This is a genomic window from Lentiprolixibacter aurantiacus (assembly GCF_026241225.1).
In the GTDB taxonomy this organism is placed as follows: Bacteria; Bacteroidota; Bacteroidia; order Flavobacteriales; family Flavobacteriaceae; genus Lentiprolixibacter; species Lentiprolixibacter aurantiacus.
Genome location: NZ_JAPFQP010000001.1, coordinates 1,035,122 through 1,092,792 on the forward strand (window position 1 = coordinate 1,035,122; position 57,671 = coordinate 1,092,792).

Sequence of the window (57,671 nt, forward strand, 5' to 3'; positions counted from 1 at the left end):
TCATGGACCCTGGAGGCCGGAGCACGTTATGATTTTAACCGTATCGACGCCCAAAAGTTTTACAGGGTCTCCCGATGGGAGGAAAGGGGGTATGAAAGCGACTTTGCCGATCTGATCGTTGAGGATCTTGGTACGCAATACCTTACCAATCCGGTGTTTGATTATCACAACATTTCTGCCTCTGCAGGAGCTGCTTATTCCAGTGACAACGGATACAATATGCGCTTCAATTACGCCCTTTCCCAAAGGGCACCCAACCCCTCAGAGCTATTCAGCGATGGCCTGCACCACTCTGCTGCCCGAATTGAACTGGGCGACCTGCGTATTAGAAAGGAAACCTCGCATAAATTCTCACTAACGTCAGGCAAAACATTTAAAAATTGGGGGTATACCGTGGAGCCTTATGCCAATTTTATACAGGATTTTATCTTGCTGGAACCAACAGGAGTCGAATTTACCCTCCGGGGGGCTTTCCCGGTATGGGGATTCAGGCAAACGGATGCCCGGCTGCTGGGGGTGGACCTGTCTGCCTTTCTTATTCCCGCAGAGCACTGGCGCACAGACCATGCTTTTTCATTGGTAAAGGGCCTGGATACAGAAAACGATATTCCCCTGATTAACATTCCATCTGCCCAGTTCAAGAATCAGATAACCTTTGTACAACCTGAGTGGCATGATTTTGAAATAGCACTGGAAAGCCAGTATGTGTTCCGGCAAAATGAAGTGCCGGAAAATATTGTTGTGTTTTCTCCCGAACAACAACAGGAAGTAGTCCTGGAGATCAACACCCCACCAGAAGCATATCATTTATTGAACCTTAGTTCTTCCATGTCATTTCCTGTGGGAGGACGTACAGCTCTGACTGGCAGTCTGGCTGTAAATAATTTATTAGACAACTCCTTCCGGGATTATCTGAACAGGCAGAGGTTCTTTGCAGATGACCTGGGAAGAAATATCGTATTACAATTAAAACTTACCTATTAATCTAAAAATTGCAATCAAATGAAAACCCTTAGAACCATTTTATCTTTTGCCATTGTTGGCGCATTATTTGTTTCCTGCTCTAATGATGATGATGCCCCTGCACCAGTAAACGAAGAAGAGCTGATCACTACCATGATTATAACCCTTTCCCCTCAGGGAGGTGGCACGGTCGTTACGCTTCAATCCGAAGACCTGGATGGAGATGGGCCTGGGGCTCCAGAGATCGATATATCAGGACCCCTTGATGCCTCTACTACTTATACAGGAACTATTCAGTTGCTAAATAAAACGGAAAACCCTGCCGAGGACATTACCCTGGAAGTGCAGGCTGAGGATGAGGAACACCAGTTTTTCTATGAAGTTACAGGAGCTATTACCGATGTAACCTATACCGATCAGGATGGGAATGGTAACCCTGTAGGACTTTCTTTTGAACTGACCACAGGTGCAGCAGGAGCTGCTACTTTGCAGGCTACCCTTCGTCATGAACCTAAGAAACCAAACGACGGTACTCTGGCAGATGCCGGAGGGGAAACTGATATCAGTCAGCCCTTCAACATCACAGTCCAATAGGAATTGTTGTATAATAAAGAAAAGCGGGACCATAGGGTTCCGCTTTTTTTATGTTCAAATTATACGTTCATAGTTCCCTCAGATATCATATCCGAGGGAACTTTAGTATCATATTCGTGGGATCTTTGCAGGCTTCACCTCAACGATGAATTCTTCATTTTATCTGCATCGTACTAATTTGGGCGTTTTCCGTGAAAGTTCTGGTTTTATAGATTATTGGCAATTACTGTGCAATTCGTCGCTTTATTGTGTAAATAGACCATTTACAGCTACCTCAGGCAATAATGAAAATATATTTGGGTCGTAGAGATTTAAAAAAAAGAATATAAATTCAAATATCGCATATGAGAACTGTTTTACTAATCAAGGAAATTTACAGGGAAGGATTCAGGAATTTGGGACATTATCTGGTTAAACGGTATTTCAAGCTTTTTGCCTGGTTTAGCTTTGTAATGTTTACAGTTGTGCTTTACGCATTTGTTTACAGGGTTTTTACCGGCTTCCCATTTGACTAGGCCCTTCACGTATTAAATAATATGCGGAAACCCAGGAAATTTAATTTTATCCATCTGTTTCTGATAATAGGATGCCTGTATATCTCGTATATGGTATTTATTATCCTGGACATCATGGATAGTTTTTAACCAGGGGTTTTCTATCAGATTACCATAGCCAGGAGTGCAATTTAAAGATCCCGCGATTTCGCGGGATTTTTGTGTTTTTAGGACAAAAATTGACTTTTAAGCCCGTTTTTTGAGCAGTTTAACCAAAAAACACTAAAGTAACCTAAACCTGGTACAGCCTTTGCCTTCTTAGTTATAAAATCAATAGTTATGAAAACAGTAGTTTTAATTAAGGAGATTTATGCTGAGGCTTTCCGAAACCTTGGTCATTATATGCTGAAGTACAGCTTGAAAGTATTCACCTGGTTTAGTTTTGTACTGTTCTTTGTTGGACTGTATGCCCTGATTTTCAGGATGTCTACCGGTTTTGCTTTTGATTAACCTCACAGGGACCATTTTGTCTCGGGGTTGACCTCAGTTTTCAGCAGGCAACTGAAAGTGGTTTGCGTATTTTCTGGTAAGGCTTGACTTTATTGCAGGTAATTTGCTAATTTAATCAGCAACCTGATCATGATATCAGGTGATAAAACTTCAATACTAATCAAGCACTACCATGAAAAAAGTTATTTACTACGCGATTTTTGTACTACTTCTGGCCGCCTGTAGCGGAGAACAAAAGCAGGTTTCAGAAGAAGATATGGCTGCCCAGGCCGAAAAGGAAAGCGCCCTTGCCCTTCAGGCGATCGAAGAGATCAATGCCACTGTTCCTGCACTTATCCTTGAGGGAAAATTCGAGGAAGCCGGAAAGTACTTTGCACCTGATGTGGTGCAGATGATATCCGGACAACCCCCTATCAACAGTCGTGAAGCCTGGATTGAAGCCCAGCGTCAAGCTGCGGCCATCGGGGAATGGAACCTGGAACTGGAGGTCCTCAACTTTGAATACCTTGGAGATCGTGCCGTGGAGCGCGGACGCGGAGTGCAGACCTTTACAGCAAATGAAAACAGTCCCATGCCTTCCATGCAAATGACGGGTGACTACCTGGTTATGTGGAAGAAAACCGACGAGGGCTGGCAAATCCAGTACGATTATGTGGTTATAGCCCCACCTGAAGCACCTATGGAATAGGGGCTTTAGTAAGGGCTTTTTTGATCAGGAAATACCTTTTACCAATCCTGGCTCATATTTTAAATATTTATATTAGGAATAATTCCATAAAATAGGAAATAATCCATATATTAGCTATCCCTTTTTTGGATAGCGATGCAAAAGACCATACTTCATCTGGACCTGGATACTTTTTTTGTATCCGTAGAGCGTCTCATTAACAGTGAATTGCGGGATAAACCCCTGCTGGTAGGGGGTACAAGCGACCGTGGGGTAGTGGCAGCCTGCAGCTATGAAACCCGGGGTTTTGGAGTGCATTCCGGCATGCCCATGAAGATGGCCCGTGAACTTTGCCCGGAAGCCGTAGTAATCCGGGGCAATGCCGGCACCTACAGCAAGCACTCGGATGTAGTGACCGAGATCATTAAGGAACAGGTGCCTGTCTTTGAGAAATCGAGCATAGATGAGTTCTATGCAGACCTTACGGGTATGGACCGTTTTTTTGGATCTTACCGCTACGCTTCCGAGTTGCGCAAAAAGATCATGAAGGAAACGGGTCTTCCTATTTCCTTTGGCTTGTCGGTCAACAAGGTGGTATCCAAAGTAGCTACCAATGAAGCCAAGCCCAACAATCAGCTCAAGGTAGACCTGGGGTATGAGAAGCCTTTCCTCGCCCCGTTATCGATCAAAAAAATACCCATGGTAGGCGATAAGACCTACCAGACCCTACGTAATCTGGGGCTTCGGAAAATACAGACCATCCAGGAGATGCCCGTAGATATCATGCAGCGGGTACTGGGCGCCAACGGCAGGGTCATCTGGAAACGGGCTAACGGGGTAGACCACAGCCCGGTGATCCCTTTTTCAGAGCGCAAATCCATTTCTACTGAACGGACTTTTGACAAGGATACCATTGATGTGAATAAACTTCGGGGTATCCTCATTGCCATGACGGAAAACCTGGCCTATCAGTTGCGCAGGGGAGAAAAGCTTACGGCCTGTATTGCAGTCAAGATCCGGTATTCGGATTTTAATACCTATTCCAGGCAGATGCGGATCCCCTATACCAGTGCAGACCATATCCTCATCCCCAGGATCCTGGACCTTTTCAGGACCTTGTATAACAGGCGGCTACTGGTCCGTTTGGTGGGTATCCGTTTCAGTCACCTGGTTTCCGGAAATTACCAGATTAATTTGTTTGAAGATACGGAGGAAGCCCTGAACCTGTATGCGGCCATGGATTCTATCCGCGAGCGATTTGGAGATAAAAGTGTGCTGCGTGCTTCGGGCATGGGAGCGAGAACCATTGGCAGGATGGCCAATCCATTCAATGGACAGCCTCCCATCATCCTGGCACATCGAAAACAATGACCCCTTTCTCTTTTCTTTGCCCGTCCAAAGAAAAGAGAGAAAAGAAAAGACGCCCTTCTCTGAGGAATTTTTAGCTACCTGAAGCAGCTAAAACCAGCTTCGAAACCTCGCCATCCTGCCTTAGGCAGGACGAGTACCACCGAAGTTTCTCAGCCTATTCTGCAGATAAGGGAAATGGGAATCTAAGGATTACTGATTTGAAGAAATAATCTCCTTTATCGTCAGCGAAAGGGGAAAACTTCGTTATGGATCGCTGAAGCCCTGGAGGCGATCTAGAAGTTTGGCTCTGGTTTTAATGCTTGCGTTAAAATCGCCTACGAGAAAGTGCCTTTTTCTTTGCTTCGTTTCTTATTGCTTCCGACGAGTTTTGCGAGAGGAAAGCACAACAAAAGAAATGAAAGGCTAAAGGAAATAGAACAATAAAAAGATATAGTATGTATCTAAACTGCCACACCTACTACAGTTTGCGCTACGGGACCTTTTCCGAAGTGGAACTGTTGGAGCTGGCACGTAAGAACCAGGTTACCCGACTGGCACTAACCGACATCAACAATACGTCAGCCGGGCTCAATTTTGTCCGAAAAGCCCAGGAGTGTGGTATTAGTCCGGTGCTGGGGATTGACTTTCGCAATGGGGTGGTGCCCTGTTTTGTGGGACTTGCCCGTAACAACGAAGGCTACAAGGAGCTGAATACCTTCCTTTCTGAATACCTTCACGAAGAGAAACCTATCCCATACAGGGCTCCCAACTTTGAAAATGCCTTTGTAGTATATCCCTTTGAGCAGGTGCAGCAGTATGCCCTGGACAACTTTCTGCCCTATGAATATATCGGGGTCTCCCTGAAAGACCTGAGGCGACTCCCTTTCTCCCGATACGGGGACTATCGCAAAAAACTTGTGCTGCTGCAGCCCGTTACTTTTCGGAACAAAAAGGATTTTAACGCCCACAGATTGCTCAGAGCCATAGACAAAAATACCTTGCTAAGTAAGCTGTCCATTGAAGAACAGGCCCATCCGGAAGAAAAGATGTACCCTGTGGTCAACCTGGCTGAGGCTTGCAAAGAATACCCCCATATCCTGGAGAATACAGAGTATTTATTGCACAGCTGTCAGATCCATTTTGATTTTTCCCAGGATCGGATACCCCAAAACCTGAAGACCTACACCGGTACCACCACTGGTGACGAGGAACTCCTGGAAAAGCTCTGCGAAGAAGGGTTACCGTACCGCTACCCTGAAGGAGGTGATCATATCCACTCCCGCCTGAGAAAGGAGCTGGAACTTATCAAGGAAAAGGGCTTTGTTTCCTATTTTTTGATCAACTGGGATATTGTCTCCTATGCCCGGAAGAAGAATTTCTTCTATGTGGGGAGGGGGAGCGGCGCCAACAGTATTGTAGCCTACCTGCTTCGCATTACGGATGTGGATCCTATTGACCTCGACCTCTATTTCGAGCGCTTTATCAACCTCTATCGTACCAATCCGCCGGATTTTGATATTGATTTTTCATGGCGCGACCGGGAAGAGATGACCCGGTATATTTTTACCCGCTTCGAGAATGTAGCCTTGCTGGGAACCTATGTTACCTTCAGGGAACGTGGTATCATCAGGGAATTGGGTAAGGTTTTCGGGCTGCCCAAGACGGAAATTGATTTTCTGTCTGAAGGGCGCTACCATTTCGACAAACTCGATGAGGTAGCCCAACTGGTGCTCCGCTACGGACAGCTCATCAGGGGCATGCCCAATTACCTGAGTATCCATGCAGGAGGCATTTTGATCAGTGAAAAACCCATACATTATTTCTCTGCCACTCACCTCCCTCCAAAGGGGTTTCCCACTACCCAGTTCGACATGGTAATTGCAGAAGATGTGGGCCTGTACAAATTCGATATCCTGGCACAGCGAGGCCTGGCTAAGATCAAGGAAGCCCTGCAGATCGCGTGGGAGAATCAGCCGGAAGCTGCAAAGGGGGTTGATATTCATGACATCAGGAAATTTGTCAAGGATCCGGTGATCAATAACCTGGTGAAAACGGCCCAGTGCATGGGTTGCTTCTATGTGGAATCCCCGGCCATGCGGATGCTGTTGAGAAAACTGGAAGTTGATAATTACCTGGGCCTGGTGGCAGCCAGTTCCATCATCCGGCCCGGGGTGTCCAAAAGTGGCATGATGCGGGAGTACATCCTCAGGCACCGGCACAAAGGACGGGCCGAAAAGGAGGCACACCCGGTGATGCTGGATATTATGCCGGATACTTACGGAGTAATGGTCTATCAGGAAGACGTGATCAAAGTGGCTCACTATTTTGCCGGCCTGAGCCTTGGGGAAGCCGATGTGCTTAGAAGGGGTATGAGTGGCAAGTTCAGGTCTCGTGAAGAATTTCAGAAGGTCCGGGATAAATTTATCCGGAATTGCCGAAGGAAGGGTTTTGGAGAAGAACTGATTAACGAGATCTGGAACCAGGTGGCCAGCTTTGCCGGCTATGCCTTTGCCAAGGGACATTCCGCATCCTATGCGGTGGAGAGTTACCAGAGCCTGTTCCTGAGGGCTTATTTTCCTCTGGAATATATGGTTGCCGTCCTGAACAATGGAGGGGGGTTTTATCGTCCTGAATTCTATGTGCATGAGGCCCGCATGCTGGGGGCCGTGATTCACGCACCCTGTGTGAATAAGAGCCAGGCTGCCAATTGTATCTTCGGGAAGGATATCTACCTGGGGTTTATGTACCTGCGCGATCTTGAAAGTCGGGTTATGGATCGCATCCTGAAGGCACGCAGGCAGGAAGGCCCATTTACCTCCCTGGAGGATTTCCTGGACAGGGTTTTTATTTCCATTGAACAGGTAAGCATACTGATACGTATTGATGCTTTTCGCTTTACCGGGATCAACAAGCACGAGTTGTTGTGGCAGGCCCACCTGTTCCTGGGGCATGGAAACCCACTGGAACACCCCAAGCTCTTTCCTCCTGTACATCAGGATTTCCAGATTCCTAAACTGCATACAACCGACCTGGAAGCCGCGTTCACCCAAATGGAATTACTGGGCTTTGCCCTTTGCAGTCCTTTTCAGCTGCTCAAAACTCCACCCCAAAATCGTATAGGGAGCCGGCACCTTGCACAATCCCTGAATGGGTATATCGACATTTACGGCTACCTCGTAACGGTCAAGAACACCAAGACCCATAGTGGCAAGCGAATGCATTTTGCCACTTTTGTTGACCAGTACGGAGAAGTTTTTGATACAGTGCTTTTTCCTCCTGTAGCCGCCAAATATTTTTTCCGGGGTCGGGGCATCTACCGCTCCTACGGTAAGGTAGTCAGTGAGTTTGGTTTTCTGAGTATCGAGGTAATCAAAATGGAAAAGCAGGATTATGTGCAGGACCCCCGTTATGCTGAGATGAAAACAGCAAGCAAAAGGCTTTCAAACAGGGCCATCAAGGATGATCCCGCAGATCCTGCTTTATCAGGAAATCCCGAATAATATTAGTGTTAAATCCAGCTCACAGCTGCTCCCCCGGAAGGTTTGGCTACGAACCAACTCAGGGATTTGCCAAATTTTTCCCTGTAAGCCGGGGCCAGTTGATCAACTAGCTCAGTTACCCTATCCCTGTGGATCAGGTTCAGGGAGCAGCCACCAAAACCACCTCCCATAATACGGGACCCTAAAATTCCGGGGTAGTCCCGGGTGAATTCTACCAGGAAATCAATTTCCGGACAGCTTACCTCATATTCGTATTGCAGTCCATGGTGGGACTGGTATAATAATGCACCCAGCCGATCCAGATCCCCCTGCCGTATTGCCGATACGGCCTCCAGTACCCGGTAGTTTTCTTCGACCACAAATTTAGCACGGCGGTAAAGAAGCTCAGGCAAATCACTTCTCTGATCATCCAGCATGGTTTTATTGACATCCCGTAATGATGTTACCTGGGGATATGTTTTATTTATGATTTCCACCACTTCGGCACATTGTTCCCTTCGGGTATTGTATTCGGTTGAAGCCAGGGAGTGGTGCACATGACTATTTACCAGAAGGAAACAATAATTGCCAATTTCCAGAGGGACGAAAGAATAATCCAGAGAACGGCAATCGAGCAAAATCACATGTCCAGACCTGCTCATAACCGATGCAAACTGGTCCATAATCCCGCATTGAGTGCCTACAAAATCGTGCTCTGCTTTTTGCGCCAGTTCCACCAGAGTAATGGAGTCCAGGCCCAGTTTGAAGAATTCATTGAGTCCGAAGGCAATTCCGCATTCCAGGGCCGCCGATGAACTCACCCCGGATCCTATTGGAATATCGCTTTGGAGGGTACAGCTAAAGCCCCTGAGTTTGTCCGACTCCTTTTGCAATCCTGCTATTACCCCAAGGACGTAATTTTCCCAGCCGTCCTGTTGAGGTTTGATCTTGCGCAAATCACCCCGGAAACTTTTACCCAAATCCTTACTGTATACTTCAAAGAGATGTTCCGAATTAAGCCTGCTAAAAGTGAGGTCTATTGTTTTGTCAATTGCTGTTGGCAGTACAAAACCGTCATTGTAATCCGTATGTTCCCCGATCAGGTTGATGCGGCCGGGTGATTTTACTAACAGTTTTTGCATTGCTGAATTATATTACCTGGAATCCATGGCAAAACGGATCCTCATCGTCTATGGTAATGGTATTGTAACCGTATACCTTGGCCCATCCCTGTATACTCGGAATTATTGCCGGGTATTCCCCAATTGTAGTCTCTTCTTCGATGCTGCCAATAAAGGTTGATCCAATAAAACTTTCGTGAATAAAAGGAGCTCCTTTTTTTAATTTACCCTTGAAATGCCACTGGGCCATCCGCGCTGAGGTGCCGGTCCCGCAAGGAGATCGGTCAATGGCCTTATCCCCGTAAAAAACAGCATTCCTGGCTGTTGCTTTTTCGCTAAGCGGATTTCCTGTCCAAAGAATATGGCTTACTCCAATGATGGTGGCATCTTCCAGATGAATAAAATGACTGGGATATTTTTCATTGATCCGTTCCCGTAGTTCACGGGCCATCAGGATAAGTTCAGATGCCTTGTAATCCTGCAATCCTCTGAAGTTTTCCTGCGGATCAAAGATGGCATAGAAATTACCACCATAGGCCACATCAAAGGATAGCCTTCCGAGGTAGGAACTTTCCACTTCCAGGTCTTGCCCGGCCAGGTAGGATTTTACATTGGTAAAACGTACCCATTCCACTTTGCCTGCTTTAATTTGATAGCGGACAATCACAAGTCCTGCCGGAGTCTCCAACCGGATGACTCCCGGTGTTTTTGGAACTATCAGACCTTCCTGGAGTCCTATGGTCATGGCCCCAATGGTTCCATGTCCGCACATTGGAAGGCAACCACTGGTTTCAATAAACAGGATTCCCAGGTCGTTTTCCGGATCAGAAGGGGGATAAAAAAAACAACCGCTCATCATGTCATGGCCCCGAGGTTCGAACATTAATCCTGTGCGGATCCAGTCAAACTCTTTCAGGAAATGCGCCCTTTTTTCACTCATATTCCTGCCTTTCAATACAGGGGCTCCCGTGGTTACCACCCGGACCGGGTTACCACAGGTATGTCCGTCTATACATTTGAAGGTATGGTTCATGACTTATCCTGCAAATCGGTATGTTCCCTGATGTAGTTGGCAACCCTTCTTCTTAGAATAGGTAGGGTCACTGTACCCTCCCCGAGGATTACCTCATGGAATTCCCGGATGTTGAATTTTGATCCCAGTGCCTTTTCCGCTTCTTTTCGCAGCTCCCGGATCGTAATTTCACCAATTTTATAAGCCAGTGCCTGTCCCGGCCAGCCGATATATCTGTCGGTTTCTGTATTTATTTCATGAAGAGATAGGGCTGTGTTGTTTTTCATGTAATTTATGGCCTGATCACGGGTCCATCCCAATGCATGTATCCCTGTATCTACAACCAATCGGCACGCCCTCCACATTTCATAGGTTAGCTGTCCGAATTTTTCATAGGGGTTCCGATAAATACCCATTTCAGCGGCCAGGTATTCTGAATAGAGCCCCCAGCCCTCACCAAAGGCTGAGAGATACAACTGGCGGCGAAAAGCAGGAAATGCTGTGGATAATTCACGGTTTAAGGCACCCTGAAGATGATGTCCAGGCATGGCTTCATGGGCAGTAAGTGCTGGAAGCGTATACAGGGTTCTGCTTTTCAGCTTATAGGTGTTAACCAGATAGGTGCCGGATTGTGTTTCTGATCGGGGGGGCACATATCGCCCCGCGGTATATTTTGGAGCGATAGCATCCGGAACAGGCTTAACCCCGTAAGGTCTTCGAGGAAGCGTTTTGAAAAAACGGGGCAGTTCTCCATCAATGCGTTTGGCAATATCGCGTGCTGCCATTAATAGTTTATCCGGGGTTTCGGCATAGAATTGGGGCGAGGTCCGAAGGAATGTCAGAAATTCATCATAGCTACCTTTAAAACCCAGATCTTTCATGATTTCTTTCATTTCACCACGAATCCTACTTACCTCCTGCTTACCCAGTTCGTGAATATCCCTGGCATTGTAACGATCTGAGGTAGTATAGAAATTGATTCGGTTTTGATAGAATTCCCTGCCACCTGGTATGGAGGAAATACCTATAGATTCACGTGCCTTTGGAAGATATTCCTGTTCAAAGAATTGTTTGATATCCCGGAATGCAGGTACTACTTTATTAATGATCAGGAGTTTGGCAACCTGCCTGACCGAATCCTTTTGCTGTGGATTGAGGTCTGCCGGGAGATTCTGAAATGGTTTATAGAATAAACTTTGCCGGAAATCACTAACAATATGTTGCTCATAGGTAGATTCATAACCCCTGAATATGATCCTGGGTTGTATATTCCCGTTCTTTAACCCCTCACGCATTAGAGCAAAGTGCTGCACAGCGAATTCAGGGATGGCATCCAGTACTTTGAGGTAGTTCTTAACCTCATCAAAGTTGCTGAGTTTGCGAATGCGAAAATTCAGGTTGAGGTGAAAGCCCTGATCGGCCTGAATGGGATTGAGATACATGCCCAGGGCATAGCGGTCAACCTGATCCTCCAGCGTAAATTTCAATAATTCCCAGGAGATCAGGTCCCCTTCGGAAAGGTACTTCGGATCTACCTGCGCCAAGGCATTGAGTTGTTCAGTTGCAAACGCTGCTTCCTTTTGATACCTGGCTTTCGTATATAAACCCAGAGGATGTTCTTTTCTGTCATATGCCCTGAAGTCATCCACGGCTTCAATGATGGCATGTAGTTTGTTTTGATGTGCCAGGCTGTCCTGTCCCTGAAGCGGACATAGGCCCATGATCATAAGGAAGAAAAGAAAATTTGCCCTCATGATCAGATAGATTCAATTGTTAGCTTGCCATTTACCCTCCTCAGGATCTTTAGTGGATTACTATTTTTAAGGCTGTCCGGCAACAGTGCATCAGGCCAATCCTGGTAACTGACAGGTCTTACCCACCGTCGTATAGCATCGGGGCCAACGGCAGTAAAACGCGAATCTGTGGTTGCGGGAAAAGGCCCTCCGTGGACCATAGATGGACAAACTTCTACTCCTGTGGGGACTCCGTTAAAAATCAACCGGCCTACCCGTTCTTTCAGTTGAGCAATCAATGGAGCATTAACTTTGAGCTCTTCCTCATTTCCGATAATAGTACCAGTAAGTTGCCCTTCAAGTTCGGCAATGATATTTTTCATTTCCTCCAGGTCGCTGCATTTGACTACCAGGGAAAAGGGCCCAAAAACTTCATTATGGAGGTTAGTGTTGGTCAGGAATGTACGACCAGCGACCGTCAGGATTTTTGGCTTGGCATAATTGGGAGCTGTCTTTTTTTGATACTCAGCTACCACTGAAGTGCCTTCCTGAACACTCATTTCCTTCTGGCCTTCTTCATACTTCCGGTGGATGTCGGGATGTAGCATCAGACCGGCCTCCTTATTAAGGATTTCCTGTCCAAGGGATTCTAAAAAAATATCCAGTCCGTCCGTTTCCGATGTCAGGATAAGTCCCGGATTAGTGCAGAATTGTCCTGTTCCCAGTGTAATCGAATCTGCATAGGTGCTGGCCAAATGTTGAGGATTCTCTCTAAGTGCAGAAGGCAGAATAACCACCGGATTTATACTCCCCATTTCCGCAAACACGGGGATAGGTTCTTTACGCTCATTAGATAATTTATGAAGTGCGGTACCCCCGGCAATACTTCCTGTAAATCCCACAGCTTTTACAAATGGGTGTTTCACTAATTGCTGTCCAACCTGAATATCACTACTATTCAGATTAGAGAAGACACCATCCGGCATTCCGCATATTTTTGCTGCCGTCACAATAGCCGAGGCTACCAGTTCTCCGGTGCCGGCGTGCATGGGATGACTTTTAACAATTACCGGGCATCCCGCTGCCAAAGCGCTGGCAGTATCCCCTCCCGCAGTGGAATAAGCAAGGGGAAAATTACTGGAACCAAAGACCACAACCGGCCCTATGGGAGTAAGTATTTTTCTGAGATCCGGTTTGGGTACGGGTTTGCGGTCCGGGATAGCGGTATCAATACTGGCTTCCACCCAATCTCCTTCCTCGAGCAGATTGGCAAACATACGCAATTGCCCCAGTGTTCGTCCCCTTTCGCCAATGGCACGCCCCTCAGGCAGTCCGGATTCCTTCATATAGGTATCTATGAGTTCATTACCCAGGGACTCGATCTTATCGGCAATAGTCCTGAGAAATTGGGCTTTCTGTTTTCCGGGGACCATGGAATATAGCTCGAAAGCTTCTGCAGCCATTTGCACGGCCTCTTCCAGTTCTTCTTCCGAAGCTTCGTAAAAGGTCCAGGGATTTTTAATATTAAGCTTTGGGTTAAAGGTGGTATAGGTCACCTTGCCCTTTGCTGAAAGGGTATTCCCAATATAATTTTTACCGCTGATCATAGGATTAGTATTATTTGGCTGACAACCTCGAATTTTGTCGTAATGCAAGATAATCCGGTAATTGAGGTCTGTTTTTTACTCCTCTGGAAATGATATCAAGTACACGATCCCTTTCCGCTCCCTGCAAGGGCAGGCGGGGTTTTCGAACATGTTCTGTGCCTATTCCGTTAGCCACTTCTGCGAGTTTGATATTTTGGACCAGTTGTGGGTTGATATCCAGTTCCAGTAAAGGAAGGAACCAGCGGTAGATGGCCAGGGCTTCTTCGGTTCTGCCGGCTTTAGCCAGTTCATAGATAGCCACGGTCTCCGCCGGGAAAGCACAAACCAGTCCGGCCACCCAGCCATCAGCACCCATCAGCAAGCTTTCCAGGCCAAGAGTGTCTACACCAGTCAGGACTTTGAGCCGGTCTCCAAAACGGTTTCGTATCCTGGTGATATTGGAGATATCCCTTGTGGATTCCTTAACTGCCTGTATAGTGGGTAATTTTAGAAGTTCTTCGAACATTTCCATGGTCACCTCAATACCATAATCCACAGGATTGTTGTAGATCATTATGGGAAGGTCCGTGCTTTGGGCAATAGTCTTGAAATAGGCTACAGTTTCGTAATCGGTGGCTTTGTATCGCATAGGAGGTAGGACCATTAACCCGGATGCCCCCTGTTCTCGAGCAGAGATAGCAGCTTCAATGGCGCCAGCTGTGCTTTGCTCCGCGATATTCATGATCACAGGAACCTGACCATGGACAAAGTCGACGGTTGCTTCTACCAGTATTTTTTTTTCTTCTTTGGTTAGAGTACTGGCTTCTCCCAGTGTACCCCCCAGGATAATGCCGCTGACTCCGGCATTTAACTGGGCTTCCAGATTTATCCGGAACATATCCAGGTCCAGTCGATCTTCTGCCGTAAATTTTGTAGTCACAGCGGGCATTACGCCCTTCCATTCAAAATTCATATTCCGGAAATTGAGTTACTATGCTGAGTAGTAGTTTATATTAGGAAAGGCCTCTCCGTGCCTTATTTTCACTAAGGTTAAATGTAGGGAAATCTGTGCGTTTAGCCAGCCCTGAATTCGGCAAATTTTGATCTGTTTCCGGAAGAATAATTTGAATTCTGCTTCCTTCTGTAAACTGAATCTTTTTAATTTAGGGTTATGCGAATAATCCCCCATTTTTATATTCTGTTATTGTTTTCAGCTTCAAGCTTACATGCCCAGATAGAAAATGATAAAGTTGCGCACTTTGCCATAGGAGCATTTTCCGGGGCAGGCGGTGCTTTCATCGCTTCTGAACTTACGGACCGAAATCGATTCTGGACGTTTACGGGTTCCCTGGCAGGAAGTCTTCTGGTAGGACTGGCTAAAGAAGCCATAGATGAGCGCAATTCCAACAATAGCTGGGATAATGGAGATCTGGGAGCTACTGTCATAGGGGGTATGGCAGTTGGCATTACCATAGAGTTGATTTCAAAAAAGGATGGCAAGCGATACCAGAACCGGAGAAACAAAATCATATCAGATCAGAATGCAACAGCTGCAGTGGAATTTTTGTTGATGGATGCTGAATACAATCGAAACAGGCTTGTAAATATTAATGCTGATGAATGAGATTCTTTCTGTTTTAAACCTGGCATTGTCTGCCGTCGGTAAGGCCTTAACAAAAAGAGGTACCCGGATTGAAAAAAAGATCAGAGCCGTCCAGCTTATGCAAAAGGCCGTGAATCGGACTAAACTATACCTCAATGAATCCAATGGAAATTACCATCCCAATGCCGAGCTTTCCGATCTATGGAATGAGGCCTTTGCTGCCATGATACTCATTGACCATGAACTGGCGAGAAAACTGAACGAACAGAGTCGTTTCTGGATCGAGCCACAGGCCTGGCTACTGGAAGAAAGTGCCATGGAATTGCAACCCTCTCTGATGGAATTGCAGGATCGCTGCGAATCGATCATAATAGAGCTTCAAAGACGTAAAACCTAAAGGTATTCCGAAATAAGATAATCCAGATCCGGACTCTCTTCCAGCAAAGAAATGATTCCCAGGGCAGCCTGTTCACCGGACAACATAGCAGCGTTCAGCGAAGCGTTTAGGAGGACATCGCCCGACAGGAAAACCGTGCTGTTGATCCTGGTTTCTGAAGGGGGCAGACCGTATTTTAGGTTTTGTAGTTTGGGCAATGCCGACTTGATATTGTAGCGTTTCAGGAAACGGCAATTTGGGATACCACATAGAGTTTCCAGCTCTCCCTTTACTTTTTCGATAAGGTCTTTTTCGGTGTGCGAGTGGTCTTTGACAATGGTGACGGAAAGTGTACTCGTTTTGCTTTTCCGGTTGAGGTTAAAGGCAATATTATTTATCAGAGCATTGGGCTCGGATACAAGGCCGATCAAATTTTCTTTTGTACTGCGTGATTCCGTTTCAAAATAAAGGGTATCACAGCTTCGCCAGGTGAGCTCCTGCTTCCTTAAGTTGGGGATCAATCCCGAAGCTTCCGTGGCAACTATGGTCAGGTGGCTGGGAATTATCTCCCCTGTTTTAAGTGTGATCCTGCCTTCTTCTACTTTCTCTACCGGTGTGGAAAACTGGAAACTTGTATTGACCAATTGATCCTGAATCTGACGGGGAATAGCCTCAATCCCTTCTTTGGGAATAGCCGCTTTGCCCTCCCCGAACATCTTGTAGACAAACTCGAACATCCTACTGGAGGTCTCCAATTCTGGTTCCAGGAATATGCCGGCAAAAAACGGTTTGAAAAAACGTGCAATAACCGTATTTGAAAAGCCGTAATCTTTGAGGTATGACAACGTATTTACTTCAGGGGTATCGAATATTTCTTCAAGGCTTTTCTTTTTTAATTCCCGGTTAAGGCGGAAAATCTTCAGCTTGTCTCCAAAAGTAGCTGCATTATTGAAAATAGTAGGAAAGAGCAATGAGGCATCCCTTAGTGGATCCCCCAGCTTCCTTCCTTTTCCTTCCGCATACAGGACCGCACCTGGCCTGAAGTATTGCAGATTCAGCTTCTCGAAATCCAGGTGTTTCCGGGCCAGGGGGTAGGCGGTAAGCAATACCTGAAAACCGTGGTCCATTAGGTGCCCTCCTTCTTTGTCTGTTTTAACACGACCTCCAACCCGGTCAGATGCCTCCAGGACAGTAGGGTGGTATCCGTGTTGTTCCAGTACCCTGGCAGCTATCAAACCGCTTAGGCCTGCCCCTACGATGTGGATCTTATAAGTCGACTTCTGCATTTATTGTTTAAATATTAACACAAAACGTTAAACAAAAATAGTAGTTTTGTCTTGCAATCGTATAAAACTATGCCCAAATGTTGAATTTATTCAAAAAGAAGTCGGAAAAGGAAAAGTTACAGGACAAATACAAAAAACTGATGTCTGAGGCCCATAAGCTTTCAACCACAAATCGCCGATTAAGTGATGATAAGGTGGCCGAGGCCGATGAGGTCCTCAAGCAAATTGATGCCCTGGAAGAATAATTCGCACTACCGCTATGGACAAACCCGAAATTAATGTGGTTTGGTTAAAGCGGAATCTCAGGCTGCAGGACAACGAAGCCTTATTCCGGGCTACCCAGGCCAACATCCCATTTCTTATTGTTTACCTCTTTGAGCCCTTTCTGCTAAATGACCCGCATTACGAGAGCAGGCACTGGAATTTTATAAGGGAATCCCTGCGCGACTTAAATGAAGCGTTGAGGCCACATAGGAGTAAGGTGCTCAGTGTTCAGTCTGAAGTGATTCCTTTTTTTAACAAGCTACAATCGTATTACCGGATTCAAAACATCTATTCCCATCAGGAAACGGGAATAAAGGTTACCTATGAGCGGGATAAAAACTTTACCCGCTATTGTCGAAATAACCAGATCCAATGGCAGGAGTTTGTTAATAACGGTGTGTTCAGGGGGCTTATTAACCGCCAAAACTGGAAGGAAGATTGGGAAAGCTATATGAAGGAGGAGTGTTTTGCATTTACACCAAAAGCAGGGCAAATTTTGGGGCTTCCCAGCATACAACTCATAGAAGTCGGATATAGTGGGGCAAGCCTGGAAACACCAGAGGAAAGCCCTTTTCAAAAAGGAGGAACGCGCACAGCCCTACAGTACCTGAGATCCTTTTTAGAAACGAGATATCCCAATTATAACAGTGATATAAGCAAACCGGAAGTTTCACGAAAAAGTTGCAGCAGGCTTTCACCCTATCTGGCCTGGGGAAACCTGTCAGTCAGGGAGGTTTGGCAGGAAGCCAAAGCCCTGCGTAACAATAGTTCTCATAAAAGGGCTTTGGATGGTTTTACTTCCCGTCTGCGATGGCAGGCCCATTTTATACAGAAGTTTGAAATGGAAGAAACCATGGAACAGGAAAGTGTAAACAAGGGCTATGGTACTCTCAAAAAAGCAATATCCAGGACCTATTTACGTGCCTGGGAAACTGGTAATACAGGATTCCCACTGGTAGATGCCTGTATGCGATGTTTAAAGGAAACAGGCTACCTGAACTTCCGGATGAGGGCTATGGTGGTATCCTTTGCCACCCATCATCTATGGCAACCCTGGCAGGCTATCAGCAAGCATCTGTCGCGCTGTTTCCTGGACTTTGAGCCAGGGATTCATTTTCCGCAATTGCAAATGCAGGCCGGGGAAACCGGAATCAACCAGATACGGATTTACAGCCCCGTGAAAAACTCCTATGAGCACGATCCTTATGGCGTTTTTATCAGAAGATGGGTGCCAGAATTGCGCAGCATTCCGGATGCCTTTGTCCACGAGCCCTACCTCATGACAGAACTGGATCAGAAGTTTGCGAATTTTACGCTGGGAAAGGACTATCCCCGGCCCGTAATTGACCTGGAGGTTAGCAGGAAAAAGGCAAGTCAGACCTTATGGGATTATCGGAAACACCGGGTTGTTAAGGAGGAAAACCGCAGGATCCTACAAAAGCATACTTTGAAGGATAAAAGGCCATTTGATTCATGAATTTTTTTGCTTTTGTAACATTTATCAAATTTAACATACATATAAGCATGAAAAATATACTTCTTATCAATGCTATTGTTTGGGCAGCCGTATTGTTAATTGCTTCCTGGATGTTTAAAGACGATCCTAATTACAAGTACTTCTTTGGGGTCCTTGTTTTTGCTGCCGGATTTACAAACAGTGTGATCCACAGTGCTTCAAAGCGCCGACGTGAAAGCAGTTGTCTTAAATAGGACATAACTTTCCATTGCGCTCATAAAATCACTTGAAAAAAGAGAGAAATTCCGTAACTTGCGCCTCCTTACGCAGGTGTGGTGGAATTGGTAGACACGCTAGTATCAGGAACTAGTGCCGCAAGGCTTGAGAGTTCGAGTCTCTCCACCTGTACGAATTGCAACCCATCCCAAACGGATGGGTTTTTTTTAAAGTGGAGAGACGAGAAGTTTATCTGGTCTGTAGCGACGGGAAGTCTCTCCACCTGTACAGATTATAGCCCATCCTTTTTGGATGGGCTATTTTTACCCGCTTATGACCATACGGGATTAACAGCATCTTCTTGTAACATAATGGATGTATAAGTCGTCAGAAAAGGAAACATAATCAACAATGTTCAAACCACCTTTTCTATACCGGCATTATCATTTGCTGTTTTTTGCAATGTTCAGTGTCCATTTTTTTGTCTCGGCACAACGAGGAGTATCTGACTCTTATTCCATTCATTTTGATAGTTCACAACCAAAAGTTGTCCAGGTAGCCGCCAGCCTAACTATGGAAGATGATACCCTGAGGATGAGCCACTACGGCCCTATGCCAGAACGGTGGCCTGATTATGTAAAAAATATCGAGGTGAAGGATGAGAGCGGACAGCCACAGACAGTTGAGGAACGGGATGCAGGATGGATAATCCCAAACCTGGAATCCGGCACCAGAATTCAATTGAACTATGACCTGTATGTCGATCACGAAGATATTAACTGGCCTGGTGGAATAGATGGGGTGGCATTTGTTAGGCCCTGGGGAATAATGCTTTCCGGACGTTGCCTTTTTGTAGTTAATGGTTCCGATAAAGAGAACATCCTGGTAGAGGTTAGATTGCCGGAAAACCATCATATCTCCGTTCCCTGGAAACAAGAACCTGGCAATGAGAATGCTTACATCGTGCCTAACCTGTTGCAACTTCAGGAGTCACTTATGTTTGCCGGGACACATAAAGAGGTAGTCATCCCCAGGGGTGATTTCAGTCTGAAATTTGTGCTCGGCGGGGAGGATATCCTCAAACAGGAAACTCAGTTTGTTAATACTGCGAAAAGTGTACTTGATTATTATATTGATTTGATGGGTGGAAATCCTTTACCTTCCCCGGGTTACGATCTGTCCACAGCCATGGTGATTATTAATCAATCGGAATCCACAGATGGTGAAGTTATTGGCAACCACTTGAGCATGTTCATCAACCCCAAAGGCGACATGCAGAACCAAATGGCAGGCTGGTTTATGTTTGCCCACGAATTCTATCATCTCTGGAATGGCAAAACCCTCAGGTTCCAGGACTCCTCTACGGACTGGTTCAAGGAAGGAGTGACCAGTTACTATACCCTTAAGGCACTGAATCAGGTGGGGATGGTCAATGAAGATATCTCCGGCATGATCCTGAATAATCTCTTCTACCAGCGCTATGTGAACGATAGCGGTTATGGGCAAATGGCTCCTGCCAATGCAGCCTCCGGATTCGACAAGGACAACCACTGGGGCCTGGTGTATGGAGGAGGACTTTTTGCCGGGGTGTGCCTGGATATGGAAATCCGGAAGAATACGGAAAACCAGGATAGCCTGGACGATGTAATGCGGCGATTGTATGCGGAATATGGGGGTAAGGATGCACTTATTGACCAGCAGACCCTTATCAATTATGCCGGCCAGCAGGGACAGACCAACTTCTCTGATTTTGCGGAAACCCACATAACAGGGGCCAGCCCTGTTCCACTGAAAGAGTATCTTCTACATGCCGGGGTACAGGTTTATCAGGAAGGCGGACAATTAATATTATCTCACAAGCCTCAGAAGACGACTTTACAGCAGCAGATTTGGGAGGGATTTTTGGGCGCAAACTAGAATTTAGCTTAGCGAATTTCCTTACCTTCAGGGAACAATTCGCTACATATGAAACTCGATTTATCCTTTGTTCGTTCCCAATTTCCCGCTTTCTCAGAACCTTCATTGGAAGGCTGGGCCTTCTTTGAAAATGCCGGAGGTTCTTACCCCTGCAGGCAGGTGGTGAACCGACTTACCGATTTCTACAGGAAAAACAAAGTACAGCCCTATTATCCTTATCCCGCTTCTGCAAAGGCCGGGGAATTAATGGACAGGGCTTACCAGCGGATGGCGGCCTACCTGAATGTAAATCCGGGGGAAATCCATTTTGGCCCCTCTACCACCCAGAATGTCTATGTGCTGGCCAATGCCATGCGCCCCATGTGGGAAGATGGGGACGAGATCATAGTCTCCTGTCAGGACCATGAAGCCAATGCCGGAGCCTGGAGACGGTTATCCAAACGGGGAATAAAGGTAATAGAGTGGCATGTAAACAAGGAAGACGGCATGCTGGATGTGGAAGTTTTAAAAGGCTTGTTTACCGGGAGGACTAAAATGGTAGCCTTTCCACACTGTTCCAATGTGATTGGCTATATCAATCCGGTAAAAGAGATCAGTCAGCTGGCCCACGAAAACGGGGCAGTTTCCGTGGTGGATGGGGTAGGTTGGGCACCCCATGGTTTTCCGGACCTCAAAGACCTGGGAGCTGATATCTACATGTTTTCTTCGTACAAAACCTATGGTCCCCATCTGGGAGTCATGTATGTAAATAATGACCTGATGGGTAAGCTGGAGAACCAGTCGCACTTCTTTAAAGAGGGCATCCCCAAAAGTATGATCACTCCCGCCGGGCCGGATCATGCACAGATTGCCACAATAAATGGCATCCTGGATTATTTTGATGCCCTGTACGAACACCATTTTGAAAAGGAGGTTGATCCGGCCCAAAGGATGAGTGCCCTGAACGGCCTGTTCCGGGAACAGGAAGAAGCCTTGCAGGAAATTTTACTGGATTTTCTGCGCTCCAGGAATGATGTCCGGATAGTAGGCCCGGAAGCCAATATAAATCGCGCACCCATTGTGGCCATACTCCCAAAAAATAAAGGTGTCATGGAAGTTTATAACAGCTTAATTGAGCATAAGCTTATGCTGGGTTATGGGGATTTTTATGCCGCACGACCACTCATGGATATGGACATCCCCAGGGATCCCGGAGTGATCCGCATGTCATTTGTGCATTATACCTCAGAGGATGAGATCAGGCAATTGATTGGAGGCCTGAAGGCATCATTATAATGACACCTAGGTGCGTAAATTTTCACATATATGTAAACCCTGATCATGAAATTAAATTCACGATATATCCCTTTTTTTCTGCTCTGTGGAATGCTCACGTTTGGCCAGGGGCAGAAGGATTATCAGCCGGCCCCGGAAAATATTCAAGCCAGGGAATGGTTTAAGGAGGCCAGGTTTGGATTGTTTGTCCACTGGGGCGTCTACAGCCTACTTGGTGATGGTGAATGGGTGATGAACAACCAGAATATCCCGATTGATGCCTATGAAAAATTGCCTGCATTTTTTAACCCAATTGACTTCAATGCAGACGAGTTGGTGCAAATGGCCAAGGATGCAGGAATGAAATACATCACCATTACCAGCAGGCACCATGATGGCTTTTCCATGTTTGATACTGAGGCCAGCACCTATAATATTGTGGACAGTACGCCTTATGGAAAGGATGTGCTAAAACAACTGGCCGATGCCTGCAGGAAGGAAGACATAAAGCTGTTCTTTTATTATTCGCTGCTGGACTGGCATAGCGATGACTATTTTCCCAGAGGCAGAACAGGTACCGGTATTCCTGGAAGAGGAGAAGGTGAGTGGAACAAATACATTGCATTCATGAAAACCCAGCTCAGGGAACTTCTGACCAATTATGGGGATATCGCGGGGATTTGGTTTGACGGGCATTGGGACCAGAAAGAGTGGGATGGCAAGAAGTTTGGAAAGCTGCAGGTAGACTGGCACTACGATGAGATTTACAAACTGATCCACGACCTGCAACCCCAATGCCTGATTGGCAATAACCACCACTTAGCCCCAATTGAAGGCGAGGATTTCCAAATGTTCGAGAAAGATCTCCCGGGCAGGAATACTACGGGTTGGGGAACTCGGGCATCAGACATTGGCCAATTGCCACTGGAGGTATGTGAGACTATCAATGGCTCATGGGGGTTTAACCTGCAGGACCGTAAGCACAAGTCCAGGAAAGAACTCATCCATTACATAGTGAAAGCAGCGGGTTACGGCAGCAACCTGTTGTTAAACGTTGGCCCTATGCCCAATGGAAAGATACAGGAAGAACATAAAGCATCCCTCAAAGAAATAGGAAAATGGATGCGTGAAAACGGTGAAACCATCTACGGCACCTTGGCAGGTCCTGTTGCTCCTACAGACAAGATGGCATTTACCCAAAAAGGAAAAACGATATATCTGCATATTCTGGACCAAAGCAATACAGTTTTTCTTGAAGATTTTGACCAGAAAATTGAAAGCATAAAACTCTTCGGGGATCAAACCCAGTTAATGCATCATCAAAATGAATTTGGATTATTGATCCGGGTTCCGGAGAATAAAGTAGATGAGGTGGATACTATTGTGGAAATAAATTTAAAATAAACCAGCTTAATTTATGCAACAAACCAAACCCGCCTGGTATTTTCTCGCTTTACTCATTCTGGCAGGGGAGTCTGTTTTTATTCTACCTTTTGTATTGGCCCGGGTTTTCCGGCCTACGGTGCTTAAGGCTTATGAACTGGACAATGTAGCGCTGGGATTATGTTTTTCGATTTATGGTATTATTGCCCTGGTTTCGTATTTCTTTGGAGGTCCTTTGGCCGATAAATACTCCCCGAGAAAACTTATCGCCATCGCTCTCTGGCTAACGGCCATAGGCGGATTGGTCTACGCCACTTTTCCCGGTTTTACAGTTCTACAAATCCTGTATGGTTACTGGGGATTTACCACAATATTCCTGTTCTGGGCTCCCATGATCAAGGCCACGCGGATCTGGGGAGGCTCGGCTTCGCAGGGAAAGGCATTTGGATTTCTTGATGGCGGGCGTGGGCTGGTTGGCGCATTGTTCGGAATCCTGGGCGTGGTTGTTTTTTCATTCTTTTTAACCATCGAACCGGAAGCTGCGGGTATTAATGAAAGCAGGGAAGCTTTCCGGTACGTGGTCCTGGTTTCTTCCGGCATTGTGGTAATTGTGGGAATATTAGTCTGGTTCTTCATGAAGATGGATCGCGACATAGAAAAGAAAGTGCTCCTGGAGCGCATCACCATATCCCAGATTGGAAAAGTGCTGCGCCTTCCGGCAGTTGGCTTATTAATGGTCATCATCCTTTGCGCCTATACCGGTTATAAAATCACGGATGTTCTATCGCTCTATGCCCAGGATGTGATGCTTTATGATCAGGTAGATGCCGCCAAAGTAGGTAGTTTTCTCCTTTTTATTCGTCCTGTTGTTGGTGTGTTGATAGGGATACTGGCAGACCGGACGCAAACCACACTCTGGCTGTTTGTTAGTTTTGGGGTGACTTTGGTGGGTGCTTTATTGTTTGCCACGGGGATTATATCAGACTCAACTACCCTGCTGTTTTTCCTGTCCATTTTAGTGATGGCCACAGGGGTATATGCGGCAAGGTCTCTGTATTTTGCGGTTATGGAAAGAGGCAGGATTCCATTGGTGTTAACAGGCACGGCCGTGGGACTTATTTCTATCATAGGGTATACCCCGGATATTTTTGCTGGTCCGGCCATGGGCTACCTGCTGGACAGTTCACCCGGGGAAACCGGGCATCGGCATGTATTCTGGATGCTTGCCCTATTTTCCCTGGCAGGCAGTGTGGCCGCCTGGTATTACTATCGCCTGTATGGCAAGCGGTTTGAAATTTAAGAACTGAAAAAACCCTTCCAAACCTTTGTTTAGAAGGGTCTTTAGTGGCAGTAGGAGGTTAGTTATTTCCCTTTTTTCATGGTGATTTTTCCCTGCCAGTGGTGCCTGGTTCTTTGCACAGGTACCCCATCTATTGTATCTACAAAATTATAATCATTAGTAAAGCCTCCACCTGAGGCTCCTTCAAATTTGCCTGTTCCGTCTAATATGGTAAAGGGATCTTTGAAATAGGAAATCGCATAACTTGGCATGCCTGGTAACCTGCCGCCAATAACCTCTCCTGCTACATCAAAATAAAGACGATCTCCATCTTCATCTTCAAAGTAGGCTACTATATATCCTTCAGGATAAGTTCCTCCGGTCGCAGTTGGTCTCACACAAAATTCGAAGTAAGATTTGACCGTTTTGAAATGGGTGCCTGTACCCATACCCGTATTTTTCACCGGGAATGTGCCTTCACCGCATTCTGCAGCGTGATCAGGTGCTGCATAATCTCCGGTAAAATGAACGTTAAATCCCAGGGTAACCATTTTACCCTCATCGCTCATAGAGTACTTAGCGCTAACCCCATCCAGCATTTCGGGATCTTCTGCTTGCTCGCACCCTGTAAAAGCGAATACCAGGGCTAATGGAAGGATAAACTTGAGTAAATTTTTCATGTTTTTTGCTTTATTGGTTAAAGAAGTAATTAGGAAAGGATGTAGCGGGTTTGTGAAGATGAATTCACGGCCTGTGCTTAAAGCAGGATAAACTACTTATTATCTAAAACCATGTCAATGATATTCGTCATGTGAATAATCGCAACCTCTTGTGAGATAATTCTTTAAACATCCATTAAGGACAATTACCACTATTAACTCGCCATTTGCGGCTATCCATAGGTTTATTCGGTAAATAATACTATCATTTGGGACATAACAATAGGTCTTTCGTCCCTTCCAATTCCCGGGCGAACAAAAAACTGTATAAGTTGCAGCCGGTTTCCCTGTAAGATTTATATTTTATTCAGCGAAGCTGTCGATACCCAATTATTTAACAACAAATTCGAGAATTATGAAGAAACTTCTTTTCACTACTTTATTACTAATGATCATTGTGGGTTGCAAGACTGAGGAAAATCCCCAGGCTGCGGCCAGGGCTGCTGCTGAAGCTGCCTTTGCAAAAAATTCCCAAACCGTTCTGGCAAGTTTGGAAGCATGGCAAAGCGAGAATGTGGATTACAGCATTTATGCCGATGACTTTTTATTGTTCGATACGGGGTTCAATCCGGAAAAAGATGAGTGGACCAAGGCAGAGATGATAGAATCTGATAAACAACTGTTCAAAATATTTGACTTCAAAATGTTGAATGAGCCTGATTTACTTCCAGGGGTGGATCAGGAAACTAAACAAATGGATGGTTCTGTCCGTCATTACAGCGAATGGGAGGTCACCCGTTCTGCCACCGATTCTACTGAAGCGAAAAGTGGTAACATTAGATTGTATCAGGCTTTTAACTTTAACGAAGAAGGAAAAATAGTATATCAAATGGGCTACGCAGATTTCACAGGTCTGATGATGTACCTTATGGAATAGCTCTCGACAGCAATACTAAATAAAAAGCCTCCTTTTCGGAGGCTTTTTTTATTCAGAAGGAGAAATTAATCAAACCCTCTCGGGTTATCAATTTGTTTCTGCTTAACAGAAAGGGGAGCTTCATAGGAAGCACAGCTTTGAAGTAGGATCAGAGCAAGCAATAGCACAGCAATGCTTTTGATTCGTTTTTTTCGGGAGTTCATAAGTTCAGGGTTTCCGACAAAAGTATTCCCGTAAAAAATGTAGGACAATGATATAGATCATTTCGGGAAACACCTACAATTTATAAGTTCATTGCTTTTTAACCACTAAAACTTTAAATATGGGTTTCTTAGAAAGCTTGGCAGATGTTGCCACATTAGGTGAATTTAGTAGAACAAAAAATCTTGTAGAAGATACAGTAGACTGGATGCAAGATATTAAAGAAGCGGATGACTCCGGAACATCCAAGGGGTCAAGATATACAGGTGGGAATGTAAAACCAAAATCTGATTCACCCTGTTGTCCAAGATATCAAATCGTGGGGGACTTTTTATTAAACACTAATACGGGTAAAGTATGGCAATTCGACAGCGTTTCAAACAGTTTCAGGGGCGTTCCTAAGAAGCCTTCAAAAGGTAAATATGATATTATGGTCGAGGAAGCTAAAAATTTAAAAGATGTATTAAACGAAGAAATCACTCAATTCGTGAAGCAGTATCATCCTGGTCAACAAGTAGCAAAAGAGAAAGAGTTAAAAGAAAAATTGATATCCCCAATAGATAGGCACCTGGCATTAATGAGATAAAAACCTCTCTGTACATGTTTACGGAGATGTGTATTCCAAAATACATAATTAAATTATAGAACCCCTTATATATGTGGTCAGATAAAGGGTTTTTGGTTGAAGGAGAACAACAAATTACAGCTCCTGCAATGCAAAAAGCTTGAGCTGACCTGAACCATTACCGAACTAAGCCCCAGAGGTTATGAAGGCCTTGTAATTATTGATTAGTCAATATTATTAAGGTATTACCAAATAGCCGCCATTTCTGGCGGCTATTTTATGATTGTTATGCATCCTTAAGTTTATGATTTGTCTAATTCCCTATGAATCTTTCTCAACTTCATACTAAAGCTTGCCCGTACAATCTTTCCGTAATATTCTTGTGTTATTAAGATTTAGGATTAAAAAACTTGATTCTTTCCTCGTTGCTTTTACTTTAATAGTCATAGACCAAGATAGTTGTGCAGAATATAGTTTCTTTTCTTACAATACCATCTTGTCCTGAATCTCTAACTGCATAAATAGCGTCAGCAAAGCTGGTGTAAGTGGTGCCATTAAAATACCATAATGGTGAAATAAAGGCACTCTGACACTCAATGTCTTCAACCACAGAACTAATTTGTGACCATGTAGTTGCAACTGTAACTGCATATTCAGTTTTAGTTACAGAGCATAAACATTCTTCACGAGGCTCAACAGGATCTTCGTTTTTGCTGCAACTTAATGCAAGCAGAATCATTAAGAATCCAAAATACCTGGAAAATCGTTTCATTGTTTTTAGACTTATATGTAAAACCAAAAGAACCACAAGACATCTTCCATCTCAAGTGATGTCCTGTTCTATACTAGGTCAGTCTATTGTTTTCTATAAATTGAATTTGTGACCGTATCCCAGGTAATTTCGTCAGAGGAAATCTGTGTAAAGGAATAGGTGATAGATTGGCCTCCAATAGAATTTAGCGAAACGCTGTATGTTTCATCAGTGGAATTATCACTTGCCGAGACATCCCCGCCATTGTCTAAAAGGTCCTGCAACATCCCTCTTTGACTGAGCTCAGAGCTGGCTTGTATTATAATGAAGTCGTTTGAAGTAAACCTCCACCCCATTTCCCCTAAGCTTGTATCGTCCATTAACCATTTCCCTTGAATCCAGGCTGGTGGGTTAATTTGTATTACTGACGAATTTGAGTCATCATTATCAGATGAACACGAAACAATAACAAGGCCAATAAAAAATAAGACGAGTAGCTTTTTTATTGAATGCATGGTTTATGGTTTAAAATAATTACTGGAATACTAACGATGTTACTGGCTGTAAATTGTGATAAGGGATATCACAAGCGAAATGAAGTTAAGGCTGGATTGACAGTGTCTAAACAGATCAAAGTAAATAAAAGCGCCTGGTTGAAATAAACGCCTGCTTCCATCGTTATTGATATTCTGGCTCGATCTATTTTACCGTTTTACACTAATACTGCATGAGATCAACACAACCAGAATAATTTTAATAAATCAACCTAAACCATCTTCATTATGAATCTAAAAAAAATCTCATCATTCGTATTATACTCGGCTTTAACAGCCCTTTTCACAATTTCATTAAGTTGTAGTGATTCTGTTTCAGATGAATTTGAAGAGGTAAATGGCTCGGTTGATAAAAAATTACTTCAATCCATTTCGGTGATATCAGCTCAGGATGCCACAGAAAACAGATCAATTATTTTTTCCTATGATTCTCAAGATCGACTGACTTCAATTAATGATGGTGTTGAAAGCAACATTATCATATATGAAAATGGTGAAATTTCCGGAGCGGCTAATTCCAGTGGAAATGTAACCGTTGAAGAGCTTTACGCTTCGCCTTATGATGCTTTTGAAACCGGTGATGTTATAGAATACGACAATAACGGAAACCCTTCCAAACTGGCCTTTTTTGAATATGAATATGATTTCGAATTACAATCTGAAATACAAGTAGTTTATACGGCTGAAATTTCCTATGACAACAAGCCGAACCCCTATTACTTCACTCTGGATTCTGCTGGTATTATCGATGTTCTTGATGGTATAAGGCTTAATCTGAGCATGGCTCCGCAACCCGTAGAACTAATTAGAGCTCGTGCCCTTTTTCCTCTTAATAATCCATCTCAAATTATATACAAAAACGAAAGTGGTGAAATTATATATACCCTGAATATTGACTATTCTTATGATGGAGACTATCCAGTCTCGGCATCCATTATAGCTCTCTCATTAATTGATAGCCAAACCAATGCATATTCTGCAAATTTTACTTATACAGACTAATGATTATTCTATTGATCATTATTGCTGCTTACTAATTTGTATGTAGAAATAATTCTTAAAAAATAAGACCCTGTAATTAAAATTGATTATAGGGTCTTATTTGTTTGAAACCCATTCGGAATTCTTTTTCATCTCCTCACTAATTCCCATATAAGGCTTACTTCAATGACAATTATCATAAAAGTTGATTTGGTCAGCCCCTACCTTTAAAGGTCAAACCAACTGTTATGCTTCACTTTTTCCGTAAAACCCGTCGAGACCTCTTGGCTAACAGTAAATTCTTTAAGTATCTGAAATATGCTATAGGGGAAATACTACTTGTGGTTATCGGAATATTGATCGCACTTCAAGTGAATAACTGGAACGAGGAAAGAATTGACCGTAACAGGGAAACCCAAGTTTTGAAGGAATTGAGAGATGACCTTGTCGATACCGAGAACTCATTCTTACGGCATCTCAATCTCTTTGGCGAAGTTATTGAACACAAAAAAGCCATTATCAAAACCATTGAGGGAAACCTGGTATGGAACGATACCCTGCAAAATCACATAAATAATTTCTGGTATTTAGAACCTCTTCATATTACTACTGCTTCCTATTCAACCTTAAAGGATTGGGGAGTGGCAAGTATTTGACTGCCTGGAGAAATTTGATCAAGCCTCAACCTTTGAGATCTTTCTTGCTATCTTTTCCATCTCCTGACTTACCCTCCTTTGCACAATTTTTCCATAATATTCCTGTGTTATCTTGAGGTTATAAGTTAAATAAAGGGCTGTCCGAAAACAGCCCTTTATTTAACTTACTATATCGAAATTATATACTTACTGTTTCAGGAAAGTTAATTCCCTTACCAGGGTAACTATTCCGTTTTCCTCCCTTAAGTGATTTGCAGAAATAAACTCTGAACTACTACCAATATTATTAATTTTAATGCCGTTTACCCATTCTCTATTGTCGTTATCTATTACATTGAAATAGAATACAGCAGATGATGCATAAGTTCCAAGCGGTTGAGAATTAGGACTAAAAGTTGTATTTATAACCTCTCCAAAAAGTGATACATCCGCAGTGTATTTATTATTTTGAAATCCATTGCTGTTGTCTGTTTGAGTAGGAAAGTAAACTATATTAGAAATTTCCATGGCCCATGGCTCAGTTTCCTCTTGCCAAAGACCCGACCAATCGTATACGCCTGCACCATTTGCATCCTGTCCATTACAAACAATTTCGGAACCTTGTCGCTCAACTTCATCAAGTTGCCCATTTTCATTCGTGTCCAACCCATAGAAGATTTCAATACCACCATTTAAACACGTGGCTCCAGGGTTAATTATAACAATTGAAATAACAGAATTGTATCCATTTTGTCCATCTGAACCATTCTGACCATTTTGTCCGTCCGTACCGTCTTGTCCATCTTCTCCATTACAAACAATTGTGGATCCCTGGATTTCATTTTCATCAAGCTGACCATTTTCATTCGTATCAAGCCCAAAGAATATTTCAGTCCCTCCGTTTGTACATACCTGACCGGGATCAATTACAACAACGGTAACTACAGTATTATATCCATTTTCTCCTGGATCTCCTTTTTCACCCTGAATTCCTTGTGGCCCCGGTTGTCCCTGGATAATGGTTTCTTTGGTACATGCTATAACTACCAACAAGGCAGTAATAAGAGTAATAGCCCGATTTATGAAACTCACGTCAAACTTTTTCATGATAAGGATAATTTGGAGTTTACAGAACGAAATAAACCAGGGGATATTGCTGTTTTTTGGATGGGATTACTCAAACGTCTTTGAAAATCACCTTCATCTCCCTACAATTCTGATACTCGAATGCCCCGGCATTTCCCTTCAAATACACCAGTGCCTTCTCACCGAAAATAGATGGCAAATACCTGCTATATGCTGTTGGGGAGATTGTGTTGATAGTAATTGGAATCAGGATAACCCTGCAATTAAATAATTGGAATGAAAATCAGAAGTGGTTACAGGCTGAAAAGAGTTTACTTGCATAGGTTTCATTGGGATATGCTCAGAAGTTAAAACGGCTTATGGAAGTAGCCTGGTTTAACTCTCGGCAAGCCTTATTTTCTGTTTTTGATATCAAGATACCTTTCCCGGAAGTTCACGCTCTAGAGACCTGTTTCCGTTCCCCAAAATAGCCACCCTGGCCGAGCCGTCGTATATTCTCTGCCTACCCCATTTGACTATATAAATTTGGAAGGAAAACCATAGTGTGGATTTCTTAATTTCTGCTCAAATACCCTTCAAAATATACTATTATTGGATCTGAACTATTTATTCTTACGTTTCGAATTAGCACATAAAGTCTTTCATTATCTTTTCCAAAATTTTCAAACTCCAGTCCTTCTAATACCCTGTCCGTCCCTATTATAACTGCAACTGGATTAATCATCCTGTATGAATTAGTGTTAGTGGGAGTAAAAGCAACATCTTCAGCGAGTCTGTTGTCCCATAAAATGTCAACATAATAAGTATTTTCTCCATTTGTAGCGTCAGGAACAAACAATGAATTAAAGGTGGTCATTTGTATTGCAGATCCTTGTAATACTTCGTCGGTATTCCATACTCCATTTAGATCAACAATATTGTCATTACTTTGGCCTTGACAATCTGAAGTGTCAAAAACTCCATCTCCATTAACATCTTCCGCAGGATCATTCACTCCATTACCATTTGTATCCCAACAATTAATGCCGTCTGCACCGTCTGCACCGTCTTGCCCATCTTCTCCATTACAAACAATGGTGGATCCCTGGATTTCATTTTCATCCAGCTGCCCATTTTCATTCGTATCAAGCCCAAAGAATATTTCAAAACCTCCGTTTGTACATGCCTGACCAGGATCAATTACAACAACACTGACCACTGTATTGTACCCGTCTTGTCCGTCCTGTCCATCTTGTCCCGGATCTCCTTTCTCGCCCTGAATCCCCTGTGGTCCCGGTTGTCCCTGGATAATGGTTTCTTTGGTACATGCTATAACTACCAGAAATGCAGTAATAAGAGTAATAGCCCGATTTATGAAACTCACGTCAAACTTTTTCATGGTAAGGATAATTTGGAGTTTACAGAACGAAATAAATCAGGTGATATTGCTGTTTTTTAGATGGGATTATTTAAACATCCCTGAAAACCACTTTCATCTCCCCACTATTCTGCCCCGTAATATTTACCACGAGAATTCTCAATAGTCTTAACACCTGTATGGTCTAGTAGCTCACTTACAGTTTCATTTGGAATCACATTATTGCATTCACACACAAAAAGCCTGGATACACAACAATTAATTCTTGTTTTAAGGGTCTCTATCTAGTTTTGAGTAAACCATTCAACCTGCCATGAGATATTCCATAGTTAGTGTATTAGTTCTTGTTTTAGTATTGAGCAGCTGTTCAAAAGATGAAGAAGTAAAGCGATATAACCTCAATACCACTATTAACCCAGTAGAAGGAGGGGTCGTGTCGCCTGCTTCTGGAACCTTCAATTCTGGAGAGACATTTACCCTTACGGCTACACCTTCTGAAAACTATGAGTTTTCAAATTGGAGTGGTAATGCAGAAGGAACTTCATTAACAGTATCCGTTACTATGGATTCTGACAAAAATATTATTGCATCCTTTACAAAGAAAGATACCGATGGAGACGGGATAACGGATGATCTGGATATATGCAATGACACCCCAAATGGTGAACCAGTAGATCCCAGTGGATGTTCGAATACTCAAAAAGACAGCGACGGAGACGGAGTGACAGATGACGCAGACACTTGTAGCGATACCCCCTCAGGAGAAACAGCAGATGCTAATGGATGCTCTGATTCTCAAAAGGATACTGATGGGGATGGTGTAACGGATGATCTGGATACCTGTCCTGGTACCTCTTCAGGGGAAACTGTAGACGGTAGTGGATGTGCAGATTCTCAAAAAGATACAGACGGAGACGGAGTAACTGACGATTTGGACTCTTGTAGTGATACCCCATCAAGTGAAACAGCAGATGCTAATGGATGCTCTGATTCTCAAAAGGATACTGATGGGGATGGCGTTTCAGATGCCCTGGATCAATGCAATAACACCCCTGCTAATGTTCAGGTGGATGAAAATGGATGTGCCCTGCCCCCTGTCTATTTAGATGCAAACGGGGTTACCATTAAGGCCTACGAATGGGCTCAAGTGGGTGATACAGGACAACTTAACGGGGTAACCTATACAATCGTGGACAGAACGATGTTAATCGAAAGGATTGGTGCTTTTGAAGACCTTAGTACTGTTTGTACTTCAAAAATCACTGACATGAGTCACCTTTTTGAGTTTGAACAGGGAGTTAGGGATTACACAATTCCGGGAAACAATATAAGCAGTTGGGATGTCAGTAATGTAACTACCATGAACTCCATGTTTGAAGGTTCTGATTTTAACCAGGACATGTTGGGCTCCTGGGATGTAAGCAGTGTTGTGGATATGAAAGAGATGTTCAATGCCTCCGACTTCAATCAAAACATCGGGGGCTGGGATGTGCGAAATGTCCAAAACATGAGCTGGATGTTTGGCACCTCCTCCTTCAACCAGCCCATTGGGAACTGGGATGTGGGCAATGTGACCGACATGTCATCTATGTTTTCTTTGAACGCCGCCTTTGACCAGGATTTAAGTGCCTGGAACGTGAGCAGCGTAATTAACATGTTTGGCATGTTTTCATTTACCTCTTTTAACCAACCTATTGGCAATTGGGATGTTAGTAGTGTAACCGACATGTCAGGAATGTTTAATTCGAACGCATCTTTCAACCAAGACTTAGGCGGGTGGAACGTGGAAAATGTCGTTGCCTGTAGCGGCTTTAGCTTTAGCACCATACAATGGACACTCCCCAAACCAAACTTCACGAATTGCACTCCGTAGTTTGTAAGATTATATACAAAAATCCTAACTGAAGCCCTCTCTTGGAGGAGGGCTTTTTGTGTCAAAGGAAAATCAAAACACCTCTGCTAAAAAAACACAATTCAATTATCGTCAAAAGACCAACAAAAAATCCAGCCGTTTCAAATAGACTGGATTTCTTACTATGTGGTCCCAGCCAAAACTTTTTGATTGAGTTATAATTTTACATGGCTAAAAATCCTTTCGCGGTCTGGACGGGATTCTTTTCTTCCCACCTCCATTAGTACTTCGGTGGATGGAAAAGGGCCCAGGTGTAGGGCCTGCAGAAATTTAGCCCTTCCGCAGACTTTTAGATAAATAAATTAGACGGGATTCTTTGCTCACTTCACTCGCAAAGGGCCCTAAGGGTGGCCCAGTAATGAAGTGAACCCTTCTCTGCCTCCGGCAGGATTGGTTTTTAATATATCATTGGAAAGTGAACTTTCATGATGATCCATTAAAAAACCCCTCACACTATGTGCGAAGGGTTCTACTTCATTGCGGTCTGGACGGGAATAGAACCAATTATTAAATATTTGTAAAACAGATTATTAAATAATATAAAAGAACACTTTGTGTTCTAAAATTGTATAATTGGTACACCATGTGTTCCAATTTAATAATTTGTGTTCAATGATTTTCAGAGTTGTATTCTTGATTAAGAAATTTAAGATTTAATTTCTTGTAAACCCGAACATTCAAAAACAATGAACCCTCTTAAATAGGGGTTTTTATATCGGGGATAAAATTTATCTCACTTTTTCTCCAATTCTTTACGTTTTCTCACTCATCTTAATACTTATAGACAGAAAGGTTTATTCCACAAGTGATAGTTTGTTGAATAGATAACCAATCTGAGTGATTTGATCAGTATCTGTGGAGTTTTTGAACCACACCCTTATCTACAGGGAAAATCAATTCTAAAATCTATCGGTTTCAATCCACCAGTATTGAGATATACAAACGGAGGGGGTGAAATCCATTATGGTAGAATTGGAGGTAATAATGGATTTATGGGAAATAGTTTGAATACCCATAGGTGTTCTACCGATGTGAAGTGGAACAAAAACCCCCACACCCTCTAAGGGTGTGGTGTATCCCTCCGTGAAATAAAACTAGTAGATAAGTTAAGAAGTATGGAACTAAAACGATATGAAAATGTAATTCAAGTAATTAAGATACTTGATAAGAAGATTTTGAAAGTATTAACCGAAGATGATTCTAACCTTGAAAAACTGAAAACATTCATTGATATCAGAAAAATGTACACTGATGAATACAATGGATTAGAAAAGGGAAGAAGAACCCATCAGATGTTCAATGATTCAAAGAAAGGATGAAAATGAAAGATAGAATTTCAAAACAAGAACTTGAAGAACTCTATGGAGTGACTCGTCACACGATAGAAACCTGGAGAAGGAAGTACGGATTACCAATGATAGAAATATCATCTCATAAGAAATATATCAGGAGAGAGGATCTAGTGAAATGGGAAGATGAAATGAAGGATAAGTTGGAGGTAGAAGTTTAAAATTCAAACTGTGTAAAAGTTTGAAAATTACAGGGTATTTTTAAGTTTTCAGAGTTAAGGGGAATACTACTTTCTATAAACTTCTTTTATCTATTCCCTTAACCTCTCAATTGATTCAACAAGTCAGGTCTTGAAATAAACATCTGAATCAACCTCTCTTTATTCTCTCTCTTATCAAAGTATTCAAAGAGTTTCGTACTTACTTCAAGGGTATTAATATTCTTCTTATCAAATATCTCCTTCATCTTATCCCTTTTGTTTGAATCTGTATTATCGGAGTTAACAACATATTCGAACTCTTTATCAGAAACGATACTCTGAAGTAATTTTTTGGAACCTTCTTCCGTTCCTTCAGGAACCTTACCGTATATATCATTTATATCATTAATAATTTGGGAGAGTAAATCAAATTCTTCTTCCTTCTTACTCCTTCCAGTTCCGTAGGTTGGAGGTTTAGGATGAGTACCACCAGGTTCAAGGGAAATACTAAGTTTACCCTTTATATCGAGGTTCAGGGATTCCAAATCAACAAGGTTGGAAACATCCAGTTTTCCAATTCCTTCCACGGGGAATTTCTTTCTTAGATACTCAAAGAATATATAGTGTTTCTCCAACTCAATGTTATCAAACTGATGAATCATTGAGATGAATCCGTAGAGTTTACAGTAATTGGAAACCTTATAACGGGATTCATCCTTATCCTCATCCGAAAGTACCCTCCATCTCTCCAAAACAATATTCAGAATGGGTTGAAGTAACCCATCATCCCTTCTTTTATCCTGATAGAAAATGGAACACCAATCATCTACTTCCTGTTTAGTGAACATCCCATACTCACGTATCTCGTCCAGTAAATCATATACGAGGTTCGGGTCTGTCTCCTCAGAGAGGATTGTTGTTTCGTAGAAATCTTGGAAGGAGTTTTGAATGGTTTCCACACTATTTACAAAATCAAGAACAAACGTATTGGTCTTCCCCTTGGTTTTTCGATTCAAACGAGAGAGGGTTTGAACACATTGAACTCCATTAAGAGGTTTGTCAATGAACATTGAGTGAAGTAGAGGTTCATCAAACCCTGTTTGGAACTTATTACAAACGATTAAAACTCGATATAAGGGGTTTTTGAATCCTTTGGGTATATCCTTACCCTCAAACCCATTATCACGGTTTAAGTCCCCCTCAGTCACCTTTGAGTCCCCTAATAGAACATCACCTGTGAAACTCACAAGGGGTTTTATCCTATGGTATAGGTTTCGTTCTTTGAGTTGTTTGTTCATCTCCACGAAATACTTCACCGTATCCTCAATGGAACGAACAACCACCATTCCTTTTCCTCTCCCTTCAATGGATTTAACGGTGGTGGTCATGAGGTTATCCAAAATGATGGAAACCTTTCTTCGGATGGTTTCTTCATTGGAATCAACCCATTTTATGAGTTCCTTTTTTCCTCTACTTTCAGGAAGTTCTACATCCTCACCTTTACCACGAAGTTTGAACCATCGTTTTACAGGAGTAAAGGATTTAAGAACATCCAAAGTAAAACCTTCCCCAATGGATTGTCTCATGGTGTAAGTGTGGAAGGGTATCTTGGAACCATCGGGTTGAGGTGTTCCAAAGATTTCTATGGTTTGAGGTTTGGGAGTTCCTGTGAATCCAAAGAAGGAAATGTGGTTCTGTTTCTGACGGGACCTCATTTCCTTTTGAATCTTCAAAACTTCTTCATTTACCTTTTCATCATCCACATCAGGTTCATCCTGATGGAGGTTTATGGATAGAGTTTTGTTGAGGTTCTTGGAACCTTTACCCCCTTGGGAGGAATGAACTTCATCCACAATTACTCCAAACTTCATCCCTTTAAGTTCTTTGATTCGGTTCACCACAACTCCAAATTTCTGAATAGTGGTAATGATGATGTTCTTACCTGATTTTAGGGATTTTCGAAGTTGTTCTGAATCTTTATCAATCTGTTGAACTACCCCCTGAACTTGTTCTAAACTCTTTACCGTATCCTGAAGTTGTTTATCCAACACCTTTCTATCGGTGATGATGATTACGGAATCAAACATCCTATCCTGACCATCATTCTTGAATAGGTTGATTAACATGAAGGATAACCAACCGATGGAATAGGATTTACCTGAACCCGTTGTGTGTTGAATGAGGTAGTTGGTTCCAACATCATCATGGGTTACTTGGGATTTCAATTTTCGAACAACATCCAATTGATGATATCGTGGGAAGATTAAAACGGATTTCTTCTTTTCAACTACCTTCTTCTTTTCATCACTCCAAATGAAATCGGATTCCTTGGTAAATAGAACGAAGTTTTCAAGAATATCAAGAAGTGAGGTGGGAGTAAGTATTTCTTCCCACATATAGGAAACTCTATATCCATCATGATTTATAGGATTCTCTAATCCTTTATTGAATGGAAGGAAGAAAGTATCCTCACCACTCAATTTGGTTGTCATCATCACCCTATCGTTATCCATACTGAAATGACAAACACACCTTTGGAATTGAAGTAGGGGTTCTCCTTTTGGGTCTCTATCAAACTTGTATTGATAATTGGAATCCTGAACGGTTTGACCTGTAAGTTGGTTTTTTAGTTCAATGGTTAAAATGGGAATCCCATTGATAAAAAGAACCACATCAATGGATTTCTCTGAATGGGGAGAGTAATGGAGTTGACGAACAAAAAGGAATCGGTTTTTGAGGTATTTATCCTCCCTATATTTCTTGTTCAGGGAACTACTCGGTTGAAAGTAAACCGTTTTGATATTACCCCCTTGAATCTCATTAAAACCCTTCCTTAGAACGTGAATTAAACCTTTGTTTCCAATTTCCCTATTGAGACGGGATAACAGTTTTGAATCGGTACTATTCCCGTATCTCTTTTGAAGTTTATCGTAAACATCAGGTTGGGAATCCTTTACAAATTGAATGTATTCCTCTCCTATGATACACTTCTCCCTATCATACCAAGTATCGGTGGAACGATGTATTCTTGAATCATACTTCAATCCATCATCTTCCATGGAGGTTAGGTAATCCTCAATGTATTCTTCAAATCGTTTTTCTGTTGGAACCCACGTCATACTCCTGAAACTTTGATTTTACCTGTTACTACTTCTGAAATCAGGGATTGACGGTATTCTTTGAGTAGTTCTATTCTCTTTTCTTCTTTGGAAATGGTGGTATCAATGAGTTCAGTTTCCTTATCAAGGTATTCAACGATTTGTTGTTGTTCCTTTTCGTCATCAACATAAGGAACTACCATATTCTGAAGGGTTGAAACTGTAAGTTGATTTATGGTAGATGTTAAGAATAATCCTGATTGACTTTCAAAAATTGGAGAGTTCAACAACCAATAAAAGAATTTAGGTGATACTGACCTATAAACGGTCATAAACACTCCCCATGTTAGTTTCTCCAAATCTTCAGTAATCAAACAGTTCTTTCCAATTAGTCTTCTACTCCCGTTTCGTGAACAAATCAGTATATCTCCTTCTTTTGTTCTCAACTTTTCAGGAATTTCACAATCAACATATACGTTGTCCTCGAAACTTGGTTTCCCTTCCTGAATATTAGATGACCTCATAACCAAAACACCATTTTTTTCATCAACTTGGTTTTCGGGTTTGTAGGATAATCCAATAATTACATTTCCCTTGTATTTAAGTTTGATTGTATCCCAATGAATCGGTATCTCCCCAATCCATTCCACCCCACTATACTTCATTTCCACATCAGGGTTCAATCCTTTGGTAACTACTTCATTGATTAAAGAGGTTCGTTGTTCTTTGAGTAACTCAATCTTTCGTTGGGTTTTCTCAATCAGGGAATCAATCAGAGAGGTTTTGGTATCGAGGAAGGAGACGATTTCTTTTTGTTCATCGGGGGGTGGGATTGGAATAATAATGTTTTGAAGTTCCGTAAATCTTGTTGACCATAAATCCCAATGAATCCCCTTACCGTTTCTAAAGAATTCTTCTATGAATTCATAAGATTTGAACAAGAAACCCGAGTATTCGGGATTAATAGAATCAGTAGAGACTACGATATTTATCAAACTTACCGAACCTTCTAATGAAGATAATCCTGAACTCCCCTTCCTGTCAGACCTACTATTTATTACAAAATCATTCTTACAAACCTTCTTTCTGTTATCATGACTATCTGATTTTGCTACTGTATCCAACTGTGGAACTATCCCGTTTCTTGTAACTGATAATGGAGGAAAATCTTTATCACTTACCTTTTCATTTCTTTCGAAGAAATGTTCCTTTACCCGTGAGGTTTTCCAATCCTTCGGAATCTCCCCAATCCATTCTACCCCCGAATCCTTATATGAAAAATATCTATCCACTATTCTACAATCTCTTTAAGTAAGGATTCCGTTTCTTTCTCCAACTCTAATAAATCTTGAGTTATTTCTTTTAATCTCCGTAAAGGTTTGTATTTGTAGAAATACTTGGTGAAGTTAATTTCATAACCCACTTTGTTATTATCCCAATCAATCCATGAATCGGGTAAATGAGGTTTTACCTCACTCTCAAAATACTCCTGAATATCCTCCATTAGGGGAACCCGTTCATAGTCACGTAATTTTGTATCAGGTTTAGTATTTCCACTTCTATCCCGAACTATTTTTCCATTCTTAATTTGGGGTTGTTCAATCCGAACTTTGGTATAACCAAAGAACTCATTTGGGTAGATTTTGGAAATTTCCGATTCTTCAAAATTCTTATATAACTCGAGAATTCTTAATCTGTTTTCATCGTTGATAAAATTACTTTTAGAACCGAGATTTTTTCTCATTGAAGTACCAAATTGGGTTCCATCAATCAACTGTATTTTACCCCTCCTTTGTTCAGATTTCTTGTTGGTTACAATCCATAAATAAGTTTGAATTCCTGTATTAAAAAACATTCTATCGGGTAGAGAAACGATACCTTCCAACCAATCATTTTCAATAATCCATCTACGGATTTCAGATTCTCCACTTCCACTATCTCCCGTGAACAATGGAGAACCGTTGAATACCACTCCAATACGGGAACCCTGACTTTCCATCTTGGAAATCATGTGTTGTAGGAACAAAAGAGAACCATCACTTACCCTTGGAGTTCCTACGAAGAATCTACTTCCTTCTTCAGGTGAAAGTTTTGATTCATTTTCAATTTTCTTCTTTTCAGATTTCCAACTCACTCCGAATGGAGGGTTAGTAATCATGTAATCAAACTTCCTACTCCTATCACTAAATTGGTCATTGGTCAGAGTTGAACCCAACTTGATGTTATTGGGTTCTTCATCGGTAATCAGGAAATCCGATTTACAGATGGAATATGTTTGTGGGTTTAGTTCCTGTCCAAATAGGTTCACATCAACATTCGGACTGATGTTCTCATGTATATACTCCTTTCCAATCGTCAACATTCCACCCGTACCACAACAAGGGTCATAAATGGAAACAATCTTACCCTCTTGTGAGAGTTTCTCCTTATCGGGAGAGAGAACCAAGGAAACCAACAAACGAACAATATCACGAGGGGTGTAGTGTTCCCCACTTGTTTCGTTGGACATCTCCGAGAACCTACGAAGGAGTTCCTCGAAGATTTGACCCATAGTGTGGTTATCTACCACATTTGGGTGAAGATTTACCTCGGTAAACTTCTCAATTAGGATGTAGAGTTTATCATTAGAATCGAGTTTATCAATGTGTTTTTGTAAACCGAAGTTTTGAATAATATCCTGAACATTGGTTGAGAAACTACTCAGGTAATCATAGATGTTCTCCGAGAGTTTGGAAGGTTCTTGTTTTAATCGATTCAAATCGTATCGGGAGTAGTTTGAAAACTTCAAGTTGAGTTTGGAATGGATGATTCGGGAGGTATCCTCAAACTTATCCTTGTATTCTTCATGAATCTTGATGATATCATCTTTCTTCCCTTCAAGAACACAATCCAATCTTCGTAGAACTACAAAAGGAAGGATTACATCCCCGTACTCGTGTTGTTTGAATAATCCTCTGAGAACATCATCACAAACGTTCCAAATGAAGGAGGAAATTTCGTTATGGTTGGACATAGAAAAATCAGATTTTAACCTTAAAAGTAGTCATTGTTGGGGAAATAAGATTGGGGTTTCCTTAATAGTTGATTCAATAAAAAACCCACTAATTGTGGGTTTTGTTTTGTTTTCTCTCTTCTTCAATTTGTTGTTTAGTTTTTCTCTTTCCATATATGGGTTTCCCAGTTTTATCAAACCCCAAATGAAACCCTTTAGATTCCTTTTTCACCTTCTTCACAGGGGGTTCGTAATAAGAAGATTTCTTATACAGTCTTGGAAGATACTTCTTACCATCAATCTTCTTATTTATCCAATCATCCAGTGTTCCCTTCATCTTCAATTCCCTAATCATCTCTTTTCTTATTAAAGGGGTAACAATCTTAATTAGTTGTTCTTTAATCAAATCGTAATGGTCTGTTCTTCTCACGGGTTTCATTTCATACCAATGAGTAAGATTAGTCCTACCCTCAATCAAATCTAGGTACTTCGTAACATAGGGGTTAGTTCCTAGGTATATAGATCTTCTTTTCCCACCAACACTGACTATACAATCCCAACTTCTATTACCAGAGGTATACAAGGAAATTTCGGTTGAATTTTTTTGTTTCAACTTTTTGTTTTTACTCATTGAAATACTGAAGGAAGGAGAGAATTTTTTATGGTATTTAACAAGTTGATGATACTCTTTGGTTCTCTTTTTCTTCATTTTTCTCAACTCCTTCTTGAGAATTTTAATTTTCTCTAAATCAGATTGAATCTTCTTCTCTCGTCTTCTGATGTTATACAAAAGTTTATCGTACTGGAACTTTTTGTTCACCTCTTGTTGAGGTAAAAAGACCCAGTCATCTCCAATGAATTTCAGTTTGTAATCCTCCTCTTTCATAAGGACTGAAGTTACAAAATCTTACCTGAAAATCACCCTGAAATGGTATTTAGGTAACTCAAAATTATACTGGATGTGTAAGAAAGTTTGTGGTGATACAATTCAGAAAATCCAGTAAAAAGTTACCGGAAAATAAATTAAAAGTTGACCTCAGGTAACCCCTGATTATACTGGATATGTAAGAAAGTTTGAGATGATAACCTCTTTAATAAACAAGGACAAAAAAGTTACCGGAAAGAAGGATAAAAGTTGTCTTCAGGTAACCTCCGATTATACTGGATGTGTAATAAAAATTAAAAGTTAAACCCATTAAAATCTAATAAAATGAGAATTACAAACCATTTCAAAAAAAGACTCAAAGAACGGTTCAACTTAACAGTTGAGGAATTGATGAATGATTTGAAAAACAAAAAAATCAGTGGTGTCTTCAAAATTTACAAATACGGGGACCCTGAAATCATTGACGAATACCCACACCTCTATTACAAACTCAGAGAAGAGGGAGACAAATTAATTGTGAGTGAACCTCTGAATATGGTAATAGTTTGGAAAGACTTTTCACTCTGTTCCTGTTACCCAATTATAGGATAAGTGAAAGAGTTACCTGATAAAGAATAAAAACTTGTGTTCTGGTAACCCCGGTTTATGTAGTAAGTGTATTAAAAATTTAGAAATGAGAAATATTAAAAACAACGAAATGAAAACTGTTGAACAGTTCCTGTTGGAACCCGAAACTGTAGTTACTGAGAGTATTGAACGGAACAAACATCTTCAGAACATCCTTTACGGAGTTTGGAAGGAGGAAGATGAAGAAGAGACCTTCCTTAATTACTAAGTAGAAGACAGAAGTAAGAACCCTCCGAAGGTAGGTTATGAAACCTTCAATGTTCTTTGACATTTTGGAAGGTGTTGGAAGAGGAAACACCAATTCTCTTTCCAAAAAAAATTAAATTTTTTAATATGGGAAATAGGAGGTTTCTCTCTGACTCCTTCCAAACCCAATTGTAAACAGGGAGAATATTAATTTTTTAATTATGGAGAATTTAAATTCTGAAGAAGTGGTGGATAACAGTAATTCACCTAAAATTATTGATTTCTTGATGGAATTATGTAATCAGGAAATTCTTGAAAATGTGGTTGATAAGTACAATTATCTTTTCAAATCATATGACAATATAACTTTAGGATGTGAACTAAGTTATATTATTTACAAATTGGACGAACTTGGGATTGATGTTGGAGAGGATCTAAATCACATTTATTTGTGGAATGAGATTCTAATCGAACAAAATAATTCTAATTCTCAAGATGAATTCAATATATAGATGTATAGATTGATAAAAGAAAAACCCTCAAACGAGGGTTTTTTTCTTTTACATACATTATAGTCTCCCATTATAGGGACAAAGAATTGAAATTACATTAAAAATAATACCTATGAAGTATAAATGTCCGAGATACACCGGGGAACCCTCGAATAGGAAATTTCTGGGATTCGATTTCTACATTCAGAGTAATGAAAAACTTTCCAAAAAGAATAGAGAGAAGTTGTTGGTGGATTCGGAAATTCACATGGGGGAAGTAATAGATGGGTTAAATCTCGATGAAAGTAGTATCCATTCCACAGGGTTGGTACAGGAATTGGATCCAAACTTTTCAGATTACGAACTCCTGAACATCTGGAATCCCATTTATGAGGACTTTGGTTATCTGATGACCGAATTCAAGGAAAAGTGGGAAGAATCCAAACTAAAAAGATTCAAAAACCAAAGTTTCAAACTATCCAATGAGTTTGAAGATTTGAAATCACGGGTAAGTAACCTTCAAAAGGAAGTTATGAAGTTGAAGGGGAATAAGATCAAAAGGTTGTTAGGGTAACAAGTGAGTTCCCTTAAACTTCAACAAACCTTCTAACCTTCACCACCGTCTTCGGGGATACCCCCAACCTACCCGAAATATCCCTAACCGATTTTCCCTTCTCCAAAAGAGAGATTATCTGTTTGGATTTCGGTTTATCAAGAAAAGTCTTGGAATTCTCCTCGGTTCCTACGGGTCTTCCCAACTTTCCCCCGTTCATCACATACATTTTTCTACCCATTTCGGTACGTTCCAGGATTTGTTCCCTCTCCAATTCATAAAGGGAACTCATTACAGAGGTAATCAGGTTCCATATAGGGTTCTTTTTCCCATTAACACGAGACTGAAGGTTCCCCATACCACGAACCACCACATTTACTCCCTTTTCATCCAACCAATGAAGGGTTGAGATTACATCAATGGTGTTCCGTCCTAACCTGGAAAGTTCTTCCACTACCAATTCCTGAACCTTCCCTTTTTCAATCAGTTCAATGAGTAGTTTTCCCTTCTCCCGTTCAGAGAAAGGAACCTTCCCACTCACTCCCTTATCAAAGAGAACGAAATCGTAGGTATCGGTATCGAGTTTGAATCGTTCCCCATCCTGATTGATGGTAGAAGTTCGGTTGTATTTAATTCTCATAATGTTATCCTTTAATCTGGAACATTAAAATACAACTTTTCCGAAGGACTTACAAAGTCAATTGACTGTTTTACAGGTCTTTAAGTGTTATCCTTTATGTTACGAATAAAAGGAAAGTGATATTAAGTTGTTGGTGATATATTTTAATTCAAAAAAATAAACGAGTCTTTAATATTCACTATCTTTTGAAAAACTGACTTAAATCATCTGTTAATATAGAATATCATTGTTTCTTTAATAACAGAATTAAGTAATGTAAAATCTATACTTATGAGTGAACATTATATGAGTGATTATCTAACTGATGATAGAAAATATATCAAGAAAATGAAAAGGTCAGAACCTCTACAATCAAAGGAAATGTTCTATGAAGTTTTACAAGAATGGTATAATTGGAATAAAGGAGGTGAAGATAGAATAACTCAAATAGGAGATGTAGAAACAGGTAATACCAAAGTAGTTCACCTATATCTGAATGGTAATCGATATTACTTAAACGGAGATACGAAAATCAGTGGAGTGAAAGAGTTTCTCCGTAATAGAGATAATCCTTGGAAGATAATTCCTAATAATCGTGGTAGAATGAATAAGGTAACTAATGATGAATATGACGAAGGGATAAAAGGATTCTTCTTTTATAAGGAGACATAAATATCCCGTTTGAAAAGTGAAATTAGATTATAACAACAAAACTATTTTATCAAGAGGTTTATTAGAAAAAAGTCTCCAACACTATCACGATTCAAAGAGTCTTGAATATGTAGTAAATCCAAGTTTACCAATTGTTTTTTTTGGGGATATTAGTTCATATCATAACCAAAACTTCAAAGTTATTACAGTTGGTAAGAATCCTTCAAACAGGGAATTCCAATTGTATAGTGAAAGGTATTCATATATACGATTCCCAAAATTTAATGATGATCCAATTAGTTTAGAGACTTCTCTAAATGATTATTTCAAAGTACAACCTTACAGAAGATGGTTTGACAGTTTTGAACCATTTTTAAATGGATTAAATGGTAGTTATTATCCTGAAAATAATTTGAACAAAGTCTTACATACGGATATCTGTTCTCCTATCTCAACAGATCCTACCTGGAGTCTACTTTCTTCAAATCAACAAAGTTATTTGTTCAACAAAGGTTTCAAACTTTGGAAGGAAATCGTTTTGGAACTAAAACCAAATCTAATAGTATTTTCTATTCCTAAAAGGTATGTCCATCTTCTTAATTCGAAGAAGGTAGAAACTTTACATACCATTACTCATAAAAAAGATGGTACTCTAAGAACAAAACCTTATGATTTGGAATTGTATGAAGTAGAAATACATGGTTTTAATACATATTTGGTTTACGGAGAATCCAAGAACACCCCAATGGGTTCAGTTTCTACTCAAGATAAAATCCTAATGGGAGAAAAGTGTTTTAAATTTTTTGAGGATAGAAATTTCACCTAATTATGAGTTTTTTTCCAAGATATACTGAGTGTACAAAGTGTGATTTACATAATTATATAGAACCTTATTCCCAAATTGAATTTCGTCCTAAAAAAGGAGTAATGGAATCTGTTTTGGAACTAAAATATTGTGAGAGATGTGAGACCTATACAAAATGGTTTATGGGAAAGGGTAAATTTCCCGATCTACCTTCAGATTTATATGAAAACCCCTATAAGAATTTGACATTACCTGAATTGAAATCAATCTTAGATGAAAAGAAAGAAAGAGGAAAACTCCTTCAGGTAAAAATGGATAGTTTATCTAAGAATATACTTACAAGGTTATTGTTTTTTAGAAAACTAAATTCCTTAAAAAGGAATCAAGAATATTTACTCGAAAGTATCAGAGAGATAAAACAAAATATAGATGAATCTAAAAGGAATTTAGATTTCTATGAAAAATTTGATATTGATTTCTATGAAAAGTTAGGTGTTAAACCTAAATGTATGAAGTGTGGTTACGATAAACTAAATGATAAACCTAAACATAGTTGTGGTGGTGATCTTGTCATTGTACCTAGTAAGGATATTATTGTTGATCCAATATTTAAGGTACTTTACACTTGTGAATATGACGAATATGGGAAAGTGGTATCAAGAAAACGTTCTCTGTAACTACCTCAAAGGTTGAAAACATATGAATGATAATTTCTTGTAAACCCGAACATCCAAAAACAATGAACCCTCTTAAATAGGGGTTTTCATATCGGGGATTACTTTTGGTGGTATGAATTTTGATCTTTCCTCTCATATAAACCATCATACAGTATGAAAGATGAAAATTCAGTTAACTAAATACATAGTGTTATCACTTCTGATATTACCCTCAGTAATTTACTCTCAGAAAATATTTTCAGTAGAATATGAATCACAATCCGATATTAAAGTATTCGTTGTTGAATACGAATCACAATGTGATTTAAAGGTGTATAAGGTTAAGTATGAATCCCAGGTTGAGGGTAATAAAGGTTTATGGTACTTCGTGAAATATCCATCTCAATCAGACAAGAAAATCTACTTTGTTGATTATGAATCTCAGTCTGATTTAAGAATATTCTTTGTAGAATATCGATCCCAATCAGGGTGGAAGAACAAATCCAAGAAACATCTACTCTATTGACTCTAATTAATTTCTTGTAAACCTCAACATCCAAAAACACCGAACCCCCTTAAATGGGGGTTTTTATATCGGGGATGACTTTATACTCCTATTAAGTATTTCAACAAGTTTCCACTTCTCTTACCCAGTAAATTCTTCTCAAACAATTTATCTGTAATACATTAGATATGAGTTTTATCATTTTTTATCGGAATTTATCATTCTATCTTCGAAGATTTAAAACCCCACCTATGAGATCATATTATACCCTATTCTCATTCATCATCATTCTTTTAATTGGTTGTACTAAAGATACGGATACCAATAAATTTACCTTAACAATATCATCTTCACCAACGGAAGGAGGAACTGTTTCACCATCAGGTGGTAGTTACAATGATGGTACTGTAGTTAGAATTCAAGGTACTCCCTCTCCTGGATATTCATTCGTTGAATGGACGGGTAGTATTCGAAGTAATCAAAATCCTTTGGATATTTCTATGGATTCTAATAAGACTATTACGGGTGTGTTTTCAAATTCCGATTTGGATGGTGATGGTGTAACTGATAATCTTGATCAATGTAATGACACCCCAAGTGGAATTCAAGTAGACCAGAATGGGTGTCCAGTAAACCCACTATACCTTGATGAAAATGGAGTAACTATCAAATGTTATGAATGGGGTAAAGTTGGGGATACAGGTGAGATTAATGGAATTACTTATACCATAGTTGACAACGAAACTATCAAAAAGGGTGATATCGATCTAACCAAAGTTTGTACTACCAAAGTTACGGACATGAGTTATTTGTTAGATTATACTGGAAATTCCTCTTTTAATGAAGATATCAGTTCATGGGATGTAAGTAATGTAACTACCATGGAGTATATGTTCGGTCAAAGTTCTTTCAATCAACCTATAGGAGGATGGGATGTAAGTAGTGTTACTAGTATGAGATTAATGTTCAACGGTTCACAGTTCAACCAGGATATTAGTTCCTGGGATGTGAGTAGTGTTACCAATATGGAAGGAATGTTTATTAGGAGTGTATTTAATCAACCTATTGGAAATTGGGATGTGAGTAATGTTACTGATATGAGTAGTATGTTTACATATTCAATATTCAACCAAGATATAGGTTCGTGGGATGTAAGTGGTGTTACCAACATGGATGGTATGTTTAATGAATCTGTTTTTAATCAACCAATAGGAAGTTGGAACGTAAGTAATGTATCCAGTATGTATACTCTATTTGCGTATAGTCAATTTAATCAAGATATCGGTTCTTGGGACGTGAGTAATGTAATCAATATGTCTGAGATGTTTAATCAATCTAATTTCAACAGACCTATAGGTTCTTGGAATGTAAGTAGTGTTACTAATATGAGGTTTATGTTTTCTTATTCTCTATTTAATCAAGATATCAGTTCCTGGGATGTTAGTAGTGTTACCAATATGGAAGCAATGTTTATAAATAGTGTATTTAATCAACCTATTAGAAATTGGGATGTGAGTAATGTTACTGATATGAGTAATATGTTTAATGGTTCTTCCTTCAACCAAGATATTAGTTCGTGGGATGTAAGTGGTGTTACCAACATGAATAGTATGTTTTCTGATTCCGTCTTTAATCAAGATATCGGTTCCTGGAATATCGTTAATGTTAATAATATAGGAGGAATGTTCTCATATTCACTATTCAATCAAGATATCAGTTCCTGGGATGTGAGTAGTGTAACGGATATGAACCAAATGTTTAGGTATAATAACGTTTTCAATCAGGATTTAAGTAGTTGGAACGTTTCCAATGTGACTAATTGTGGTTTTTTTAGTGACAACACCCCACAATGGACTCTCCCAAAACCCAACTTCACAAACTGTACAGAATAATTAATTGTAAATCCCAATATCAAAAACAACAAACCCCCTTAAATGGGGGTTTTCATATCGGGGATGACTTTTTCTCCTTATGGTAATTTTCAAACTCGTATTTAGTTTGAAAGGTTAAGAATTTTCTTTTTGGTTTCCTTGTATTCTTCTTCATCAATTAAATCGTTTTCATACCACATCCTAAGGTCCTGGAGTTTCTGTTCGGTTTCTTTATCAATTTTGAGAATAGGTTTGGATTCTATCTTGGAAACATTTTCAGAAAGATTGAAACCGAAATACATTTCATGATTGTTCTTCCATAAATCAGATGGTTTAATATCATAATAACCATTGAACACCTTTAAAGATGTGTGTCCAGTCATCAACATAATCTCCCTCTGATGTTTTCCTAATTCAATTTGTTCCCTAATAAAACTTCTCCTTCCTATATGAGATGATACAACACTCCATTTTGGAACTCTTACATCGGTTCCTTTAATAGGTTTTCCATCAATATCAAACCTTGGTTTATCAACTAATTCATCTATTTCGATTATTCTACAAACCTCTTTAATGTGTTTATTGAATTTTTGATTGGATATGGGATTCCCGTATTTGGTTCGTGGGAACAAATAATCATCCCTTTTTTTTCCACTACCATACTTACACCAAATGTGAAAACTAATCCTATTGGATGGAACTACTACAACCCCTCTCTTTGGGACTTTTTCCATTCGGAATTCCCATGTTCCTTTAGTTCTATCTTCCTTACCCTTTTCATCCTTATAGAATCGGAAATTATCTAATTTCATATTCAACATATCACCGTACCTACATCCTACACTACACAGGAATAACAACATATCTTTTACAATCTCATAGTTAGTGTATGTTCTTCGTTTTAATTCTTCCGATTTGATATTTGTTCTTTCATCAGTTTCAAAACCAAATTGTAATTCTTCCTTTTTTAAGTATTTGTGGTATTCATCATTCTCATAATCAAACTCTTTGAAATCATATATCTTCTTGATTTCATCTCTTGTTAAATAAATGATTTCACTTTTACCCTCTGTAATGATGTTTTTGGGGATTGTAAGTGTAATATTCTGTTGTTGTTTTCTGATCATCCACTCTCTGAAATTGGTAAAACCTCTTAATCTTTTTTTCAGTACGGAGGGTTGAAGATTTTGATTTTGATAACACCAATTCACAAATTTTTGGATGAATTCCTCATTGATGTCATCAATTAAAAGAGAGATGTTTTCTTTCAGTTCATAGTCTTCACAAAACTCCTTGATGTACTTTATTTGAGTTAGGATTGTTGTTTTATAGGATGGTTTGTAGTTCTCTTTTACATAAGTTTCGAATAATTGAAACATATAGAGAAAGTTTACTTCAGAGTACGTTTTCTTTCTACGTTCAACCCTTTTCTTCTTCAGAACACTTTTTACAATTTTAGGTAAGGGTTCTATTTCATCCTTTACTTTTAGGTTCCCAATAATTCTTTGTAACTCCCTTTCCTTTTGTTTAAGGATTAAATTTTTCCGTTTGTGATCCTTATCGGTTCTTTTAATTGGTTCTCTTTTCTTTGATTTATCCCAATCTTCATCCCAATCTTTAAGTTTAACTTTTATTCCTGTTGAATGATTTAGAACTTTTCCTTTCTTTTCACCATCCATTCTGTGGTAATACCTAATGAGAACTATTAATTCATCATTTGGTTTATACTCTGATTTCTTCTTCCTGTAATTTAACGAGAAATACATGTGGATGTGTTCTAAATGACCTTTAAAGGACTGATTTACTGGTGATAAGTTAAGAATTAATCACCTTATAAAAACGTAATAAATCAATAGATTTAGAACACAATTTGGAACACAAGGAAATAGGGAAGGGGATAAAAAGAAATAACCCACTCAAAATGAGTGGGTTATCTTCGCTTCTCAGCGGTCTGGACGGGACTCGAACCCGCGACCCCCTGCGTGACAGGCAGGTATTCTAACCAACTGAACTACCAGACCAATGATTTTATACTAACTCTTCGTAGGTACTCCGGCAACAGCCGGATTCAAATCTTGTTCATCTGCTTTTGTAAAGCAGTGTGCAAATATACGCTCCTAATTCATATCCGCAAATAAAAAAAACACTTTTCGGCTCTACACAAACTTTTGCCGTTCAATGAGGAAAGTGTTCAAAACCTTTTGGAATCTGTCCTGTATATCCACACCCACATACTTGATCTTGTACTGCCCGCATTTTAATTTGATTTTACGGATATATTCCTGCAGCTCAGCCTCATAAGAGGCCCTTAATTCTTCCGGATACACATCAATATGTTCCCCGGTTTCCACATCCACAAATCGCCTCGGGCTATTCTCAAAATTGAAATGTGCTTCGGTTTCGTAATCCAGCAAATGGAACAGCACTACTTCGTGCTTGTTGTATTTCAGGTGCCGCAGGGCATCAAAGAGTTTGTCGTCATCTTTGGCCGTCTGGAACATGTCCGTAAACAGGAAAATCAGGCTGCGCCTTTTGATTTTTTCTGCGATCTGATGCAAAAAGGTGTAGGTGCGCGTCTCCTTTGAGGGATAGGGGTCCAGGCTTATTTCACTCAGCTTGGAAAGCAGCATCTGGTGGTGGCGTTCACTTCCCTTTTCAGGGGAGTAGAAGTTATAGTTGTCCGAGTAAACACTCAAACCTACAGCATCCCGTTGCTTCTTGAGTATATTCATCAGGGCTGCAATGGCCAGCACGGAGTATCCTATCTTGTTGAGGTGGTCTATATCCAGTTTCTTCACCTCAGGATAATACATGGAGGCAGAATTGTCAAGGATCATGTGGCAGCGCAGGTTGGTTTCTTCCTCGTAGCGCTTGGTGTACAACTTGTCGGTCTTGGCAAACAACTTCCAGTCAATATGCCTCGTACTCTCCCCAGTGTTGTAGATCTTGTGCTCGGCAAATTCGGCTGAGAACCCATGGAACGGACTTTTATGAATACCACTGATGAACCCTTCAACTACCTGCTTTGCCAGCAGTTCGAGGTACTGGAATAGTGGGGCCTTATGTAATTCCGATGGGATATGCATAATTCAAACAGACTACTAAGATAAAACAAAAAAGGTCCGGCATGGGCCGAACCTTTTTGTTTGCTTCCTTGTTTAGGTAGATTACAGTGCCGCGTCAATAGCGTCTGTGTAAGCCTTTTTTGGGGATACCCCTACCTGGCGGCTCACAATCTCACCATTTTTGAAAACCAAAACAGTAGGGATGTTTCGTACGCCGTACTTGGCGGCATATTCCTGATGGGAATCCACATCTACTTTACCTACTACGGCCTTGCCTTCATATTCGTTGCTTACCTCGTCAATGATAGGGCCAACCATTCGGCAGGGACCACACCAGGCAGCCCAAAAATCTACCACTACAGGTTTATCGCTTTTAAGAACTACTTCGTCAAATGTAGCATCGGTTATTTCTAATGCCATGATTTATAAATTTTTAGATTACGCAAAGTTAGTCAATATTTATAGCCTATCCTTACTACAGCTGCATTCATTTTTCTTATGCACCTATCAGGCCTCCTTATACTTTAAATGCTCATGAAGATCAGCCGCAGGACTAGTTGAGCTTGTAGTGCACTTGCTGTTCTTCCAGGGCGGTGAGCAGTTCGCTGGTGATCTGGACCTTCTGTTTCCTACTGGCCAGGGTAACCTTGATTTCTTCCTCCATCTCGTATATAGTAAAACTGAGAGGGTGTTTTCCTTTATAAGAAATCAGGGTGTCTTTCAACTGGGTGATCTGATCTTCTTTCACTTGCTCCAGGCTCAACTTAATAGTAAGCCTTTTTGCAAAGGTTTCCATAGCCTCCTGCAACAGCAGGAACTGGTTGAATTGCAGTCTTGGCTCCCCTTTCTGCCCGGTTTCCCGGTTCACCCAGCCTTCTCTCACAAATACTTTGATCAGTATGAAGGAATTAATCATCAGGAAATGCCTGAATTTGAGGTATTCTTCTCCGAATATCCGGAATTCATGGGTGTCGGTATAGTCTTCTACCGTAAAGGCGGCCCAACCCTTGCCATTTTTGGATACCCGGTGTTGCACATCCGTAATTACACCGGCAAAGCTCAGTTCGCGATTCAGGAATTCTTCGGGCCTGCTGAAATAGGAAACACTGGCATTGCAGAATGCCTGTATCTCCTTCTGGAAATCGTCCAGGGGGTGCCCGGAAATGTAGATGCCAACCACCTCTTTTTCCCGTCGAAGTTTTTCCATGGTACCCCATTCTTCGCATGGGGGTATAACAGGTTCCGGGATCTGCACTTCACTGGCCTCGCCAAACAGGCTCACCTGCGAAGAATTGGCATTTTCCTGCATTTTTGCACCGTATTTGATGATCTTCTCCAGGAAGCTAATGCCATCCCCCTCATGGTGGAAATACTGGGCCCGGTGGGCATTCCCCAAAGAATCGAAGCCACCGGCCAGGGCCAGGTTTTCAAATGCCTTTTTGTTAGCCGCCCTCAGATCAACGCGCTTGGCCAGGTCGAAAACGGAATCATAATGGCCGTTTGCCTTTCGTTCGGAAACAATGGTTTCCACTGCAGATCGGCCTACCCCTTTAATGGCTCCCATACCAAAACGGATCGCATTATCCTGGTTAACAGCAAACTTGTAATAGGATTCATTGACATCAGGGCCTAATACTTCCAGCTCCATCCGCTTGCATTCTTCCATAAAGAAGGTCACCTGTTTGATGTCATTCATATTGTTGGACAGAACCGCTGCCATATATTCGGCAGGGTAGTGCGCTTTGAGGTAAGCGGTCTGGTAGGCTATATAGGCGTAACAGGTTGAATGACTTTTGTTAAAGGCATAAGAAGCAAAAGCTTCCCAGTCTTTCCAGATTTTTTCGAGTGTCTCCCGCGGATGTCCCCGCTCTTCCCCTCCGTTCAGGAATTTGGGTTTTAGCTTTTGCAGCAGGGCAAATATCTTTTTCCCCATGGCTTTCCTGAGAACATCGGCCTCACCCTTGGAGAACCCGGCCAGTTTCTGGGAGAGAAGCATTACCTGCTCCTGGTATACCGTAATGCCGTAAGTCTCTTTGAGGTACTCCTCCATTTCCGGCAGGTCATAGGTAATTTCTTCCTTGCCGTGTTTCCGTGCGATGAAGCTCGGGATGTATTCCATGGGGCCCGGACGGTAAAGCGCATTCATAGCGATGAGGTCGTCAAAAACCGTGGGTTTCAGATCTTTAAGGTGCTTTTGCATTCCTATGGATTCGTACTGGAAGATACCCACCGTATCCCCACGCTGGAAGAGCTCATACGTTTTTTCATCATCCAGGGGAAACTCATCCGGCACAAGTTGGATACCCTGACGGGCCTTGACAATTTTTACAGTGTCTTTGATCAGGGTCAGGGTTTTGAGGCCCAGAAAATCCATTTTCAGCAAGCCGGCACTTTCAACCACTGAGTTGTCGAACTGGGTTACATACAGATCCGAGTCCTTGGCCGTGGCCACCGGTACAAAATTGGTGATGTCGTCCGGGGTAATGATCACCCCGCAGGCGTGGATACCGGTATTTCTGAGTGAACCTTCCAAAACCCTGGCCAGGTTCACGGTTTCAGCCTCCAGGTCGTCACCTTCGGAGATGTTCAGGAGCTGGTTTACCTTGTCCATTTCATCAGCCCTGAATTTTTTCTTCAGATCGCTTTCCGGCACCCCGAAGATCTTCCCAAACTTCGCCATATTGGGGATGAGCTTCGCCAGGCGGTCGGCATCACTGAGCGGGAGGTCCAGTACCCTGGCGGTATCCCGTATACTCGATTTGGCGGCCATGGTACCGTACGTAATGATCTGAGCCACCTGGTTGGCTCCGTATTTGTTGATTACGTAGTCCATCACCTTGCCTCGTCCTTCATCGTCAAAATCAATATCGATATCCGGCATGGATACCCGGTCCGGGTTGAGGAAGCGCTCAAAAAGCAAATCGTACTTCAGGGGGTCTATATTGGTAATCCCCAAACAATAGGCCACCACAGATCCGGCGGCAGAACCCCGCCCGGGACCTACGGAAACGCCCATGTTTCTCGCCTCTCGTATGAAGTCTTCCACAATGAGGAAGTAGCCCGGGTAACCCGAATTTTTAATGGTCCCCAGTTCAAAATCGATACGCTCGCTAATAGCCTCCGTGATTTCCCCGTAGCGCTTTTTGGCGCCTTCGTAGGTGATGTGTCTGAGGTATTTGTTTTCACCTCGCTTGCCCCCATCTTCTTCATCTTCGGCCACATGAAATTCTTTAGGAATATCGAATTGTGGCAGGAGTACTTCCCTGGCCAGGTCATAAGCTTCAACCTTGTCTACAATCTCCTGCAGGTTGAGGATGGATTCCGGCAGGTCTTTGAACAGGGACTTCATGGAATCCGGTGATTTGAAGTAGTATTCCTGGTTGGGTAGTCCATAACGATACCCTCGGCCACGACCGATTGGAGTGGACTGTTTTTCTCCGTCTTTTACGCAGAGCAAAATATCGTGAGCATTGGCATCCTCTTTATCGCAGTAATAGGTATTGTTGGTGGCTACCAGCTTAATATTGTGCTTTTGGGCCAGGCTGATCAGTACTTTGTTGGCCCGGTCTTCATCTTCCTGTCCATGCCGCATAAGCTCCACATACAGGTCTTCCCCGAATTGCTCTTTCCACCACAATAAGGCTTCTTCGGCCTGCTTGTCACCCACGTTGAGGATTTTGGCCGGGATTTCTCCGTAAAGGTTACCCGTAAGCACAATAAGGTCTTCTTTAAACCGGGTGATAAGGGACTTATCTATACGGGGCACATAATAAAAACCGTCTGTATAGGCCAATGAAGACATCTTGGCCAGGTTATGGTAGCCGTTTTTGTTCTTGGCCAGGAACACCACCTGGTATCCGTAGTCTTTAACGTTCTTGTTGGTATGATCTTCACAAACATGGAACTCGCACCCGATTATGGGTTTGATAGGTTTCCATCGGGCATCTTCCCCTTTCTCTTCGGCCTCCTTGTTCCGGTCTTCCACGCTTTTGTTGTAGGCTTTAATTTCCTTAACAAAGTGGAAAGCCCCCATCATATTGGCGTGGTCAGTCAGCCCAACCGCGGGCATGCCAAATTCAGCGGTTTTATTCACAAGGTCCTTTATTCTGATGGTGGATTGCAACACCGAAAACTGCGAATGGTTGTGAAGGTGAACAAAAGGGGCCTCTTCAAGGGTGGCTATATTATCTTCAAGTTCCTCGTGTGAAAGGTCACTGTCGGCCGTTGACAGTTGTTCCCTGAGTTTTCGTGAGGCGTCCTTGAAATTGATATGTTTAAGACCAATCAGGGCTATGGGTTGCGGATGGGCCTTTGCAAAACTGGAAGGATAATCCGGACTCGATTTCAGCTGGGTTGTGGTAAACTCACCCCTCCTTATCAACTCAAAAAAGCAACGGGTGGTAGCTTCAACATCGGCTGTTGCGTTGTGTGCTTCCACAAAGGCCTCCTGAAAAAGGAATTCGTGCAGTTCGGAAAGGGTGGGCAGTTTGAATTTACCCCCACGACCCCCCGGAATCTTGCACAATAGGGCCGTTTCTTCGGTGCAGGTATCCAGTACGGGCATCTGTTCCATGTCATTGGGGAGTCCCTGCCGCAATAATTCTGCCCCCATGATGTTAATATCGAACCCTACATTTTGCCCGACAATAAACTTTGCTTTGGACAACACTTCGCGAAAGCGTTCCAGTACCAAATCCAGCGATTCTCCCTGTTGTTCTGCCAGTTCCGTGGAGATACCGTGTATTACCTCAGAATCATATGGAATGGTATACCCATCAGGTTTTACCAGGTAATCCTGCTGGTCCAGCAATTGGCCCATCTCATCGTGCAGTTGCCAGGCGATCTGTACGCATCGTGGCCAGTTATCCAGATCGCTCAAAGGAGCATCCCAGCGTTTGGGTAAACCAGTGGTTTCGGTATCGAAAATCAAATACATACTATACTGTGGCTTGGGTAAGCAGGCTATAAAAATAGCTAAATGAACTAATGGGCAAAA

Annotated in this window: 53 protein-coding genes and 2 tRNA genes (1 of these 55 cut by a window edge); 33 read left to right on the forward strand and 22 right to left on the reverse strand. The window is 41.6% G+C overall.

Annotated elements, in window-relative coordinates:
- From OO016_RS04605 to OO016_RS04635, 7 genes are all read left to right on the forward strand, one after another.
- Positions 1-984, forward strand: partial view of a TonB-dependent receptor gene (locus OO016_RS04605; RefSeq protein WP_266011222.1) — the end only. 1,416 nt of this gene lie to the left of the window's left edge; only the last 984 of its 2,400 coding nucleotides appear in the window; its start codon lies off the left edge, out of view; the stop codon is at positions 982-984.
- 18 nt (positions 985-1,002) lie between these two features.
- Positions 1,003-1,557 (forward strand): type 1 periplasmic binding fold superfamily protein, encoded by a 555-nt coding sequence (locus tag OO016_RS04610; protein ID WP_266011224.1) that lies wholly within the window; start codon positions 1,003-1,005, stop codon positions 1,555-1,557.
- Between the two features lie 344 nt (positions 1,558-1,901).
- Positions 1,902-2,072 (forward strand): DUF6747 family protein, encoded by a 171-nt coding sequence (locus tag OO016_RS04615; RefSeq protein ID WP_266011226.1) that lies wholly within the window; start codon positions 1,902-1,904, stop codon positions 2,070-2,072.
- A gap of 318 nt (positions 2,073-2,390) precedes the next feature.
- Positions 2,391-2,561 carry a DUF6747 family protein gene (locus tag OO016_RS04620; RefSeq protein WP_266011228.1) on the forward strand — a complete coding sequence of 57 codons (171 nt, stop codon included), beginning with the start codon at positions 2,391-2,393 and terminating at the stop codon, positions 2,559-2,561.
- A 172-nt stretch (positions 2,562-2,733) separates the two neighbouring features.
- Entirely contained in the window at positions 2,734-3,249 is a 516-nt protein-coding gene (locus OO016_RS04625) for a YybH family protein (protein WP_266011230.1), read from the forward strand.
- 135 nt (positions 3,250-3,384) lie between these two features.
- Complete coding sequence (gene dinB, locus OO016_RS04630; protein ID WP_266011232.1) at positions 3,385-4,599, forward strand: DNA polymerase IV; 1,215 nt, start codon at positions 3,385-3,387, stop codon at positions 4,597-4,599.
- 434 nt (positions 4,600-5,033) lie between these two features.
- Positions 5,034-8,078 (forward strand): DNA polymerase III subunit alpha, encoded by a 3,045-nt coding sequence (locus tag OO016_RS04635; RefSeq protein ID WP_266011234.1) that lies wholly within the window; start codon positions 5,034-5,036, stop codon positions 8,076-8,078.
- Between the two features lie 8 nt (positions 8,079-8,086).
- On the opposite strand, the gene galK is transcribed toward OO016_RS04635, so the two are convergent.
- From galK to OO016_RS04660, 5 genes are read right to left on the reverse strand one after another with little or no spacing between them, the layout of a single operon-like run.
- Positions 8,087-9,199, reverse strand: coding sequence for a galactokinase (gene galK, locus OO016_RS04640; RefSeq protein ID WP_266011236.1), 1,113 nt, complete (start codon positions 9,197-9,199; stop codon positions 8,087-8,089).
- 7 nt (positions 9,200-9,206) lie between these two features.
- Positions 9,207-10,211 (reverse strand): 4-hydroxyproline epimerase, encoded by a 1,005-nt coding sequence (locus OO016_RS04645; RefSeq protein WP_266011238.1) that lies wholly within the window; start codon positions 10,209-10,211, stop codon positions 9,207-9,209.
- Positions 10,208-11,944 carry a DUF885 domain-containing protein gene (locus OO016_RS04650; protein WP_266011239.1) on the reverse strand — a complete coding sequence of 579 codons (1,737 nt, stop codon included), beginning with the start codon at positions 11,942-11,944 and terminating at the stop codon, positions 10,208-10,210. The genes OO016_RS04645 and OO016_RS04650 overlap by 4 nt, the downstream gene beginning before the upstream one ends.
- A 2-nt stretch (positions 11,945-11,946) precedes the next feature.
- Positions 11,947-13,530 (reverse strand): aldehyde dehydrogenase (NADP(+)), encoded by a 1,584-nt coding sequence (locus tag OO016_RS04655; RefSeq protein WP_266011240.1) that lies wholly within the window; start codon positions 13,528-13,530, stop codon positions 11,947-11,949.
- Between the two features lie 10 nt (positions 13,531-13,540).
- Positions 13,541-14,482 carry a dihydrodipicolinate synthase family protein gene (locus OO016_RS04660; protein WP_266011241.1) on the reverse strand — a complete coding sequence of 314 codons (942 nt, stop codon included), beginning with the start codon at positions 14,480-14,482 and terminating at the stop codon, positions 13,541-13,543.
- A 198-nt stretch (positions 14,483-14,680) separates the two neighbouring features.
- Here OO016_RS04660 and OO016_RS04665 point away from each other — a divergent pair, with 198 nt between their 5' ends.
- Entirely contained in the window at positions 14,681-15,133 is a 453-nt protein-coding gene (locus OO016_RS04665) for a hypothetical protein (protein ID WP_266011242.1), read from the forward strand.
- Complete coding sequence (locus OO016_RS04670) at positions 15,126-15,509, forward strand: hypothetical protein (RefSeq protein WP_266011243.1); 384 nt, start codon at positions 15,126-15,128, stop codon at positions 15,507-15,509. The genes OO016_RS04665 and OO016_RS04670 overlap by 8 nt, the downstream gene beginning before the upstream one ends.
- Here OO016_RS04670 and OO016_RS04675 read toward each other — a convergent pair.
- Positions 15,506-16,774, reverse strand: coding sequence for an FAD-dependent oxidoreductase (locus OO016_RS04675; protein ID WP_266011244.1), 1,269 nt, complete (start codon positions 16,772-16,774; stop codon positions 15,506-15,508). The genes OO016_RS04670 and OO016_RS04675 overlap by 4 nt on opposite strands.
- A 77-nt stretch (positions 16,775-16,851) precedes the next feature.
- Between OO016_RS04675 and OO016_RS04680 the strand changes: the two genes are divergently transcribed.
- The 8 genes from OO016_RS04680 to OO016_RS04715 all read left to right on the forward strand — a co-directional run bounded on the left by OO016_RS04680 (position 16,852) and on the right by OO016_RS04715 (position 24,564).
- On the forward strand, positions 16,852-17,019 hold the full coding sequence (locus tag OO016_RS04680) for a Lacal_2735 family protein (protein ID WP_266011245.1): 168 nt from the start codon (positions 16,852-16,854) through the stop codon (positions 17,017-17,019).
- 14 nt (positions 17,020-17,033) lie between these two features.
- Complete coding sequence (locus OO016_RS04685) at positions 17,034-18,515, forward strand: cryptochrome/deoxyribodipyrimidine photo-lyase family protein (RefSeq protein ID WP_266011246.1); 1,482 nt, start codon at positions 17,034-17,036, stop codon at positions 18,513-18,515.
- Positions 18,516-18,562: 47 nt separating this feature from the next.
- Entirely contained in the window at positions 18,563-18,748 is a 186-nt protein-coding gene (locus OO016_RS04690) for a hypothetical protein (protein WP_266011247.1), read from the forward strand.
- A 72-nt stretch (positions 18,749-18,820) separates the two neighbouring features.
- Positions 18,821-18,902 (forward strand) — tRNA-Leu (locus OO016_RS04695).
- Between the two features lie 219 nt (positions 18,903-19,121).
- Entirely contained in the window at positions 19,122-20,627 is a 1,506-nt protein-coding gene (locus OO016_RS04700; protein WP_266011248.1) for a M61 family metallopeptidase, read from the forward strand.
- A gap of 48 nt (positions 20,628-20,675) precedes the next feature.
- The gene (locus tag OO016_RS04705; RefSeq protein ID WP_266011249.1) at positions 20,676-21,902 is read left to right on the forward strand and encodes an aminotransferase class V-fold PLP-dependent enzyme; all 1,227 of its coding nucleotides are present in this window, start codon (positions 20,676-20,678) and stop codon (positions 21,900-21,902) included.
- Between the two features lie 45 nt (positions 21,903-21,947).
- Positions 21,948-23,285 (forward strand): alpha-L-fucosidase, encoded by a 1,338-nt coding sequence (locus OO016_RS04710; RefSeq protein ID WP_266011250.1) that lies wholly within the window; start codon positions 21,948-21,950, stop codon positions 23,283-23,285.
- A 13-nt stretch (positions 23,286-23,298) separates the two neighbouring features.
- Positions 23,299-24,564 (forward strand): MFS transporter, encoded by a 1,266-nt coding sequence (locus tag OO016_RS04715; RefSeq protein WP_266011251.1) that lies wholly within the window; start codon positions 23,299-23,301, stop codon positions 24,562-24,564.
- Between the two features lie 62 nt (positions 24,565-24,626).
- Here OO016_RS04715 and OO016_RS04720 read toward each other — a convergent pair whose 3' ends face one another.
- Positions 24,627-25,223 (reverse strand): hypothetical protein, encoded by a 597-nt coding sequence (locus OO016_RS04720; protein WP_266011252.1) that lies wholly within the window; start codon positions 25,221-25,223, stop codon positions 24,627-24,629.
- Between the two features lie 394 nt (positions 25,224-25,617).
- Here OO016_RS04720 and OO016_RS04725 point away from each other — a divergent pair, with 394 nt between their 5' ends.
- Entirely contained in the window at positions 25,618-26,139 is a 522-nt protein-coding gene (locus tag OO016_RS04725; protein WP_266011254.1) for a hypothetical protein, read from the forward strand.
- Between the two features lie 65 nt (positions 26,140-26,204).
- On the opposite strand, the gene OO016_RS04730 is transcribed toward OO016_RS04725, so the two are convergent.
- Positions 26,205-26,342 carry a hypothetical protein gene (locus OO016_RS04730; protein ID WP_266011256.1) on the reverse strand — a complete coding sequence of 46 codons (138 nt, stop codon included), beginning with the start codon at positions 26,340-26,342 and terminating at the stop codon, positions 26,205-26,207.
- Between the two features lie 119 nt (positions 26,343-26,461).
- Between OO016_RS04730 and OO016_RS04735 the strand changes: the two genes are divergently transcribed.
- Positions 26,462-26,926: a hypothetical protein gene (locus tag OO016_RS04735; protein WP_266011258.1), complete on the forward strand. Its 465-nt coding sequence runs from the start codon at positions 26,462-26,464 to the stop codon at positions 26,924-26,926.
- A gap of 415 nt (positions 26,927-27,341) precedes the next feature.
- On the opposite strand, the gene OO016_RS04740 is transcribed toward OO016_RS04735, so the two are convergent.
- Both OO016_RS04740 and OO016_RS04745 read right to left on the reverse strand, forming a co-directional pair.
- The gene (locus tag OO016_RS04740; protein ID WP_266011259.1) at positions 27,342-27,677 is read right to left on the reverse strand and encodes a hypothetical protein; all 336 of its coding nucleotides are present in this window, start codon (positions 27,675-27,677) and stop codon (positions 27,342-27,344) included.
- 83 nt (positions 27,678-27,760) lie between these two features.
- Positions 27,761-28,036, reverse strand: a complete 276-nt coding sequence (locus OO016_RS04745) for a hypothetical protein (RefSeq protein ID WP_266011260.1) — start codon at positions 28,034-28,036, stop codon at positions 27,761-27,763.
- A 402-nt stretch (positions 28,037-28,438) separates the two neighbouring features.
- Between OO016_RS04745 and OO016_RS04750 the strand changes: the two genes are divergently transcribed.
- Entirely contained in the window at positions 28,439-29,212 is a 774-nt protein-coding gene (locus OO016_RS04750; RefSeq protein WP_266011261.1) for a hypothetical protein, read from the forward strand.
- A gap of 227 nt (positions 29,213-29,439) precedes the next feature.
- Positions 29,440-29,847 carry a DUF6090 family protein gene (locus tag OO016_RS04755; RefSeq protein WP_266011263.1) on the forward strand — a complete coding sequence of 136 codons (408 nt, stop codon included), beginning with the start codon at positions 29,440-29,442 and terminating at the stop codon, positions 29,845-29,847.
- Between the two features lie 186 nt (positions 29,848-30,033).
- Here OO016_RS04755 and OO016_RS04760 read toward each other — a convergent pair whose 3' ends face one another.
- Together OO016_RS04760 and OO016_RS04765 are read right to left on the reverse strand one after the other, a co-directional pair.
- A complete protein-coding gene (locus OO016_RS04760) occupies positions 30,034-30,933 on the reverse strand; it encodes a DUF7151 family protein (protein ID WP_266011265.1) in 900 nt (299 codons plus the stop codon).
- Positions 30,934-31,465: 532 nt separating this feature from the next.
- Positions 31,466-32,290 carry a DUF7151 family protein gene (locus tag OO016_RS04765; protein ID WP_266011267.1) on the reverse strand — a complete coding sequence of 275 codons (825 nt, stop codon included), beginning with the start codon at positions 32,288-32,290 and terminating at the stop codon, positions 31,466-31,468.
- 292 nt (positions 32,291-32,582) lie between these two features.
- Here OO016_RS04765 and OO016_RS04770 point away from each other — a divergent pair, with 292 nt between their 5' ends.
- The 3 genes from OO016_RS04770 (at position 32,583) to OO016_RS04780 (ending at position 35,691) form a co-directional block, all read left to right on the forward strand.
- Complete coding sequence (locus OO016_RS04770) at positions 32,583-34,142, forward strand: BspA family leucine-rich repeat surface protein (RefSeq protein WP_266011269.1); 1,560 nt, start codon at positions 32,583-32,585, stop codon at positions 34,140-34,142.
- Between the two features lie 1,154 nt (positions 34,143-35,296).
- A complete protein-coding gene (locus OO016_RS04775; protein ID WP_266011271.1) occupies positions 35,297-35,500 on the forward strand; it encodes a hypothetical protein in 204 nt (67 codons plus the stop codon).
- Positions 35,501-35,502: 2 nt separating this feature from the next.
- Entirely contained in the window at positions 35,503-35,691 is a 189-nt protein-coding gene (locus tag OO016_RS04780) for a helix-turn-helix domain-containing protein (protein ID WP_266011273.1), read from the forward strand.
- Between the two features lie 98 nt (positions 35,692-35,789).
- On the opposite strand, the gene OO016_RS04785 is transcribed toward OO016_RS04780, so the two are convergent.
- From OO016_RS04785 to OO016_RS04800, 4 genes are all read right to left on the reverse strand, one after another.
- Complete coding sequence (locus tag OO016_RS04785; RefSeq protein ID WP_266011275.1) at positions 35,790-38,789, reverse strand: type I restriction endonuclease subunit R; 3,000 nt, start codon at positions 38,787-38,789, stop codon at positions 35,790-35,792.
- Positions 38,786-40,060, reverse strand: coding sequence for a restriction endonuclease subunit S (locus OO016_RS14460; RefSeq protein ID WP_266011277.1), 1,275 nt, complete (start codon positions 40,058-40,060; stop codon positions 38,786-38,788). The genes OO016_RS04785 and OO016_RS14460 overlap by 4 nt, the downstream gene beginning before the upstream one ends.
- The gene (locus OO016_RS04795) at positions 40,060-41,781 is read right to left on the reverse strand and encodes a type I restriction-modification system subunit M (RefSeq protein WP_266011279.1); all 1,722 of its coding nucleotides are present in this window, start codon (positions 41,779-41,781) and stop codon (positions 40,060-40,062) included. Before OO016_RS04795 ends, OO016_RS14460 begins: the two co-directional genes overlap by 1 nt.
- Positions 41,782-41,869: 88 nt before the next feature.
- The gene (locus OO016_RS04800; RefSeq protein ID WP_266011281.1) at positions 41,870-42,646 is read right to left on the reverse strand and encodes a hypothetical protein; all 777 of its coding nucleotides are present in this window, start codon (positions 42,644-42,646) and stop codon (positions 41,870-41,872) included.
- 324 nt (positions 42,647-42,970) lie between these two features.
- Between OO016_RS04800 and OO016_RS04805 the strand changes: the two genes are divergently transcribed.
- From OO016_RS04805 to OO016_RS04820, 4 genes are all read left to right on the forward strand, one after another.
- Positions 42,971-43,237, forward strand: a complete 267-nt coding sequence (locus OO016_RS04805) for a hypothetical protein (protein ID WP_266011283.1) — start codon at positions 42,971-42,973, stop codon at positions 43,235-43,237.
- Positions 43,238-43,319: 82 nt separating this feature from the next.
- Complete coding sequence (locus OO016_RS04810; protein WP_266011285.1) at positions 43,320-43,481, forward strand: hypothetical protein; 162 nt, start codon at positions 43,320-43,322, stop codon at positions 43,479-43,481.
- 199 nt (positions 43,482-43,680) lie between these two features.
- Positions 43,681-43,971, forward strand: coding sequence for a hypothetical protein (locus OO016_RS04815; protein ID WP_266011287.1), 291 nt, complete (start codon positions 43,681-43,683; stop codon positions 43,969-43,971).
- A 112-nt stretch (positions 43,972-44,083) separates the two neighbouring features.
- Positions 44,084-44,524, forward strand: coding sequence for a hypothetical protein (locus OO016_RS04820; RefSeq protein WP_266011289.1), 441 nt, complete (start codon positions 44,084-44,086; stop codon positions 44,522-44,524).
- 13 nt (positions 44,525-44,537) lie between these two features.
- On the opposite strand, the gene OO016_RS04825 is transcribed toward OO016_RS04820, so the two are convergent.
- Entirely contained in the window at positions 44,538-45,143 is a 606-nt protein-coding gene (locus OO016_RS04825) for a recombinase family protein (RefSeq protein ID WP_266011291.1), read from the reverse strand.
- Positions 45,144-45,413: 270 nt separating this feature from the next.
- On the opposite strand from OO016_RS04825, the gene OO016_RS04830 reads away from it, so the two are divergent.
- From OO016_RS04830 to OO016_RS04855, 5 genes are all read left to right on the forward strand, one after another.
- Positions 45,414-45,794 (forward strand): hypothetical protein, encoded by a 381-nt coding sequence (locus tag OO016_RS04830; RefSeq protein ID WP_266011293.1) that lies wholly within the window; start codon positions 45,414-45,416, stop codon positions 45,792-45,794.
- A gap of 16 nt (positions 45,795-45,810) precedes the next feature.
- Positions 45,811-46,599: a hypothetical protein gene (locus OO016_RS04835; RefSeq protein ID WP_266011294.1), complete on the forward strand. Its 789-nt coding sequence runs from the start codon at positions 45,811-45,813 to the stop codon at positions 46,597-46,599.
- A 101-nt stretch (positions 46,600-46,700) separates the two neighbouring features.
- Entirely contained in the window at positions 46,701-47,255 is a 555-nt protein-coding gene (locus OO016_RS04840; RefSeq protein WP_266011295.1) for a hypothetical protein, read from the forward strand.
- Between the two features lie 160 nt (positions 47,256-47,415).
- On the forward strand, positions 47,416-47,760 hold the full coding sequence (locus OO016_RS04845) for a 7(1) septoil knot domain-containing protein (protein WP_266011297.1): 345 nt from the start codon (positions 47,416-47,418) through the stop codon (positions 47,758-47,760).
- A 230-nt stretch (positions 47,761-47,990) separates the two neighbouring features.
- On the forward strand, positions 47,991-49,631 hold the full coding sequence (locus OO016_RS04855) for a BspA family leucine-rich repeat surface protein (protein ID WP_304608068.1): 1,641 nt from the start codon (positions 47,991-47,993) through the stop codon (positions 49,629-49,631).
- A gap of 101 nt (positions 49,632-49,732) precedes the next feature.
- On the opposite strand, the gene OO016_RS04860 is transcribed toward OO016_RS04855, so the two are convergent.
- From OO016_RS04860 to dnaE, 5 genes are all read right to left on the reverse strand, one after another.
- A complete protein-coding gene (locus tag OO016_RS04860) occupies positions 49,733-51,376 on the reverse strand; it encodes a tyrosine-type recombinase/integrase (RefSeq protein WP_266011299.1) in 1,644 nt (547 codons plus the stop codon).
- Positions 51,377-51,557: 181 nt separating this feature from the next.
- Positions 51,558-51,631: transfer RNA gene (locus OO016_RS04865), tRNA-Asp, on the reverse strand.
- A gap of 135 nt (positions 51,632-51,766) precedes the next feature.
- On the reverse strand, positions 51,767-52,696 hold the full coding sequence (locus tag OO016_RS04870) for a DUF58 domain-containing protein (RefSeq protein ID WP_266011301.1): 930 nt from the start codon (positions 52,694-52,696) through the stop codon (positions 51,767-51,769).
- A gap of 81 nt (positions 52,697-52,777) precedes the next feature.
- Entirely contained in the window at positions 52,778-53,095 is a 318-nt protein-coding gene (gene trxA, locus OO016_RS04875) for a thioredoxin (protein WP_266011303.1), read from the reverse strand.
- Between the two features lie 133 nt (positions 53,096-53,228).
- The gene (dnaE, locus tag OO016_RS04880) at positions 53,229-57,611 is read right to left on the reverse strand and encodes a DNA polymerase III subunit alpha (protein WP_266011305.1); all 4,383 of its coding nucleotides are present in this window, start codon (positions 57,609-57,611) and stop codon (positions 53,229-53,231) included.
- Positions 57,612-57,671: the final 60 nt, after the last annotated feature.

Coding starts and splice junctions, on each gene's coding strand:
- OO016_RS04610 (WP_266011224.1), top strand. CDS start 1,003: ATGAAAACCCTTAGAACCATTTTATCTTTTGCCATTGTTGGCGCATTA.
- OO016_RS04615 (WP_266011226.1), top strand. CDS start 1,902: ATGAGAACTGTTTTACTAATCAAGGAAATTTACAGGGAAGGATTCAGG.
- OO016_RS04620 (WP_266011228.1), top strand. CDS start 2,391: ATGAAAACAGTAGTTTTAATTAAGGAGATTTATGCTGAGGCTTTCCGA.
- OO016_RS04625 (WP_266011230.1), top strand. CDS start 2,734: ATGAAAAAAGTTATTTACTACGCGATTTTTGTACTACTTCTGGCCGCC.
- dinB (WP_266011232.1), top strand. CDS start 3,385: ATGCAAAAGACCATACTTCATCTGGACCTGGATACTTTTTTTGTATCC.
- OO016_RS04635 (WP_266011234.1), top strand. CDS start 5,034: ATGTATCTAAACTGCCACACCTACTACAGTTTGCGCTACGGGACCTTT.
- galK (WP_266011236.1), bottom strand. CDS start 9,199: ATGCAAAAACTGTTAGTAAAATCACCCGGCCGCATCAACCTGATCGGG.
- OO016_RS04645 (WP_266011238.1), bottom strand. CDS start 10,211: ATGAACCATACCTTCAAATGTATAGACGGACATACCTGTGGTAACCCG.
- OO016_RS04650 (WP_266011239.1), bottom strand. CDS start 11,944: ATGAGGGCAAATTTTCTTTTCTTCCTTATGATCATGGGCCTATGTCCG.
- OO016_RS04655 (WP_266011240.1), bottom strand. CDS start 13,530: ATGATCAGCGGTAAAAATTATATTGGGAATACCCTTTCAGCAAAGGGC.
- OO016_RS04660 (WP_266011241.1), bottom strand. CDS start 14,482: ATGAATTTTGAATGGAAGGGCGTAATGCCCGCTGTGACTACAAAATTT.
- OO016_RS04665 (WP_266011242.1), top strand. CDS start 14,681: ATGCGAATAATCCCCCATTTTTATATTCTGTTATTGTTTTCAGCTTCA.
- OO016_RS04670 (WP_266011243.1), top strand. CDS start 15,126: ATGAATGAGATTCTTTCTGTTTTAAACCTGGCATTGTCTGCCGTCGGT.
- OO016_RS04675 (WP_266011244.1), bottom strand. CDS start 16,774: ATGCAGAAGTCGACTTATAAGATCCACATCGTAGGGGCAGGCCTAAGC.
- OO016_RS04680 (WP_266011245.1), top strand. CDS start 16,852: ATGTTGAATTTATTCAAAAAGAAGTCGGAAAAGGAAAAGTTACAGGAC.
- OO016_RS04685 (WP_266011246.1), top strand. CDS start 17,034: ATGGACAAACCCGAAATTAATGTGGTTTGGTTAAAGCGGAATCTCAGG.
- OO016_RS04690 (WP_266011247.1), top strand. CDS start 18,563: ATGAAAAATATACTTCTTATCAATGCTATTGTTTGGGCAGCCGTATTG.
- OO016_RS04700 (WP_266011248.1), top strand. CDS start 19,122: ATGTTCAAACCACCTTTTCTATACCGGCATTATCATTTGCTGTTTTTT.
- OO016_RS04705 (WP_266011249.1), top strand. CDS start 20,676: ATGAAACTCGATTTATCCTTTGTTCGTTCCCAATTTCCCGCTTTCTCA.
- OO016_RS04710 (WP_266011250.1), top strand. CDS start 21,948: ATGAAATTAAATTCACGATATATCCCTTTTTTTCTGCTCTGTGGAATG.
- OO016_RS04715 (WP_266011251.1), top strand. CDS start 23,299: ATGCAACAAACCAAACCCGCCTGGTATTTTCTCGCTTTACTCATTCTG.
- OO016_RS04720 (WP_266011252.1), bottom strand. CDS start 25,223: ATGAAAAATTTACTCAAGTTTATCCTTCCATTAGCCCTGGTATTCGCT.
- OO016_RS04725 (WP_266011254.1), top strand. CDS start 25,618: ATGAAGAAACTTCTTTTCACTACTTTATTACTAATGATCATTGTGGGT.
- OO016_RS04730 (WP_266011256.1), bottom strand. CDS start 26,342: ATGAACTCCCGAAAAAAACGAATCAAAAGCATTGCTGTGCTATTGCTT.
- OO016_RS04735 (WP_266011258.1), top strand. CDS start 26,462: ATGGGTTTCTTAGAAAGCTTGGCAGATGTTGCCACATTAGGTGAATTT.
- OO016_RS04740 (WP_266011259.1), bottom strand. CDS start 27,677: ATGAAACGATTTTCCAGGTATTTTGGATTCTTAATGATTCTGCTTGCA.
- OO016_RS04745 (WP_266011260.1), bottom strand. CDS start 28,036: ATGGACGATACAAGCTTAGGGGAAATGGGGTGGAGGTTTACTTCAAAC.
- OO016_RS04750 (WP_266011261.1), top strand. CDS start 28,439: ATGAATCTAAAAAAAATCTCATCATTCGTATTATACTCGGCTTTAACA.
- OO016_RS04755 (WP_266011263.1), top strand. CDS start 29,440: ATGCTTCACTTTTTCCGTAAAACCCGTCGAGACCTCTTGGCTAACAGT.
- OO016_RS04760 (WP_266011265.1), bottom strand. CDS start 30,933: ATGAAAAAGTTTGACGTGAGTTTCATAAATCGGGCTATTACTCTTATT.
- OO016_RS04765 (WP_266011267.1), bottom strand. CDS start 32,290: ATGAAAAAGTTTGACGTGAGTTTCATAAATCGGGCTATTACTCTTATT.
- OO016_RS04770 (WP_266011269.1), top strand. CDS start 32,583: ATGAGATATTCCATAGTTAGTGTATTAGTTCTTGTTTTAGTATTGAGC.
- OO016_RS04775 (WP_266011271.1), top strand. CDS start 35,297: ATGGAACTAAAACGATATGAAAATGTAATTCAAGTAATTAAGATACTT.
- OO016_RS04780 (WP_266011273.1), top strand. CDS start 35,503: ATGAAAGATAGAATTTCAAAACAAGAACTTGAAGAACTCTATGGAGTG.
- OO016_RS04785 (WP_266011275.1), bottom strand. CDS start 38,789: ATGACGTGGGTTCCAACAGAAAAACGATTTGAAGAATACATTGAGGAT.
- OO016_RS04795 (WP_266011279.1), bottom strand. CDS start 41,781: ATGTCCAACCATAACGAAATTTCCTCCTTCATTTGGAACGTTTGTGAT.
- OO016_RS04800 (WP_266011281.1), bottom strand. CDS start 42,646: ATGAAAGAGGAGGATTACAAACTGAAATTCATTGGAGATGACTGGGTC.
- OO016_RS04805 (WP_266011283.1), top strand. CDS start 42,971: ATGAGAATTACAAACCATTTCAAAAAAAGACTCAAAGAACGGTTCAAC.
- OO016_RS04810 (WP_266011285.1), top strand. CDS start 43,320: ATGAGAAATATTAAAAACAACGAAATGAAAACTGTTGAACAGTTCCTG.
- OO016_RS04815 (WP_266011287.1), top strand. CDS start 43,681: ATGGAGAATTTAAATTCTGAAGAAGTGGTGGATAACAGTAATTCACCT.
- OO016_RS04820 (WP_266011289.1), top strand. CDS start 44,084: ATGAAGTATAAATGTCCGAGATACACCGGGGAACCCTCGAATAGGAAA.
- OO016_RS04825 (WP_266011291.1), bottom strand. CDS start 45,143: ATGAGAATTAAATACAACCGAACTTCTACCATCAATCAGGATGGGGAA.
- OO016_RS04830 (WP_266011293.1), top strand. CDS start 45,414: ATGAGTGAACATTATATGAGTGATTATCTAACTGATGATAGAAAATAT.
- OO016_RS04840 (WP_266011295.1), top strand. CDS start 46,701: ATGGAATCTGTTTTGGAACTAAAATATTGTGAGAGATGTGAGACCTAT.
- OO016_RS04845 (WP_266011297.1), top strand. CDS start 47,416: ATGAAAATTCAGTTAACTAAATACATAGTGTTATCACTTCTGATATTA.
- OO016_RS04855 (WP_304608068.1), top strand. CDS start 47,991: ATGAGATCATATTATACCCTATTCTCATTCATCATCATTCTTTTAATT.
- OO016_RS04860 (WP_266011299.1), bottom strand. CDS start 51,376: ATGTATTTCTCGTTAAATTACAGGAAGAAGAAATCAGAGTATAAACCA.
- OO016_RS04870 (WP_266011301.1), bottom strand. CDS start 52,696: ATGCATATCCCATCGGAATTACATAAGGCCCCACTATTCCAGTACCTC.
- trxA (WP_266011303.1), bottom strand. CDS start 53,095: ATGGCATTAGAAATAACCGATGCTACATTTGACGAAGTAGTTCTTAAA.
- dnaE (WP_266011305.1), bottom strand. CDS start 57,611: ATGTATTTGATTTTCGATACCGAAACCACTGGTTTACCCAAACGCTGG.